The sequence below is a fragment of the Bacillus carboniphilus genome, assembly GCF_020524035.2.
GTDB lineage: Bacteria > Bacillota > Bacilli > Bacillales > JAIVKR01 > Bacillus_CC.
On record NZ_CP129013.1, the window covers coordinates 865,071 to 922,741 of the forward strand.

The 57,671-nt window shown below is 34.9% G+C and carries 54 protein-coding genes and 7 pseudogenes (1 of these 61 only partly in view); 13 read left to right on the plus strand and 48 right to left on the minus strand.

The genetic code is table 11. The features are described from left to right. The first annotated feature begins 686 nt into the window (after positions 1-686). The 3 genes from LC087_RS04395 to LC087_RS04405 all read left to right on the plus strand — a co-directional run bounded on the left by LC087_RS04395 (position 687) and on the right by LC087_RS04405 (position 2,992). The gene (locus tag LC087_RS04395; RefSeq protein ID WP_226543304.1) at positions 687-1,355 is read left to right on the plus strand and encodes a hypothetical protein; all 669 of its coding nucleotides are present in this window, start codon (positions 687-689) and stop codon (positions 1,353-1,355) included. Positions 1,356-1,840: 485 nt separating this feature from the next. Continuing rightward, complete coding sequence (locus LC087_RS04400) at positions 1,841-2,086, plus strand: transposase (protein WP_306020126.1); 246 nt, start codon at positions 1,841-1,843, stop codon at positions 2,084-2,086. Positions 2,087-2,101: 15 nt separating this feature from the next. Beyond that, positions 2,102-2,992 carry an IS3 family transposase gene (locus LC087_RS04405; RefSeq protein ID WP_306020765.1) on the plus strand — a complete coding sequence of 297 codons (891 nt, stop codon included), beginning with the start codon at positions 2,102-2,104 and terminating at the stop codon, positions 2,990-2,992. A 204-nt stretch (positions 2,993-3,196) separates the two neighbouring features. Here the strand turns inward: LC087_RS04405 and LC087_RS04410 are convergent, their stop codons facing one another. The 6 genes and pseudogenes from LC087_RS04410 to LC087_RS04435 all read right to left on the minus strand — a co-directional run bounded on the left by LC087_RS04410 (position 3,197) and on the right by LC087_RS04435 (position 7,315). Continuing rightward, positions 3,197-3,469, minus strand: coding sequence for a hypothetical protein (locus LC087_RS04410; protein WP_226538211.1), 273 nt, complete (start codon positions 3,467-3,469; stop codon positions 3,197-3,199). A 351-nt stretch (positions 3,470-3,820) separates the two neighbouring features. Beyond that, the gene (gene arsC / locus LC087_RS04415; protein WP_226538212.1) at positions 3,821-4,222 is read right to left on the minus strand and encodes an arsenate reductase (thioredoxin); all 402 of its coding nucleotides are present in this window, start codon (positions 4,220-4,222) and stop codon (positions 3,821-3,823) included. 16 nt (positions 4,223-4,238) lie between these two features. Further along, positions 4,239-5,538, minus strand: a pseudogene (locus LC087_RS04420) (arsenic transporter). 49 nt (positions 5,539-5,587) lie between these two features. Then, on the minus strand, positions 5,588-5,983 hold the full coding sequence (locus LC087_RS04425; RefSeq protein WP_226538214.1) for an ArsI/CadI family heavy metal resistance metalloenzyme: 396 nt from the start codon (positions 5,981-5,983) through the stop codon (positions 5,588-5,590). 58 nt (positions 5,984-6,041) lie between these two features. Beyond that, the gene (locus LC087_RS04430; protein WP_226538215.1) at positions 6,042-6,356 is read right to left on the minus strand and encodes an ArsR/SmtB family transcription factor; all 315 of its coding nucleotides are present in this window, start codon (positions 6,354-6,356) and stop codon (positions 6,042-6,044) included. A gap of 83 nt (positions 6,357-6,439) precedes the next feature. After that, positions 6,440-7,315: a hypothetical protein gene (locus tag LC087_RS04435; RefSeq protein WP_226538216.1), complete on the minus strand. Its 876-nt coding sequence runs from the start codon at positions 7,313-7,315 to the stop codon at positions 6,440-6,442. A 155-nt stretch (positions 7,316-7,470) separates the two neighbouring features. On the opposite strand from LC087_RS04435, the gene LC087_RS04440 reads away from it, so the two are divergent. Continuing rightward, positions 7,471-7,686: a tautomerase family protein gene (locus LC087_RS04440; RefSeq protein WP_226538217.1), complete on the plus strand. Its 216-nt coding sequence runs from the start codon at positions 7,471-7,473 to the stop codon at positions 7,684-7,686. Between the two features lie 37 nt (positions 7,687-7,723). Here LC087_RS04440 and parC read toward each other — a convergent pair whose 3' ends face one another. The 4 genes and pseudogenes from parC to LC087_RS04460 form a co-directional block, all read right to left on the minus strand. Beyond that, positions 7,724-10,150 (minus strand): DNA topoisomerase IV subunit A, encoded by a 2,427-nt coding sequence (gene parC / locus LC087_RS04445; RefSeq protein WP_226538218.1) that lies wholly within the window; start codon positions 10,148-10,150, stop codon positions 7,724-7,726. 1 nt (position 10,151) lies between these two features. Next, positions 10,152-12,118, minus strand: a pseudogene (gene parE, locus LC087_RS04450) (DNA topoisomerase IV subunit B). Positions 12,119-12,541: 423 nt separating this feature from the next. Continuing rightward, a complete protein-coding gene (locus LC087_RS04455; protein WP_306020132.1) occupies positions 12,542-12,919 on the minus strand; it encodes a choice-of-anchor J domain-containing protein in 378 nt (125 codons plus the stop codon). Then, positions 12,919-14,259 (minus strand): S8 family peptidase, encoded by a 1,341-nt coding sequence (locus tag LC087_RS04460; protein WP_306020134.1) that lies wholly within the window; start codon positions 14,257-14,259, stop codon positions 12,919-12,921. The genes LC087_RS04455 and LC087_RS04460 overlap by 1 nt, the downstream gene beginning before the upstream one ends. Before the next feature lie 391 nt (positions 14,260-14,650). Here LC087_RS04460 and LC087_RS04465 point away from each other — a divergent pair, with 391 nt between their 5' ends. Beyond that, positions 14,651-15,070 carry an acyl-CoA thioesterase gene (locus tag LC087_RS04465; protein WP_226538220.1) on the plus strand — a complete coding sequence of 140 codons (420 nt, stop codon included), beginning with the start codon at positions 14,651-14,653 and terminating at the stop codon, positions 15,068-15,070. Between the two features lie 96 nt (positions 15,071-15,166). Here LC087_RS04465 and LC087_RS04470 read toward each other — a convergent pair whose 3' ends face one another. From LC087_RS04470 to LC087_RS04485, 4 genes are all read right to left on the minus strand, one after another. Further along, positions 15,167-15,457: a HesB/YadR/YfhF family protein gene (locus LC087_RS04470; protein WP_226538221.1), complete on the minus strand. Its 291-nt coding sequence runs from the start codon at positions 15,455-15,457 to the stop codon at positions 15,167-15,169. A 17-nt stretch (positions 15,458-15,474) separates the two neighbouring features. Next, complete coding sequence (locus LC087_RS04475) at positions 15,475-16,599, minus strand: CapA family protein (protein WP_226538222.1); 1,125 nt, start codon at positions 16,597-16,599, stop codon at positions 15,475-15,477. A gap of 199 nt (positions 16,600-16,798) precedes the next feature. Continuing rightward, positions 16,799-17,383 carry a glycerol-3-phosphate 1-O-acyltransferase PlsY gene (gene plsY / locus LC087_RS04480; RefSeq protein WP_226538223.1) on the minus strand — a complete coding sequence of 195 codons (585 nt, stop codon included), beginning with the start codon at positions 17,381-17,383 and terminating at the stop codon, positions 16,799-16,801. A gap of 332 nt (positions 17,384-17,715) precedes the next feature. Next, positions 17,716-18,990: a hypothetical protein gene (locus tag LC087_RS04485; RefSeq protein ID WP_226538224.1), complete on the minus strand. Its 1,275-nt coding sequence runs from the start codon at positions 18,988-18,990 to the stop codon at positions 17,716-17,718. A gap of 107 nt (positions 18,991-19,097) precedes the next feature. Here LC087_RS04485 and LC087_RS04490 point away from each other — a divergent pair, with 107 nt between their 5' ends. Beyond that, the gene (locus LC087_RS04490) at positions 19,098-19,511 is read left to right on the plus strand and encodes a CoA-binding protein (RefSeq protein ID WP_226538661.1); all 414 of its coding nucleotides are present in this window, start codon (positions 19,098-19,100) and stop codon (positions 19,509-19,511) included. 65 nt (positions 19,512-19,576) lie between these two features. Here the strand turns inward: LC087_RS04490 and tlp are convergent, their stop codons facing one another. The 8 genes and pseudogenes from tlp to acnA all read right to left on the minus strand — a co-directional run bounded on the left by tlp (position 19,577) and on the right by acnA (position 29,880). Continuing rightward, positions 19,577-19,822: a small acid-soluble spore protein Tlp gene (gene tlp, locus LC087_RS04495; protein ID WP_226538225.1), complete on the minus strand. Its 246-nt coding sequence runs from the start codon at positions 19,820-19,822 to the stop codon at positions 19,577-19,579. Positions 19,823-19,840: 18 nt separating this feature from the next. Next, on the minus strand, positions 19,841-19,984 hold the full coding sequence (locus LC087_RS04500) for an acid-soluble spore protein N (protein ID WP_226538226.1): 144 nt from the start codon (positions 19,982-19,984) through the stop codon (positions 19,841-19,843). Between the two features lie 106 nt (positions 19,985-20,090). Next, the gene (locus LC087_RS04505; protein WP_226538227.1) at positions 20,091-20,234 is read right to left on the minus strand and encodes an FbpB family small basic protein; all 144 of its coding nucleotides are present in this window, start codon (positions 20,232-20,234) and stop codon (positions 20,091-20,093) included. A 74-nt stretch (positions 20,235-20,308) separates the two neighbouring features. Further along, positions 20,309-20,848: a TlpA family protein disulfide reductase gene (locus LC087_RS04510; protein WP_226538228.1), complete on the minus strand. Its 540-nt coding sequence runs from the start codon at positions 20,846-20,848 to the stop codon at positions 20,309-20,311. A 421-nt stretch (positions 20,849-21,269) separates the two neighbouring features. Further along, positions 21,270-21,942, minus strand: a pseudogene (pgmB, locus tag LC087_RS04515) (beta-phosphoglucomutase). 1 nt (position 21,943) lies between these two features. Continuing rightward, positions 21,944-24,241: a glycoside hydrolase family 65 protein gene (locus tag LC087_RS04520; protein WP_306020139.1), complete on the minus strand. Its 2,298-nt coding sequence runs from the start codon at positions 24,239-24,241 to the stop codon at positions 21,944-21,946. Between the two features lie 233 nt (positions 24,242-24,474). Next, positions 24,475-26,400, minus strand: coding sequence for an endonuclease MutS2 (locus LC087_RS04525; protein WP_226538231.1), 1,926 nt, complete (start codon positions 26,398-26,400; stop codon positions 24,475-24,477). Positions 26,401-27,156: 756 nt separating this feature from the next. After that, positions 27,157-29,880 carry an aconitate hydratase AcnA gene (gene acnA, locus LC087_RS04530; RefSeq protein WP_226538232.1) on the minus strand — a complete coding sequence of 908 codons (2,724 nt, stop codon included), beginning with the start codon at positions 29,878-29,880 and terminating at the stop codon, positions 27,157-27,159. A gap of 648 nt (positions 29,881-30,528) precedes the next feature. Between acnA and sspO the strand changes: the two genes are divergently transcribed. Further along, complete coding sequence (gene sspO, locus LC087_RS04535; RefSeq protein ID WP_226538233.1) at positions 30,529-30,678, plus strand: small acid-soluble spore protein SspO; 150 nt, start codon at positions 30,529-30,531, stop codon at positions 30,676-30,678. A 197-nt stretch (positions 30,679-30,875) separates the two neighbouring features. Here the strand turns inward: sspO and LC087_RS04540 are convergent, their stop codons facing one another. Then, positions 30,876-31,136 carry a hypothetical protein gene (locus LC087_RS04540; RefSeq protein ID WP_226538234.1) on the minus strand — a complete coding sequence of 87 codons (261 nt, stop codon included), beginning with the start codon at positions 31,134-31,136 and terminating at the stop codon, positions 30,876-30,878. A gap of 135 nt (positions 31,137-31,271) precedes the next feature. On the opposite strand from LC087_RS04540, the gene LC087_RS04545 reads away from it, so the two are divergent. Together LC087_RS04545 and LC087_RS04550 are read left to right on the plus strand one after the other, a co-directional pair. Beyond that, positions 31,272-31,418, plus strand: coding sequence for a small acid-soluble spore protein P (locus LC087_RS04545; RefSeq protein ID WP_226538235.1), 147 nt, complete (start codon positions 31,272-31,274; stop codon positions 31,416-31,418). A gap of 80 nt (positions 31,419-31,498) precedes the next feature. Then, on the plus strand, positions 31,499-31,834 hold the full coding sequence (locus LC087_RS04550) for a hypothetical protein (RefSeq protein ID WP_226538236.1): 336 nt from the start codon (positions 31,499-31,501) through the stop codon (positions 31,832-31,834). 28 nt (positions 31,835-31,862) lie between these two features. Here the strand turns inward: LC087_RS04550 and LC087_RS04555 are convergent, their stop codons facing one another. Next, on the minus strand, positions 31,863-31,997 hold the full coding sequence (locus LC087_RS04555; RefSeq protein WP_264189747.1) for a hypothetical protein: 135 nt from the start codon (positions 31,995-31,997) through the stop codon (positions 31,863-31,865). 346 nt (positions 31,998-32,343) lie between these two features. On the opposite strand from LC087_RS04555, the gene LC087_RS04560 reads away from it, so the two are divergent. Further along, the gene (locus tag LC087_RS04560) at positions 32,344-32,772 is read left to right on the plus strand and encodes a DUF2621 family protein (RefSeq protein ID WP_226538237.1); all 429 of its coding nucleotides are present in this window, start codon (positions 32,344-32,346) and stop codon (positions 32,770-32,772) included. 535 nt (positions 32,773-33,307) lie between these two features. On the opposite strand, the gene LC087_RS04565 is transcribed toward LC087_RS04560, so the two are convergent. The 3 genes from LC087_RS04565 to LC087_RS04575 all read right to left on the minus strand — a co-directional run bounded on the left by LC087_RS04565 (position 33,308) and on the right by LC087_RS04575 (position 35,106). Further along, positions 33,308-33,802 carry a CcdC family protein gene (locus LC087_RS04565; protein ID WP_226538238.1) on the minus strand — a complete coding sequence of 165 codons (495 nt, stop codon included), beginning with the start codon at positions 33,800-33,802 and terminating at the stop codon, positions 33,308-33,310. 116 nt (positions 33,803-33,918) lie between these two features. Next, on the minus strand, positions 33,919-34,278 hold the full coding sequence (locus tag LC087_RS04570) for a response regulator (RefSeq protein WP_226538239.1): 360 nt from the start codon (positions 34,276-34,278) through the stop codon (positions 33,919-33,921). Positions 34,279-34,395: 117 nt separating this feature from the next. After that, positions 34,396-35,106, minus strand: a complete 711-nt coding sequence (locus LC087_RS04575) for a cytochrome c biogenesis CcdA family protein (protein ID WP_226538240.1) — start codon at positions 35,104-35,106, stop codon at positions 34,396-34,398. Positions 35,107-35,471: 365 nt separating this feature from the next. Between LC087_RS04575 and LC087_RS04580 the strand changes: the two genes are divergently transcribed. Beyond that, the gene (locus tag LC087_RS04580; protein ID WP_226538241.1) at positions 35,472-35,654 is read left to right on the plus strand and encodes an aspartyl-phosphate phosphatase Spo0E family protein; all 183 of its coding nucleotides are present in this window, start codon (positions 35,472-35,474) and stop codon (positions 35,652-35,654) included. A 21-nt stretch (positions 35,655-35,675) separates the two neighbouring features. On the opposite strand, the gene LC087_RS04585 is transcribed toward LC087_RS04580, so the two are convergent. From LC087_RS04585 to yneA, 7 genes and pseudogenes are all read right to left on the minus strand, one after another. Next, positions 35,676-35,894 carry a YneF family protein gene (locus LC087_RS04585; RefSeq protein ID WP_226538242.1) on the minus strand — a complete coding sequence of 73 codons (219 nt, stop codon included), beginning with the start codon at positions 35,892-35,894 and terminating at the stop codon, positions 35,676-35,678. A 77-nt stretch (positions 35,895-35,971) separates the two neighbouring features. Next, positions 35,972-36,265 carry a sporulation inhibitor of replication protein SirA gene (gene sirA / locus LC087_RS19590; protein WP_371932680.1) on the minus strand — a complete coding sequence of 98 codons (294 nt, stop codon included), beginning with the start codon at positions 36,263-36,265 and terminating at the stop codon, positions 35,972-35,974. Continuing rightward, positions 36,249-36,518: a sporulation inhibitor of replication protein SirA gene (gene sirA, locus LC087_RS19595; RefSeq protein ID WP_371932681.1), complete on the minus strand. Its 270-nt coding sequence runs from the start codon at positions 36,516-36,518 to the stop codon at positions 36,249-36,251. The genes sirA (LC087_RS19590) and sirA (LC087_RS19595) overlap by 17 nt, the downstream gene beginning before the upstream one ends. A gap of 38 nt (positions 36,519-36,556) precedes the next feature. Further along, positions 36,557-38,558, minus strand: a pseudogene (gene tkt / locus LC087_RS04590) (transketolase). 131 nt (positions 38,559-38,689) lie between these two features. Beyond that, positions 38,690-38,914, minus strand: a complete 225-nt coding sequence (locus LC087_RS04595; RefSeq protein ID WP_226538245.1) for a DUF896 domain-containing protein — start codon at positions 38,912-38,914, stop codon at positions 38,690-38,692. After that, entirely contained in the window at positions 38,880-39,587 is a 708-nt protein-coding gene (locus LC087_RS04600; protein WP_226538246.1) for a YneB family resolvase-like protein, read from the minus strand. The genes LC087_RS04595 and LC087_RS04600 overlap by 35 nt, the downstream gene beginning before the upstream one ends. A gap of 80 nt (positions 39,588-39,667) precedes the next feature. Beyond that, on the minus strand, positions 39,668-40,048 hold the full coding sequence (gene yneA / locus LC087_RS04605; RefSeq protein ID WP_226538247.1) for a cell division suppressor protein YneA: 381 nt from the start codon (positions 40,046-40,048) through the stop codon (positions 39,668-39,670). A gap of 154 nt (positions 40,049-40,202) precedes the next feature. Here yneA and lexA point away from each other — a divergent pair, with 154 nt between their 5' ends. Continuing rightward, the gene (gene lexA, locus LC087_RS04610; protein WP_226538248.1) at positions 40,203-40,823 is read left to right on the plus strand and encodes a transcriptional repressor LexA; all 621 of its coding nucleotides are present in this window, start codon (positions 40,203-40,205) and stop codon (positions 40,821-40,823) included. A 134-nt stretch (positions 40,824-40,957) separates the two neighbouring features. Here the strand turns inward: lexA and LC087_RS04615 are convergent, their stop codons facing one another. The 11 genes and pseudogenes from LC087_RS04615 to LC087_RS04665 all read right to left on the minus strand — a co-directional run bounded on the left by LC087_RS04615 (position 40,958) and on the right by LC087_RS04665 (position 53,013). Then, positions 40,958-41,938 carry a nucleotidyltransferase family protein gene (locus LC087_RS04615; protein WP_226538249.1) on the minus strand — a complete coding sequence of 327 codons (981 nt, stop codon included), beginning with the start codon at positions 41,936-41,938 and terminating at the stop codon, positions 40,958-40,960. Positions 41,939-43,364: 1,426 nt separating this feature from the next. Continuing rightward, positions 43,365-44,698: pseudogene (gene glnA, locus LC087_RS04620) on the minus strand (type I glutamate--ammonia ligase). A gap of 29 nt (positions 44,699-44,727) precedes the next feature. Beyond that, positions 44,728-45,114, minus strand: coding sequence for a MerR family transcriptional regulator (locus tag LC087_RS04625; protein ID WP_226538251.1), 387 nt, complete (start codon positions 45,112-45,114; stop codon positions 44,728-44,730). Between the two features lie 244 nt (positions 45,115-45,358). Beyond that, a complete protein-coding gene (spoIIP, locus tag LC087_RS04630; protein ID WP_226538252.1) occupies positions 45,359-46,474 on the minus strand; it encodes a stage II sporulation protein P in 1,116 nt (371 codons plus the stop codon). Between the two features lie 166 nt (positions 46,475-46,640). Beyond that, on the minus strand, positions 46,641-47,897 hold the full coding sequence (locus LC087_RS04635) for a methionine gamma-lyase family protein (RefSeq protein WP_226538253.1): 1,257 nt from the start codon (positions 47,895-47,897) through the stop codon (positions 46,641-46,643). 13 nt (positions 47,898-47,910) lie between these two features. Beyond that, positions 47,911-49,167 (minus strand): GTPase HflX, encoded by a 1,257-nt coding sequence (hflX, locus tag LC087_RS04640; RefSeq protein WP_306020152.1) that lies wholly within the window; start codon positions 49,165-49,167, stop codon positions 47,911-47,913. Between the two features lie 365 nt (positions 49,168-49,532). Next, positions 49,533-50,468: a stage V sporulation protein K gene (gene spoVK, locus LC087_RS04645; RefSeq protein ID WP_226538255.1), complete on the minus strand. Its 936-nt coding sequence runs from the start codon at positions 50,466-50,468 to the stop codon at positions 49,533-49,535. Positions 50,469-50,797: 329 nt separating this feature from the next. After that, positions 50,798-51,022 carry an RNA chaperone Hfq gene (gene hfq / locus LC087_RS04650; protein ID WP_226538256.1) on the minus strand — a complete coding sequence of 75 codons (225 nt, stop codon included), beginning with the start codon at positions 51,020-51,022 and terminating at the stop codon, positions 50,798-50,800. A 30-nt stretch (positions 51,023-51,052) separates the two neighbouring features. Continuing rightward, positions 51,053-52,009: a tRNA (adenosine(37)-N6)-dimethylallyltransferase MiaA gene (gene miaA, locus LC087_RS04655; RefSeq protein ID WP_226538257.1), complete on the minus strand. Its 957-nt coding sequence runs from the start codon at positions 52,007-52,009 to the stop codon at positions 51,053-51,055. A gap of 95 nt (positions 52,010-52,104) precedes the next feature. Then, complete coding sequence (locus LC087_RS04660; protein ID WP_226538258.1) at positions 52,105-52,557, minus strand: dUTP diphosphatase; 453 nt, start codon at positions 52,555-52,557, stop codon at positions 52,105-52,107. A gap of 108 nt (positions 52,558-52,665) precedes the next feature. Next, positions 52,666-53,013 carry a YmaF family protein gene (locus tag LC087_RS04665; protein WP_226538259.1) on the minus strand — a complete coding sequence of 116 codons (348 nt, stop codon included), beginning with the start codon at positions 53,011-53,013 and terminating at the stop codon, positions 52,666-52,668. 609 nt (positions 53,014-53,622) lie between these two features. On the opposite strand from LC087_RS04665, the gene LC087_RS04670 reads away from it, so the two are divergent. Then, positions 53,623-55,194, plus strand: a complete 1,572-nt coding sequence (locus tag LC087_RS04670; protein WP_226538260.1) for a hypothetical protein — start codon at positions 53,623-53,625, stop codon at positions 55,192-55,194. A 96-nt stretch (positions 55,195-55,290) separates the two neighbouring features. Here the strand turns inward: LC087_RS04670 and LC087_RS04675 are convergent, their stop codons facing one another. The 3 genes and pseudogenes from LC087_RS04675 to mutS all read right to left on the minus strand — a co-directional run. After that, entirely contained in the window at positions 55,291-55,479 is a 189-nt protein-coding gene (locus LC087_RS04675) for a hypothetical protein (RefSeq protein ID WP_226538261.1), read from the minus strand. 98 nt (positions 55,480-55,577) lie between these two features. Continuing rightward, a pseudogene (gene mutL / locus LC087_RS04680) lies at positions 55,578-57,442 on the minus strand (DNA mismatch repair endonuclease MutL). Between the two features lie 21 nt (positions 57,443-57,463). Continuing rightward, positions 57,464-57,671: pseudogene (gene mutS, locus LC087_RS04685) on the minus strand (DNA mismatch repair protein MutS) (it continues 2,347 nt past the right edge of the window).

Below are 57,671 nucleotides of genomic sequence, written 5' to 3' on the forward strand. Positions count from 1 at the left end.
CACTTGTTTTGCGGTTTCTTAACTTTGAATCTAGCATCTGTACCACAATAAGAAAAACGACCGTTTTTGTTACAATTAAGTTAACATTTTTTACCTAGATTGCACATCGTCGGTTGATTGCTGGGTTTACCCCAATAAGAAGCTAACTTTTGATGAATTAGCGGAAAAGCTGAAGCAACCTAAAGATAATACCTCAACATTACATTTCTTACTTGCATATATTGAGTCTTATTTTGAAAATGATTATTCATGGGACAAGGCGAAAGACAGAGATTCTATTTCTAAAGAAAAGCTGTATCAATTAATTAATGAATCCATTGATTATGGAATTACGGTTAGGAAAGAAGAAAATGAACGAGGTTCAGAAATAAGGAAACGTATTTTAGAAGAACGGGACAGATAATGTCCTGTTTTTTTTTTGTTTAAACTATCATTTTAGATTTTCACAGGAAGGTATACTGTAAATTCGTTAATTTTGTAATTTTTATAAATATATTACAGAACTTGTAGCTTTCATGTGCAACATATGGTAGTTTATAGTAGTGGTTCAAAAAGGGGGGGGAATTGGAATAAACAGTATGGAGTTGAAAAAGACCCAAAATAGTATTTAGAAGTTTCGGAATAAATTTAATATTTTTTATTCTAAGTCAAGGAAATTTGCATTATAATAAAAAGGAGACTTGAAAATGATGAAAAATTTCAGTAAATTGTTAGCTTTTGTATGTGCTTTTACAATGATAATAACAATATTTTCTTTTAACACTGATATCTCTTATGCAAGTGAATTAAATAATAATGATGAATTAAATGAAGGTGTTTACGACGGATTAGCCGAAGGAGAAGAAGTTGTAGATGTTTATACGGAGTACGTGCCAGTAGAAGAAGCTAAAAATGTTGAAGTTACTCAACCGTTTCAATTTGAAACTGATGAAACAACTGGTGGGATAGTTACGCCTCAAGAAAGGGTTAAAAGATGGTATGCAGTAAGTAGTACCTATGTTGGGCATTCTTATAGTAGTTGGTATTATGCAGGTGCTTCAACTATTAGTAGCGGAGTATTAACGGCTTCTCATTCCTCGTCAGTCTCAAATAAATATTCTGGTTCATTAAAAGTATCAAAAAAGACAATAGAAGGTATGCTTGGTTTCGATACAACAAAGACTTGGACTGAAACAGTTGGTTATAGTTCCCCTAGTTACCCTAATGGAAGATATCGCTTAGAATATAGACATGTTTATAAAAAGTATAAAGTAAAGCAGATTCAGTCTTATGACCGTAGGGGTAAGGTCTATGCTACAAAATATGTATACCCTCAAAAATGGGTAGAACGCATGTATCGTGTTGTGAAATTTTAATAAGTTAATAATCTAAGATAGAAAAGGATAGATAGAATGAATAAACAAATTATAGGTTCTATGTTTCTATTAATAGCTTCTATACTCTACTCAACAAGATATATCTGTGCTTCAATTGGGGCTACAAATAGTGCCGAATGGTCAAGTGAAGAGTTTGGTGTTTATCTTTCAAATGTACCTAACAGTTTAACAATTTTCAGTATCATTTTCTTGTTTCTAGGGACTATCTACTTCGTTTGGGGAACTATAGAAACCATTAAGGGTCAGTGACAGGGTTCCTGTTCTAGACCGAAAAGTATAATAAAAAGATGATTTTTAGTGTTCAATAACTTAATAATTCACTGGTTACTTAACATTGATTAAGTTACGAGTTTCTGAACACTTCAAAGTGTAAAAAACGTGGATGCTAGTATAGTTTCATGGACACACCTTAGTTAAGCTTTCTAATTATTGACTATAATAAAAAACGAAAGGATGTGTCCTTGATGGGTAACCAAGGTGTTAATAAAAAATTCAATGAAGACTTCAAAAAAACGGTGGTTAATCTTTATCATTCTGGCAACTCAGTAAGCAATCTAAGTAGCGAATATGGCGTGTCTGAAGTAACGATTTATAAATGGATTAAACGATTCTCTCCAATCGATTTAGAAGATGGTTCGACCGTTACGACGGACGATTTAATCCAATTAAAAAACAAATGCGCCGCCTTCAGGAGGAGAATGAAATATTAAAAAGGCTATGGCCATATTCGCGAAAAAGTAAGTAAAACTGAGTTAGCCGCTACGATTGAAAAGTATAAAGATCAACACCCTATACAAGCACTGTGTGAAGTCTTAGATATTCCAAGAAGTACGTATTATCAATCACTACATGAAACAGAGTCTAATCGTGATCGTGAGAACAAGGAACTAACCAAAGAAATGATAGAAATTCATACAGATAGTAAAAAACGGTACGGAGCACCCAAAATTCATATGGAACTCGAAAAGAAAGGATTTTCCGTGAGTCTAAAAAGAGTTCAAAGGCTAATGAAAAAAGTTGGAATCCGCTCCATTATACAAAGGAAATATCGCCCTTATACTAGTCAGCACCAAGTAACAGAACAAGGAAACTTATTAAACCGAGACTTTACCACCACAACGATTAATGAAAAATGGGTGGGAGATATTACGTATATCCATACGATTAAAGATGGTTGGTGCTACTTAGCTTCAGTGATGGATTTACATTCTAAGAAAATCATAGGTTATGCCTTTTCAAAAACGATGACGACAGACCTAGTGATAAAAGCACTGAATCATGCGTATGAAACGCAATCTCCTAAAAAGGAGCTCATCTTTCATTCGGATTTAGGCTCTCAATATACAAGTGAAGAATTTGCAGAATCCATCCGTTCCAAGGGGATCAAACATTCATTTAGCCGTAAAGGTTGCCCATATGATAATGCTTGTATTGAATCATTTCACGCCATTTTGAAAAAAGAAGAAGTCCATCAAGTTAAATACCTGAACTATCAATCGGCTAACATGGCTTTATTTCAATATATTGAAGGCTGGTACAATCGAAAAAGAATCCATGGAAGTATCGGGTATCGAACTCCACAAGAAGTAGAAGACAGCATTCGGGCATGCGCATAGCGACTCTCTAACATGTGTGAATCAAGCTTTATAGGGAGTAGCGGGCATGATAGCCTCCTTTGGCGATGCCGATGTCGGAGCATCTGGTTTCTCGGCAACAGAATCATGCCCGCGGAGGGACCCTGTCAAGCGTCAAAATAAAACAAGTTTTCTTCGAGCATAGGTATTAAAGTGAACTAACTTTTTTGTGTCCGAAAATTTGACTCAGATCCAGGGTTTACCCCCTTTAGAACCATAAATAAGGTGGAAATTATCTAACTTTAAATTCTCTTCCATATTCAAATAAATATCTCTAAATTCATTATAAGAAACAGTTGGATTTTCTTTCTGTTCCTCCTTACTATCAATTTCACTTTGCTGATTCTGTAAATTGTCTTCATTTGCTCTATTAGTCTTTTCCACTTTTTCATTACTACAACCAACCAAAAAGGCAAAACTTAAAGTAAAGAGAAAGCTTAAAAATATCTTTTTACCCATATATTTTCATATATCTCCTTTTATTTGAATAAGATTAGTTTACTCTTTAAATTTTCATAAGTATATTTAATCATTCCGACATTTTCTGACAAAATAAAAGATTTAGGTGTAGTGCTGAAAAATACAAAACTTTAACAATAAGAGTTTTGAGACATAACAAAAAGAGTAGTCATTCACGATCAATTAAATCATGAACACTACTCTTTTTCTCGTCTAAATGCATGTGTCTCCATCCAAAACTAACATTATTTCGTACAATCACCCTATAGGTAACCACAAAAAAAGTTAGGCCAATAACAATTAAATTGGTCTAACTTCTCTCAGTTTATGTCTCCTATACAGAAAGAGAGCCTATTTTCCTGTTTCAGCAAATTGCTTAATACGCATGCCAATTTCGTCACGAACACGCTGGAATTCTGACCACTCTTTCCCTGCTGGATCATCAAATCCCCAATGTACACGTTTCACATGTGGAGGTGTCGTTGGGCATACGGAGTCTGCATGACTGCATAAAGTAACAACTAGATCAGCCCGATTTAAGATTTCATCGTCTATTATATCTGATGTTTGATCCGTGATATCTATGCTTACCTCTTTCATCGCTTTTATTGCATTAGGGTTCACACCATGAGATTCAATTCCTGCCGAATAAACCTCCCACTTGTCAGCTAAGTAATGTTTCCCCCACCCTTCTGCCATTTGACTTCGACATGAGTTTCCAGTACATAAAAAGTAGATTGTTTTTTTTGACATATTAAAAGCTCCTTCTTTAGTAAATAATCCATAACCAAAAATATAGTCCAACGAGTGTTATAAATAAAGTCGGAATCGTTAAAATAATTCCTGTTTTAAAATATGTTCCCCAGGATATTTTCACTCCTTTTTGAGACAAAACATGGAGCCATAATAAAGTCGCTAAAGAACCAATAGGTGTAATCTTTGGACCTAAATCTGAACCTATTACATTAGCATAAATAAGTGCTTCTCTTATGACCCCACTGGAATCGACTTCAGAGATTGCGAGTGCATTGATCATAACCGTTGGCATATTATTCATGACTGAAGAAAGAATTGCTGAAATAAAGCCCATTCCTATTGTTGCTGCAAAAAGCCCTTGATCTGCCGTTATTTCAATCACATCCGCTAACACACTCGTTAACCCGACATTACGCAACCCATACACCACTACATACATCCCAATGGAGAAAAAAACAATTGCCCACGGGGCTCCTTTCAAAACAGCTTTAGTATCGACAACTGAACTTCTTTTCGCCATCAATAAAAAGAAAATCGCGATCATACCAGCAATAATCGATACTGGAAGATTTAGAAATTCACTAACGAAATAACCAATTAATAAAATTCCTAGGACCACCCATGACAAGCGGAACATTCTTTTATCTTGTATCGCCTCTACTGGTTTCTTTAATTGATCTAATGAATAATTTCTAGGAATGCTTTTCCGGAAAAATAATAATAGGACAATAATACTTGCTCCGAGTGAGAAAAAGTTTGGAATGATCATTCGTGTCGCGTACTCAACAAAACCAATTCCAAAAAAAGTCAGCTGATACAATGTTCACTAAATTACTCACCACCAAAGGTAATGAAGTTGTATCAGCAATAAAACCGCTTGCCATGATAAAGGGAAACACCATTTTTTCATTAAAATTTAGATTTCGTACCATCGCAAGAACGATAGGAGTTAAAATGAGGGCTGCCCCATCATTTGCGAATAATGCTGCGACTATAGCACCAAGAAAACTAATATAAACAAACATTTTCACGCCATTTCCTTTAGCAGCTCTTGCCATATGAAGAGCAGACCACTCGAAAAAGCCTATTTCGTCTAATATTAAAGAAATAATAATGATGGAAATAAACGCTAAAGTAGCATTCCATACAATTGATGTAACATCTATTACATCATGAAAATCCACTACACCTACGATGAGAGCAACGATCGCTCCACCACAGGCAGACCAACCAATTGACAGCCCTTTCGGTTGCCAAATGACTAGTATAAGTGTCATCAAGAAAATTAAGGTTGCCATTACGACCGATATCATTTTGAATCCTCCATTTACACACAAGTGAAAAGCTTTTCTTTACTTCCCTTTAGCAACATGCGCTACTATCATTCGAATCACGGTCTGCTTTTGTAAAGAAAAACTCCCACTCGTTCCCATCAGGGTCTGTTACCCAAAACTTATCTTGGAGGGCATAACAACATGTAGTATCGGTCTCTTCCCGAGCAAAGAAACCTTCCTTCTCCAATCTTTCCTTATGATATAAAACTTCTTCTTTACTCCCGACTTGGAAACCAAAATGACCGACTTGATTTCCTTTCACCTCATCACGAACATTTAAGGTAAAATTAAGTCCCGGTTTTTCCAACAAAAATTTCGCATAATCTGGTTTCACTTTAACGGGCTCCATTTCAAAAATTTTTTCATAAAAACCAACCGAAGCCTCTAAATTTGTCACATTAATTCCTACATGGACATTCTTCATTTATGTTTCCTCCTATTAAATTATTAATCAAAAAAAATTGATATAAAGGATAAAAAAATTAGCAACAACTACTATTTCCTTTTTTTCTAAATACACAACAAAGTTCTTCTGATAATAGGTTATTCACTTCTTGATCATTTAAGTCATAAAAACTCCAAGTTCCTTTTGTTCTCTTTGTAATTAAGTTCGCATCTAATAAAATTCGCAGGTGATAAGAAAGTTTTGATTGAGTCATCTCAAAGTAATCCGTTAAATCACAAACACACGTTTCTCCCCTTTGAGTTAACTCATACATAATTTCTAATCTTTTTTGATCGGCGAGTGCTTTAAATTTTTGTTCATACTTTTGTATGTCTGGCATTTGCGAGTGCATTTCTTTTCCTCCGTTAATTAATCAATTTTTTTTGATGAATTTATCATACAACACGTTAAGATAAAATGCAACCTTTATTCAGCTTATTTTAAACATTTGCTAGGATCAATTTGTATAGGAACCCAACCCCCATACAAATCTACTTTAAACTGCGCTATTTCGATGTCTGTTCCATTGGTCAATTCAAAAAAGATAAATACATACTTCTGTTCATCTGTTCCTAGAAAGTAAATATATTTAACATAGGTATGTTTAATAGTAGGATACCTTGTTCTAACTAAATTACACCATTTGCCATACTTCACATCAACAATAGCTTCCCCTATATAATCCCATCCATGATAAGGTGAACATAAAAAATCCTCTCCATAAAGAACAATATCATCGATTTTAAATAGATCATTTTCTACTTTGATCGTGATAAACCCATAGTAATATCCGAAATAAGTAAGGTTCTTTTTCGACCCTTCAATCGTCTCTAATTCTACAAAGAAGCGATGTTCATTTTCTGAGTTGACTGAATAATCTACCTTGATTAACTTAATCAAATGAATATGACCTATGTTGAGAAACGAAAGTAAAAAATCATCATAGGTTACTCGTTTTTGATAATCTTTAGTGAGAAATTGATAGGCTATCGGATATGGCAAAGTTGAATTTCCGATTGTTCCACATCCGCCAAATACTCCTTTAGAAAAAAAGGCTGCTTCCCTTAAAATACTATAGTAGTTTAACAAGGAGTTTTCAGCTGATCTCATTAATCTATTCGTTTTTCCCTCATCGTAAAAATGAAAAAAATCGCTTGTAAATTGATGATTATTTAATGCGGGAAAACAAGATGGTCGAAATAATTTCTGATTAATATTTAAAACATCTATGCGATATTCTTTTGAATATTGTTCCGTAAATTCCTTTTCTCTAAATATTCCTCCCATTAGTAACGTACTTTCAAGTATCAATTTTATTCCTCCTCATTCTATCTTATTAAAAAGACAATACATTAATAATCAATATTTGTTTTTTTGAATAGATGGATTATTCTTGTTAATTGGGAAGGATTTTAGTTACGTTTAATTGAATTACTTTATCACAGTTTTTAATTGGAGGGATTTTTATGCCTTATATTAACTTGCAAATGACGAAAGGTGTTTCTCGTCAGCAGAAAGAACAAATAGTTAATGAGTTCACCGAAACACTCGTCCACACCCTTGATAAAAAACCAGAACACATACATATCGTCATTCAAGAAATTGAAGAAGAAAACTGGGGATTTTCAGGAATGCTGACTGATGACTATAGAAAAAAAGGTAACAAAAAAACTAGATGTTGAGATACACCTCTCCATCTAGTTTTTCATTCCTTTTTTCTTATTCCTTCTCAACCCAAGCGGATATCGTTTCTCCAGCCTCTTTCTCATCCAGATAAAATGAACCATTACTGTAGCGATCGCTTTTCCTTAACTGGTCAATTGGAATTTGTTCAATCATTCCTTTATTTGTTTCAATAAAGGCAAACTTTTCGTCCTTAATGACAAAACAGCTAATGACTCTATGAGGATTCGTCTTTAATTCCCTAATCATCAATAATCCTCGTTTCGCCCTTGACAATCTTTCAAATTCCGTTAATTTCATCCTTTTCATAGAACCACGCTGTGTAATTAAGAGCAAATCCTGGGCATCACTAGAAAAGACTTGACCACTAACAACGACATCATCATCTTTCAAATTAATCGCTTTTACTCCAGCTGCTCTGACCCCAACTGGATTCACCTCTTCTTCAGAAAACCACAAACCGTATCCTTTATGAGTGGCTATGAATATTTCTTCATTACCTGTTGATAAATGAACATCGATCACTTCATCGTCGCCTTTTAAATTAATCGCAACTAATGGCTTCGAATATCGCTGAGCTTTATATTGATTAAATTGTGACTTCTTGATCATTCCATTTTTCGTGAAAAATAGAATGAATGGAGATGCTTCATCAAAGTTTTTAACTGGTATTGCTTTTAAAATGGACTCATCTTTATCTATTGAAATTAAATTAGCGACATGTTGCCCTAGATCTTTCCATCTAATGTCTGGAAGTTCGTGAATAGGGAAATATAAATAGTTTCCCTTATTTGTGAATAGAAGTAAAACGTCTGTCGTATTTATTTCAAACTGACCAATTAGTCTGTCTGTATCCTTCATCCCAAAATCTTGACCGTTTGAAGCGGAGTAGGAACGAAGACTTGTTCTCTTGACATACCCATCCTGTGTGACAGTGACAATGACATCTTCGGAAGGAACCATCACTTCTAAATTGACTTTTATGTCTTCGATTTCAGCTTCAATTTTAGATCGCCTAGCATCTTCGTATGTTTTTTTTATTGTGCGGAGATTTTTTTTGATTACCGACAATAATTTTTTCTCACTTCCAATAATCTCGTTTAACTCGGAGATTTTTTTATTTAACTCTTCCGCTTCGTTTTGAAGCTGAACAATATCTGTGTTCGTTAAACGGTAAAGTTGCAAGGAAACAATAGCTTCAGCTTGAGCTTCCGTAAATTGATAACGTTCGATTAAGTTGTCTTTTGCATCTCGTTTATCCTTTGAGGCGCGAATGGTTTCAATAATCTCATCCAATATAGAAATCGCTTTAATTAAGCCTTGGACGACATGCTCACGTTCTTTCGCTTTTTTTAATTGATATTGAGAGCGATTAAGAATCACTTCTTTTTGATGATCAATGTAAGAATCTATAATGGTTGGAAGAGACATGAGCATAGGTCTTCGATTAACGATGGCAACCATATTAAAATTGTACGCAATTTGTAAGTCCGTATTTTTATATAAGAAATACAGCACTCCTTGTGCATCGGCATCCTTCTTTAATTCAATGACAATTCTAAGTCCTGTTCGGTCCGTTTCATCTCGAATCTCTGTAATTCCTTCTACTTTCTTATCGAGTCGATACTCATCCATCTTTCTGACTAAATTTGCTTTATTTACTTCAAAAGGAATTTCTGTAATGACAATCTGTTGCTTTCCACCACGAATCGTTTCAATATCAGCTTTACCCCTAACGACGATCTTTCCTTTTCCAGTCTCATACGCTTTTTTTATTCCATCTATTCCTTGAATAATTCCTCCTGTAGGGAAGTCAGGACCTTTAATAATAGTCATTAATTCATCTACCGTACAAGAAGGCTTGTCCATTCGCTTCATCACTGCATCGATGACTTCTCCTATATGATGAGGGGGGATTTCAGTCGCATAGCCTGAAGAGATGCCTGTAGAACCGTTAACAAGTAAGTTAGGAAACATGGCAGGTAAGACGACGGGTTCCTTACTCGTATCATCGAAATTTGGAACAAATTCTACGGTTTCTTGCTCGATATCTTTTAATAACTCGGAAGCAATCGGTGAAAGCCTCGCTTCTGTATAACGCATGGCTGCTGGTGGATCTCCATCAACACTTCCATTATTCCCATGCATTTCAACGAGTCCATTCCGTACTTTCCAGTCTTGACTCATACGTACCATCGCATCGTAAACAGAAGTATCCCCGTGTGGATGATAATTCCCGATCACATTTCCTACTGTTTTCGCAGCTTTACGAAACCCTTTATCACTTGTATTCCCGTCAACATGCATGGCATATAAGATACGCCTTTGAACAGGCTTTAATCCATCCCTTACATCAGGTAATGCTCTTTCTTGAATAATATACTTACTATAACGACCAAAACGATCACCGATGACTTCTTCAAGAGGGAGATCATGGTATCTTTCACTTTGATTTGCAGCCATTTTACATCTCCTCCTCACTTGACGTTAAATTTTCATTTTCTAGTATGTTTTCATCATTATCTAATCCGAATGCAACATTTTTTTTCAATCCATTTTCGCCTTGGCTCTACCTTATCTCCCATTAAGGTTGTCACTCGACGCTCCGCGCGTGCTGCATCATCAATTCGAACTCTAATTAACGTCCTCGATTCAGGATTCATAGTTGTTTCCCAAAGTTGATCTGCATTCATTTCACCTAATCCTTTATATCGTTGAATGGTAAAACCTTTCCCCTTATTTTTGAGTAATTCATCTAACTCTTCATCAGACCAGGCATACTCAATGATTTCTTTTTTCCCTTTTCCTTTGCTTATTTTATATAGAGGAGGAAGAGCAATATACACTTTTCCAGCTTCAATAAGCGGTTTCATATAACGGTAGAAAAATGTTAATAAAAGGACTTGGATATGAGCACCATCGGTGTCTGCGTCTGTCATAATAACAACCTTGTCGTAATTTATGTCATCAATGGTGAAATCCGCTCCGACTCCAGCTCCAATCGCGTGGATGATTGTATTAATTTCTTCATTTTTAAAGATATCAGCAAGCTTTGCTTTCTCTGTATTAATGACCTTACCTCTAAGGGGCAAAATCGCCTGAAATTTACGGTCTCTCCCCTGCTTTGCAGAACCGCCTGCAGAATCTCCCTCTACTAAATAAAGTTCATTTTTCGCAGGGTTTCTAGATTGTGCAGGTGTCAGTTTTCCACTAAGACTCGCCTCAGATCGCTTTCTTTTTTTTTCCACTTCTTGCTTCCTCTCTTGCCTTTCTCGCAGCATCACGAGCTTGCTGAGCCTTAATTGCTTTTTTAACAAGTAGCGTACTCGTATCAGGGTTTTCCTCTAAAAAGTACGCTAACTTTTCAGATATAACGCCATCTACGGCTGACCTAGCTTCACTTGTCCCTAATTTTCCTTTCGTCTGCCCTTCAAATTGCAAAAGTTGCTCTGGAATTCTCACAGAAACAATCGCAGCTAGTCCTTCACGAATGTCAGTTCCATCTAAATTTTTATCTTTCTCTTTTAAAAGTCCAACTTTCCTTGCATATTCATTAATCGCTCGCGTGAGAGCTGTTTTAGCCCCAGCCTCGTGTGTTCCACCATCTTTTGTGCGAACGTTATTAACAAAGGAAAGGATATTGTCGCTATATCCATCATTAAATTGGAAAGCAAATTCTACTTCCAAATCGTTTTGTGAACCTTCAAAAAAGACAACGGGGTGCAAAACATCCTTCTCTTCATTTATGTATTCAACAAAAGCTTTTATTCCCGTCTCGAAAAAGTAGGTTTCCTCCAATTGTTGACGTAAATCTTTTAGCGTTATTCTCAGACCCTTTAATAAAAAAGCTGACTCTCGTAAACGCTCACTCAAAGTGTCAAAGTTATAGATTGTTGAACTAAAAATCGTTGAATCCGGCTTAAAATGAATAGTCGTTCCGTGACCTCTAGTGGAACCTTGTTTTTCTAGTGAGGTAACGGGTTTTCCTCCGTCTTCAAATCGTTGAAAGTACAAATGCCCATCCCGTTTAATTTTTACTTCCAACCATTCAGATAATGCGTTCACAACTGAAGCACCTACACCATGTAACCCCCCACTCGTTTTATAACCACCTTGTCCAAATTTACCCCCAGCATGAAGGACGGTAAATATGACTTCAGGCGTTGGTTTACCTAGTTTATGCATTCCCGTCGGCATTCCACGGCCTTTATCCTCAACAGAAATACTATTATCTTTATGTATAGAAACGATAATTTCATCCCCATGACCTGCTAAAGCCTCGTCAACTGAATTGTCGACAATCTCATAAACAAGATGATGAAGTCCTCTCGAATCGGTACTCCCTATATACATTCCTGGACGCTTACGAACAGCTTCAAGTCCTTCAAGAACTTGTATGGCATCCTCATTATATTCAAAAGATTTCTGAATTTTACTCAAACGTGTTTACTCCTTTCATATGAAGCATGGACATGAAACTTAATAGTCATACCCATATAAGAACGTATGTTTTTATATCTTACGCTTTCCCTTATGTATCGTCAAGTGTACTTATAATTTAAAACTAGGTTAGTCTCAGCACCTAAACACCAAGATTCATTTTACAGATTTCTTTTATTTATTCAAAGACTAAATTTGTAAAATGGGTTTCAAGATTACTTCTTTCTCGAAGAAATGTCACTATTCCTTCAAGTTTGATATAATTAATTCCTGCCAAATTGAGAAAAAGTCCTACATGTTGTTGTTCACACTTCATAATATGGAGAACTCCTTGTAAGCAAAAAGAAAGACTAACTTTAATCAACACTAGATTAAAGTTAGTCTTTTTTTAAATATTCAGTCTTTTTTTTAGCGTTAGTTACTACTAATAACTACATCATCGAAAGCAGCCTCGACTAAGCTTCCGCTTCCCTCATCTGCCGCTTCAATTTGTAAATTAATTGTTTGACCGGCGAACGAGCTTAAATCCACTGATTTATCGGACCATGAAGCGTCCTGATCGCTTGATGCCCCTAACTCTTCAAAAACAGTGGTGCTATTACCATTACTATCAATGACCGAGACTTTAAAATAATCGTCACTAGAGGAATTGGAATAGTGACTGAAGTAATATGAGAATGATAAAGTGAGAGAGCTATCATCTGGTAATTCAATTGCTGGAGATGTTGCTTTTGTATAACCACCATCAATATCATAGCTACCTACAGAAAAGCCACTGTCGGCACCTGTCACTAAACTAGTTGTACCGTTCGATAATTGCTTATATCCTCGGTATCTAGTTGTTTCTGGAACACTCTTTCCCAATTTCCTGTTGTTGCGGTATCAGTTCCAAAGGTCCATCCGTTATTCTTTTCAAAGTCATCAGAAAATACCTCTTCTGGATCCACAATTGGTCCACCTGTATATTTCACAGCTGCTTCTGCATCAAGTCTTCCATGATCCCAATAGGACCCCGTCCCAGCAATTTCTTCGGCTGTCTCTTCAAGTGCCTCGCGAACCTCAGAATTTGATAAACCTTGAGAAGCAAGCAATGCTGCGACACCAGCTGCATGTGGGGATGCCATTGATGTTCCGCTATAGGAAACATACCCTCCACCTAACTGAGTTGAATATATACCATAACCAGGTGCAGCTACGTCCACCCATGAACCATAAGTTGAGAAACTTGCTTTTTGATCGTTTGAGTCAGTTGCTGCCACAGCAATCGAATTATCGTAATAGGCTGGATACTGTGGACTTGATGTTCCAGCATTTCCAGCTGCACAGATGACCGTTACCCCTTTGTTCCAAGCATAATCAACAGCATTTTCTACCACATTTGAAGAAGAGGAACTACCTAAGCTCAAATTAATGACATCTGCCCCGTTGTCTGCTGCCCAAACAATCCCATCTGCTACTCCTGCATTTGAACCAGAACCGCTAGCATTCAACACTCGAACAGGTAAAATTTTCACTTTTGGTGCAACACCAGCAACACCGATTCCATTATGAGTTGATGCTGCTACCGTACCTGCTACGTGCGTACCATGCCCATTCTCATCAGAAGCGTCACTATCATCATCAATGAAGTCATAACCTGATAACACTTTACCTGATAAATCTTCATGATCGTCTTGAACCCCTGTGTCAATAACAGCTACCGAGATGGAGCTACTCCCTTGTGTCACATCCCAAGCCGCTTCTGCATTCATAATCTGTGGTCCGTATTGATAACTACTGTAGTAAGGATCATTTGGAGTGAAAAATGCTTTATACTCTATAATTGGTTCTGCATACTCAACAACATCGTAACTTTCATACAATTTAATCGCTTCTTCTACTGTTAACCCATCTAAACTTAATACATCAAAATTTAACGATTTATTCGTTGATACTACAGATGTTTTTACTTTCGCATGAATAGATGCTTTTGTTTTTTCAGAAGCATCTTCCTTAAATTTAACAACAACCTCATTACTCCCATTCACAGAATCTGTTGTCGCATACGTAGGTGAGATTGACCCAAAAAATCCAAATCCAAACAATAATGCTCCTACTGCTGAAAATAAAAAAAGTTTTCTCAATGCTTTCAATAAAATCTCTCCTTTAAAATTGGTTTTCTTTTAGAATAAGATTGCTCCTATCCTTCAAGATTTACAAATTATTATACTACCTAAAAATGAAAAAGAGTTGCTTTTCAACTTGGGAAAGATTAATTAGTAAAAAATGTTTAATTGTTCAAATGAACCCTAATCCTTTCACTTTTTTTATGTTATAAAGAGTACAAAAAAACTATGTTTGCACCTAGTTCGATTGAAATAAATCATGAATTTAAGAATAAGGTTGTAGTTCAATTGAATGATAAATTATGAACAACATGTTATGGTTCATATTTACAAACGTGAAGATCATTAAAATAATGTATAATATATGGAAAATAACATTGTGTTTTTTTTACACATTACATAAGGGAGAGAGTAGTGAATGTTCATTTCCAAACACGAAGTCGAAGTCCGATATGCAGAAACGGATCAAATGGGAGTTGTATATCATGCTAATTACTTAATATGGATGGATTTAGGAAGAACAAAACTAATAAAAGAATTAGGGTTCTCTTATAAAAAATTGGAAGAAGATGGTGTGTTATGTCCGGTTTTAGAAGCCAGTGTCAAATATAAAAAACCGTTTCGATTTGGTGAGACCGCTACAATTCATACATGGATTAACGAATATAATGGGATAAGAATTGTTTACGGATATAAAATTTTCACACCAAATAATGAAGTAGGGATCGAAGGAACTACCAGCCATGTATGTGTGAAAAACGATTCGTTTAAACCAATTAATTTTAAAAAACACTATCCTCACTGGCATGAGGAATATATGAAAGCAATGAATAAATAAAAAAGGCGCAAGCGCTTTTCTAACGACGCATCCTAAAATTAATGATTAAAAAAATGAGTTATTGATGTGCTCCTCAACACCAATAACTCATTACATTTATTTGTTAAATATAAATACAGGTTCATGTATATCAGAATCAAACTGAATTTGAAAGTCATGGTCATCTAAATACCATAAATCTTTCTGTTCAAGAAAAAATAAAATATCGTTTTTCGTTTCTTTCACACCTATATCACTAGGTTTTTCAATTCCTACTCCTAATGAAAAACCTTTCTGTACATCGCTACACCCTCCTAATCGTGGGAAAAAACGAAGAGAATCTCCCTCTTTTAGATCAAACTCTTCTTTATACCAGTTAGCTGCTTCCTCTTCGATATGCATATTCATATAAACTAACTCCTTTTTTATTGATTAATCCATTGATACATATGTGCTAATATTTCTTCATTTTGCTGTTTGTTTATATTCTCCAATAACTGAACTCGATAATTGGAACGATTTGAACTCGTTACAATGGTTGGAATAAATGAAGGTTCCTTAATGGTGGTTATTGTTTCGGCCTGTTCTATTTTTTTATTTATTTTTACATTAAATATCCCACCGATGTCTTTATAATCTCCTACTTGACCCGATAAAAAATTACCTAATGAATAAACAACTAGACTTTGACCTCCATTCCCATTATCTAACCACTCTATTGGTTGGAGCACATGAGAATGATGACCGACAATAACATCTGCTCCATTTTTGGCAAGGCTGTTCGCAAGCTCTTTTTGTTGATTCGTTGGATATCTTTGATATTCATTCCCCCAATGGAGATTAACGATGATGACATCGGATTGACTCTTCATCTCTTTCATATCGTTAATTATTTTTAATTCATCGATCATATTTACGACATAAGGGTGTTCATCAGGTATAGGAATTCCGTTAGTTCCATATGTATAGGAGAGAAACCCAATTTTAATTCCTTTGACGGATAAAACACGTAAGGTGTTTGCATCATTTTCACTTTGATATGCTCCAACGTAGGTAATCCCTAATTTTTTATAATAATGTGTTGCGTTTTCAACTGCAGTCATTCCACGATCAAGCGTATGGTTATTAGCCATATTAACAATATCTATACCCGCTCCCTTTAAGTCTTCCCCAATTTCATATGGACTGTTAAAGGATGGGTAGGTAGACAATCCGATATCCACTCCTCCCATCATAGACTCTTGATTTGCCATTGTGATGTCATTTACATTAAGTTCACTTTTTACTCCTTCAAGCATTGGATTGAAGTCATATGAGCCATCTGTTTGCTTCGCATCATTATACACACGACTATGTAATAATACGTCTCCGATAGCTGAGAAGCTTACTTCTGTTTCGAAATTCTTATATTTATTTGCGACTACATGGGTAGAGACTTTTTTTGAAGGAAGTGATTCTGTTTGATCTTGGCCTTTTATAAAAAAGAAAAGACTCGCTCCTAATATAACGATCGAAAATAACAGAAAAGATATTTGATAAGTTCGTTTCATTTTTGCTCCTCATTAAGTTGTTTTCTTTTTATGGTACCGAAAAATTTGACGAAAGGAAAGAGTGAAGCTAAATATAACTACAATTCCCATAAAAAAAGCATCTCTAACAAAGAAAATTAGAGATGCTTTTTTTGAGTTTGTTTTCATTACCAAAGAACCTTTCCTTTGCGTCGCTTAACGGGCGCTTACGCTTTTCTTTTTACATCCATTTTATTTTTGGTTCTGTTTTATTTTTGATTCGAACAATATTTTGTCGGTGACGATATATTATAAATGCAGCTAATAGTCCAATCAAAATATCAAACGTTAAATCTTCCACAAATATCAAAGTATAAATAAAAGCTAACACACTGCATACGATAGATGAAAACGAAACCATTTTTGATATATATAAAATAATAAAAAAACAAATGATTGCGAACAAAAACAAAAATGGTTCAATTGCAAGAACAACACCAGATGAGGTTGCGACAGCCTTTCCACCTTTAAACTTGGCGAATATTGGGAAGCTATGACCAATGGCAGCAGCCACTCCTAAATAAATAGAAGGATGTCCATCTATTGTTAGTAGTAATGGCAAACAGGCAGCTAAAGTTCCTTTCAAAATATCAGCTATTGTGACAATTAAGCCAGCAGTAACACCTAAAGTACGAAAGGTGTTCGTTCCTCCTAAATTTCCGCTTCCATGCTCACGTATATCAATACCGTAGCCAACTTTTCCTACAATTAAACCAAAGGGAATGGAACCTATAACATAGGCTAGAATAATCATTATGTAGAACATCTTATCCCCTCCTCATCTTAATTTTAACCAAAGAAATTACCTAATTCATTTTAAAGAAAGATGCTTTTGATTAAGAAATACCAGCACCTTTCAAAAATCGTATTAAAAGAAACATAATTGCCTGTGATTAAAAGGGAACAACCCTTGATATTCAAAAGTGAAAATCACACTTCAATATCATACTAAATATAAACGATCTACTCAACTCATTTATTATTTACGACCTTATATCGTTATTATATCATTGTTTATTAAGAAAAATGTTGATTTTAACATGTTTATAGAGTATAAGAACCAGATGCTAAATTCCGAATAAACATTTATTACATTCCTTAATCAATTGTAGGTAATTCAAATGTGCCCAGTACAATTAAGGGGTTTGCCGTCGCCATTGTTTCGCAAACAGAAGCAGATAACTCGTCTTGGATGATATTGAGGGAACTCACCGTAACTGTGTCACATTCTAAGCTCGGAGGTGTAGGAACAGTTAAGCTGCATCCAATTACTGAATTAATGAAGGTATTACCTGAAATTGATAAATTACCTTCCCCTAAATTATTACTATTAAAGTTTGGTGGGCATCCACCGATATCTCCGTCATAACTACAAATCGGTCCTCCACAATCGCTGTTAGCCGTTATGCTGGCGATAAAGTTAACATCTCCAATCACTCGCACTTGATATCCATCAACATTTGTTAATGTACCACATTCAGTTTGACAACTTGAAGTAAAAGTTACAGTCTCTACACAAGTTGTTAAATTACTAACGTTATATACAAAATAAAAATTCCCATTATCAATATCTAAATCAATACCTGGAGGCACTGAGCGAACAGCAGCAAATGGGACAATAATACCATTTTGACTTGATACACTCATCTTAGATTTATCTCCTGAAACTTTTTGAATGTTTGTAGAGAGATGACTTTGTTTAATTAAAGTTTGATTAGTGCCTACTTTTTCACTGATATTAAGTGACTCGATTGTCGGAAGTTTAAATACACCAAAAACGCTAAATGCTAGGATGTCTGTAAGAAGGATTTCACATAAAGGAACTTCATTTATTACATCAAAAAATTTCAGTTCTTCTACCACTACATTGTCACATGTGAACTTGATAGCAGATGGTTCTGTTAAACTACAGCCTATTACTTGATCGACTTGAACGAAATCAGATATTGTTATTTGACCTATTCCCTGCTCATTATTAAAAAATTGAGGAGGACAAGCACCTGCCTCGTCTGGATCAAAATTGCATACTAAACCTCCACATTGACCTTCTACTTCTACACTTGCCGTATAAGAAATACATCCAGTTACTCGAACTTGAAAAGCATTTATTTCTGAGACTGTTCCGCAATCCGTTTCCTGGCTATCAAGATTAATCGTACATTCTTCAACGGTAGCCGTTAATCCATCTACATTATAGATAAAAGAAATATCCCCCGCTAAAACAAGATCAAACTCTACAGGTAAGGTTTTAAAGCTATAAAATTCAACAATATTTTTAGCTGACTCACACAATCCTTGAAGAACTTGCTTTTCTTCGTTTGTCATTGTTATCACCTTTCTTTGTATTTTATACATAATAGAATATGCAATCATTCTTTGATTCTCTTGTGTGTTTGTCTACCTTCATTCCTTTTTTAAAAAGAAGCAAAAATGGTATATATAGAATTTTATTGGTATGATATGAAAAGAAAGGATGGTTGCTGATGATAGAGAATCCTTCTAGAGAAGAAATTCAATCTATATTAAAACAAAGTAAACGCATTGCTGTAGTTGGTCTATCTAATAATCCTGAAAGAACCTCTTATTTAGTTAGTCAAGCTATGCAAAAGGCTGGCTATCAAATCATCCCCGTAAATCCTACTATTGATGAGGTGTTGGGAGAAAAAGCTGTGGTCTCATTAAAGGATATTAAAGGTGAAGTTGACATCGTGAACATTTTTAGAAGACCGGAATATTTAGTTGACATCGCACAAGAATTTTTACAGATTAATTGTCCTGTTTTTTGGGCTCAACAAGGGATTAAAAATGAAGAAGCTTTTCAAATGCTAATAGAGGCTGGCAAAACAGTGGTTATGGACCGGTGTATTAAAGTAGAGCACGCTTTAAGTAAGTGAGATCTATAAAAACAAACCAACAATGCTTTTTTGTCGCATTGTTGGTTTGTTTTTTCCATATGAATTTAAGAGTATTTGTTATACCCATTCTCTCGGTCTTCAGCTTCGTCAGCAATTTCATTACGAAATGCGTTAATACTCTCTTCTCTACGATGATTCTTTTTCTTAATTTTTTCACGCTCATCAGGACTTGAAAATTCCATTGTTTTTTCAGCTTTTTCGATATTTTCCAATGTATTTTGGACCATATCTTGAAGTTTTTCAACATTATCAGAACGGTCATCCGGATTTGCTTTATATCCTTTATTCATCCTTACTCATCCTTTCATTTACTCACCTTTTGTTTGAATTACTTGAGCATGTTGGTCCCCTTGTGTTTGCATTTTTTTACCTTTATTTCCTCCAAAACCACGAGGTTTGGTTCCAAGATGATTAGGATTAAAATGAGTTTGCTTGTCATTGGAATTTGTCATAAAAAAATCGCCTCCCGTCCATTAGTATGGACATGAGAAACGAAAAAATGTTAACATATTTTTCATTTATAGGAGTAAGCTTAAAAAACCAAATCCTCACCTTATCTCAACTAGACTTTTCTTTAAATTGTTCACGTATTTTTTCTTCCAAACGATCCTCAATTGCATCCAGTGCTTTATTATCGTTTAATAGTTGTTGCTTATTTTCAGATACCAGTTCTTCAAAAGAAACTTTTCTCTGTTTTCTCATCATATTCACTCACTTTCTTTCTTATTAGTCTTACCAAAATATTTTTAAAAAATAGCTACTAGCTTAAATTTTCTTCAAATTCCGTCTTTTTTCCTCATTTTATTTAGAGACTCCTCCATTGTTTCTTCTGTTAATTCTCCGACCTGTTTTCCAACAATCATTCCTTTTTCATCAATGAAGTAAGTGGTGGGATAAGTAAGGATCCCATATGCACTATGAACTTGATTTTCACGGTCTAATAAAACATCAAACGTAACCCCTGTATTCTCGATAAATTCATAAACATCTTCCTCTTTTACTTCCGTAGAGGTGAAATTTATGGCAACGATTTCAACTTCACTTTTATACTTCTCTTGAAACTGTTGCATAGTTGGCATTTCCTTCTTACAGACCGTACACCACGTAGCCCAAAAATTCAAAAAGACCTTTTTGCCTCTATAATCTTTCATTTGAATAACCTCATTGTTAAGGGACATCAATTCAAATGGAATAGCTTCTTTATTTACTTCACTTTCTTCTTCAGTTGATTCGATTGAATCTTGTTTATAGACTTGATTCCAAACGGTAAACCCAATTAGTAATATAATAATAATAGGTAACCACCATTTTTTCATATACTTGTCTCTCCTTATGTACAAGCATTGCTTTGAATTTCGCTGTTTGCCTATCCATTATATAATATGTAGCCCAAATTACACACGATAGTAGCCCTTTGTTAAAAAAAATTCACATTATCTAAATATTAAAAAGAAATAAAAATCGTTATAGTTGACTTAACTTTATAATGAAGAGCTTCTATAAGAACTATAGTAAATGATTAATGTGTCTGGAATAGGTCATTCTTAAAATTCAGTAAAGACTACACTTTTATAGTCTTTTCGATATTCATATGGCGCAATTAACTTGGAAGCTGTTCTTTCCTTTTCAAAAATGAAATGATACGAAAAACAATTCTTAAGTAATTAAAATAAATCCCCCTTATCCATTTATTTAAAAAGAGCTCCACCAACAAGGTGAAGCCACTCGAAGTAATTGTTATTTCAATTCTTTCCTTTTATGCTCTATTATTGATAAAGATAATTGATCTGTACGACTCAAAACAAGATCTGCGTTACTAAAATGCTCTTTGTTACCAATCGCAACAGAAAACATGCCTGCGGCATTAATCGCATCGACACCTGCAAATGCATCCTCTATTCCTATACAAGAAGATGATTCAACTTTTAACAATTTAGCTGCTGTTAGGAAAATTTCTGGATCTGGTTTTCCCCTTTTTATTTTGGCTGCATCGACAATGACATCAAATTGTTCTTTTAGTTGTAAGGAGGTCAAGACTAAATCTGCATTTTTACTAGCAGAAGCTAACCCAAGTTTCAAACCTCTTTCTTTTATTTCCTCTAAAAAAAAGATTAATACCGGGTAAAATATCTTTAGGTGAAATTTCTTTAATTAAAGTTAAGTAATGACTGTTCTTTTTAGCTGCCAGCCTTTCTTTATCTTCACTTGAATAAAGTTCTAGCTTTCCACCGAGCTTTAAGATCATTTCAAGAGATTCAATTCTTGATATCCCTTTGAGACTTTTATTATCTTCTCTTGTAAATTGAATTCCTAAATCATTCGCTAATGCTTGCCAAGCTAAAAAGTGATAATCTGCTGTATCTGTTATGACACCATCCAAATCAAAAATAACGGCCTTTATTTCTTTCATGTCAATAAACCCCTTTTAAATTAGGTACTTGAACTGCGATGCTTCCGTCTTCATCAATCTCTTTCATTTCTCCATAAACTTTAATACGTAATTGAGGTCCATTCTGTGAAATAATAACTTGATCTCTTCCAACAGAAATAGTTAGAAAATGATCACGATAAACAATATTAAAGGTATACCCATCCCATGCCTCTGGAGTAAATGGATGAAATGAGAGTTGTTCATTAAAGGTTCTCATGCCTGCAAAACCTTGAACAATACTTAACCAGGAACCCGTCATACTTGTTATATGAAGCCCATCTTCCGTATCGTTATTGTAATTGTCTAAATCTAAACGAGCTGTTCGATTATACATTTCATACGCTTTTTCCTCCATTCCGAGTTCAGCTGCTAAAACGGAATGAACGGATGGAGAAAGAGATGACTCATGAACAGTCATCGGTTCATAAAAGTCAAAATTCTTTCTTTTCTCATCCATTGTAAATTGATCATTTAAAAAATATATTCCCTGAAGAACATCTGCTTGCTTAATAAAACAACTTCTTAAAATTTTGTCCCATGACCAATTTTGATTAAGAGGACGATCTGTTTCTGATAGTTCTTCAACTGTCATCAAATCTTTATCTAAGAAAGTATCATGTTGAACAAAAACGTCTAATTCTTCATCATAAGGTAAGTACATTTTTTCAGAAATATCTTTCCACATACTCATTTCTTTTTTAGTAATCTTCAATGATTGCTTCTTTTCATTACTAACGTAGCTCAATGACTCTATGGTGTAGTTAATTGTCCATTTTGCCATTAGATTAGTATACCAATTGTTATTAATATTATTTTCATATTCATTTGGTCCTGTCACACCATGTATCATATAGATATTTTTGTTTTTATTGAAGTGAACACGATCTGCCCAAAATCGAGTAATTTCAATTAATACATCTATTCCAGTTTGCTGTAAATAGTCTTTATCACCAGTATAATTGACATAGTTAAATATTGCGTAAGCGATTGCACTATTACGATGAATTTCTTCAAAAGTGATCTCCCATTCATTATGGCATTCGATTCCATTAAACGTGACCATAGGATAAAGAGCCCCTTTTAACCCCTGCTTTTTAGCATTTTGACGCGCTCCATCTAACTGATTAAAGCGGTATAACAGTAAGCTTTTAGCTATGTGCTGGTCTGTTGTTGATAAATATAGAGGAAGGGCATACGCTTCTGTATCCCAATAAGTAGCTCCCCCATATTTTTCACCTGTAAATCCTTTTGGTCCTATATTTAGGCGAGTATCTTCTCCATAATAAGTAGAGAAAAGCTGAAATAAGTTAAATCGTATTCCTTGTTGAGCCTCGTCATCTCCTTTAATTTCAACATCAGCAATCTCCCAGCGCTTTAACCACTTCTGTTGATGTTCTGCTAATAAAGAAGTAAAGCCTTTCTTTGCAACTTCCTCAAGTATTTCATATCCCCTTAGTACAAGATCATCCTTTTTATAATCACGATCCGTAGTAACAGCAATATATTTCGTTAGCGACACCGTTTCTCCCTTTTTCACCTTGAGTTGGATGGAATTTTCGACATACTCTTCTTTTTCCATCGTTGTTACTTCATTTACATCACCATCAGCTACTATTTTCATCGTCGTTGCTACTTGAAAAGTAGGTGTTTTAAATGGATTATCTTTTGTTTTCATGACTAGGTATCCTTGAAAATTGTCTGCACATCTACCTATTTCATCCCAAAAGTCTTCTTCATAATTAGAGTCTTCGTTCCTGACATCTCCATTTAAATAAGGAATGAATGTAATTGTACTATCATGATTGATAGCTGTTGCTTTATACTCAATCACGCCTAATTGCTTTTTAGCTATCGAAAGAAAGCGAGTGACTTCAAAATCGGTTTCTTTATCCTCATGAACAATAGTAAATCTTCGTGTTAAGACTCCATGTTTCATATCTAATTCACGGTAATAATCGATCACCTTATTTCTAAATAAATCTACTTCTTCACCATCTACAAACACTTTTACACCTATATAGTTAGTAGAATTGATAACCTTTCCAAAATATTCTGGATAGCCATTTTTCCACCACCCAACACGTGTTTTATCTGGAAACCATACTCCAGCAATATAAGAGCCTTGATGAAAGTCACCAGAATATGTTTCTTCGAAATTTCCTCTCATTCCCATATATCCATTTCCAAGGCTCATCATACTTTCGGCTAAACGGAAATCTTCTGTGTGTACTGTATCTTCTGATATTTTCCATTTATCGGTTTTAAATAATCTTTTCATGCTATATCACCCTTTATCTCTTTATAGTTAGTGCAAACGTTTGCTCAAATTGCATAAACGTTCCCTAAAAAGATGTAATTAATCCTCTCTTTCTATTGTAAAGGTTTTCACAAAAAAAGAAATACCTAATCTAAAAAGAAATGTATTAACTTTTTTCTGTTTTAACCTAGTTAAAAATTCTATTTAAAGCGCCCTTTATGAACCCTGTAGAGCGATTCATAAAGGGCGTTCCGTTATTCTTCGTGTTCTAATGAAACGCCATCCATATGCTTTCGATTGAATGAATGATTCAATTTCCTATATTCTTTTGACTTAAAGATGATATCAAAGTCATAGTCATCTGGATAAAGTTCTTTAGAAGCTATATACAAGGTTAACCTCTTATGATTAATTTTTATTTTCTCATCCTTCACTTGTACAATATAATTTCCTTGTTGGTCTGGACCTGTATATACGATTCCAAAGTCACCTTTAGGCCCGATCTTGACGTTATCACCCATTATAAAAGACTTTATTTTATTGTCGTTCAATGACTTCTCTTTTATTTGTTTTTTAACATGACGATTTGAACTTACTTGTTTTTCAACTGCTCTTTTTGTCTCGGGATTGTTATTGGTGTAAATTTTGTTCTCCCTATACGTAATTAAATGAGCTTTTTCAACAATTTTAGGATGCATTCCTAATTTTAATGCGATCGAAAAAGCTTGACTATCTCCACCTTGACCAATGAGAAGCCGATATGTCGGAAGAAGTGTTTCTAAATCAAACTCCATACTCCCATTGATAAACCCTTTCCTATCTGAAGCAAAATCTTTCATTTCGCTAAAGTGGGTGGTTGCAAAAATCATTGCTCCCTTTTTATGCAATTGTTCTAATATAGCAATAGCGAGCCCCATACCTTCCCCAGGATCGGTACCAGAACCAAGTTCATCGATTAAGATTAAACTTCTATCGTTTGCATGAACTAAGATGTCTATTACATTTTTAATACGTGAACTAAACGTACTTAAGTTTTGTTCTATACTTTGCCCATCTCCAATATCAATAAACATTCGTTGGAAAATTGGAACGTGGCTATCTCCTTCAACCGGAATTAATAAACCACATTGAGTCATTAAGGTTAGTAATCCAACTGTCTTAATGGTTACCGTTTTCCCACCTGTATTTGGACCCGTGATGACTAGTGATTGAAGATCATTTCCCAGTTCTACGGTTAAAGGTATTGCCTCTTTTCCGAGTAATGGGTGTCTGGCTTTTTGTAAGGAAAGAAAATGGGACTCATTTACTTTTGCTTTCTTTCCATCAATCATTACACTATATTTTCCTTTAGCAAACAAGACGTCATATTGAATCATAATGTCTACAGCTAAATGGATTTCTCGTTGATGAGATTCAACTAATCCTGTTAAATAACTTAATATTGAATCAACTTCAATTTCCTCATCTAACGTTAAACGATTAATTCTTTCTTGAATAATTGATAACTCAACAGGTTCTAAATAAAGAGTGGAACCAGAAGCGGAGGTATCTACAACCGCTCCCTCTACTTTTCTTCTATATTCCTTTTTTATTGGAATTACATACCGTTCACCCCTTTGACTGACCAATGATTCTTGTAGATAAGACTTGTATTTCTTTGATTGTAAGATGTGTTGAACTTTTTCTTTCAGCCTTTCCTCTTCTATCTTGATTTGTTTACGGATCTTTAACAACTGTTTAGACGCATAGTCATCAACTTTCCCGAATTTAATGCACTTTCTAATTTCATTTGCCAAGTCGGGTAGCTCTTCAATGGCATAAACGTAAGTTGAAATACGAGGGGCTAAAAATTCTTTATCTCTCATATAACGTTTTAATTTTGTGCAACTGTCCAATAAGGAATGAATTTTCATTAACTGTTCAGGCCGTAAAAGAATCCCTTTATTTAATTGGTCCAAAACGAATGTAACACCGTTAAGACCATGAACTGGAACGGATGAACTTTTTTCTATTATGTTCACGGCCTCTTCCACTTCATTTAACCATGCTTCTATTTGTTTTATAGATGTAGAGGGAACCAGATTTTGTATTTGTCGTTTTCCTTCTTCTGTTAATGCGTGTTGAGCAACTTGATTTTTTATTTCATTAAAACCTAATAATTGATATGTTTGTTCGTTCATTTTTTCTTCCTCCGCATAATTATTGTAAAAACAAAAAAACCGCAACGAACAATGTTCATTGCAGTCTTTAACGAGTGAGCCTGTTTATTTGCAAGTTTAGTTAAGTAACCATAAATGATCTCACCTAAACGAGGATAAAAATGAACAAAATTCTATAGTGTGTGTTCAAAAAGCAAGATTTTCTAGGCTTTCTAGCATTTTAAACAGACGCAAGTTTGTTGTTCTTTTTATCCAATAAAAAAGCTGCATCCAAGAGGATACAGCCGTACAAATAAACGGAACCTGTCCTGCTATGAAGTAGTCCTTAACCATTCAATCAAAAAGCATACGAAACAATAGCCTAAATATATCCATTTAGACTTTCCTTTTGATTGACCGTATGAAATTACGGATTAGTTAAGAACGACCCCTAACATAAACAGAACTCCTTTAAAATGTCATTTTATTAATACACTATGGATGTTACCCTAAATTATTATGTTTGTCAACAATTAAAATAAAATAGGCTTAAACAAAACTATTTAAGATAAAAGAACCGTCTAGCGCCGCAGATGTAAAGGAACGTTAACTAAGTACAGTCACGACAAGCGAACTAACGTTGACACTAGCACCTAATGTGTGTCGAAAGCATCACCAGTCGCTCGGCGCTGGAGCTAGACAAAAATAAAAGCACCATCCAAATAAGGACAGGTTTTTATACTTTCTTACTCTGTTAAAAAGGCGCCCATGTTAGGACACCTTTTAATTAAATCTTCATTATGCTTTTAATTTATCACGTAATACCATTTTCAAGATACCACCATGACGGTAGTAATCAATCTCTACATCGCTATCGAAACGAACAAGTACTTCAAATTGTTTCTCGTTTCCTTCTTCGTCAGTTGCAATCACTTTCACATGGTCACGTGGTTTAACGCTTTCATCAATTAATACTTCCATCGTTTCTCTTCCAGTTAAACCTAGAGTTTCTGCACTTTCACCTTCTTTAAATTGCAAAGGAAGGACACCCATTAAAACTAAGTTACTGCGATGAATACGTTCAAAGCTTTGTGCAATAACCGTTTTAATTCCAAGTAAGTTTGTTCCTTTAGCTGCCCAGTCACGTGAGCTTCCCATACCGTAATCATGACCAGCTAATACAACTAACCCAGTATCATTTTCCTTATATTTCATACAGGCATCATACATCGGCATCACATCACCTGTTGGCCAGTAAGTTGTAAACCCACCTTCTGTCCCAGGTGCAATTTGATTTCGAATACGAATGTTGGCAAACGTTCCTCTCATCATTACCTCATGGTTTCCTCGACGAGATCCATAGGAGTTAAAGTCACGTGGAGTAACGTTATTATCTTGAAGGTATTTTCCAGCAGGTGTATCTTTACCAATTGCACCCGCAGGTGAAATATGATCAGTTGTAACTGAATCACCAAACTTACCAACAATACGCATGTTATTTAACGTTTCAACCTTTCCAGGTTCTGGTGATAATCCTTCAAAGAATGGCGGGTTTTGAATATATGTTGAAGATTGATCCCACGTATAGAGATCTTCATCAGTTGTTTCAATTTTATTCCAACGTTCATTGTCATCAAACACACGCTCATATTCTTCTCTAAACAATTCAGGTGTTACAGTATGTTGAACAACTTCATTGATTTCATCCGTGGATGGCCAGATATCATGTAAGAAAATCTCATTGCCATCTTTGTCCTTACCAAATGAATCTTTTTGTAAGTCAATATCCACCGTACCAGCTAAAGCATAAGCGACAACTAACGGAGGAGAAGCTAAATAATTTCCTTTCACTAACGGATGAATACGTCCTTCAAAGTTACGATTTCCTGAAAGGACTGAAGTCACAAGCAAATCATTTTTAGCAATTGCATCTTCAATTTCGTCAGCAAGCGGTCCAGAGTTTCCAATACATGTTGTACATCCATAACCGACTAGGTTGAAACCTAATTTTTGTAGGTAAGGCATTAATCCTGAGTTTTCTAAGTATCCAGTCACAACTTTCGATCCTGGAGCAAGAGATGTTTTTACGTAAGCAGGAACATCTAATCCCTTTTCAATCGCTTTTTTAGCAACTAGTCCAGCTGCTACTAGTACGTATGGGTTCGAGGTGTTTGTACAGCTTGTAATCGCTGCAATCGCAACAGCACCCGTTTTCATCGTTACTTCTTGACCATCTTTCAAATGAAACGTAATCGTTTTGTCTACTTCTGACTCTTCAAGTCCAAATCCTTGATTCCCTTGTGGTGCAGTTAAGGCTTTTGTAAATGCGTCCTTCATCATAGAAAGTGGGATTAAATCTTGAGGACGCTTAGGGCCTGAAAGATTTGCTTCAATGGTAGAAAGGTCAATTTCTACTGTGTCTGTAAAGATTGGATCTTCCAAATCTGGTGTATAGAATAAGCCATTTTCAGAGCAATATTGCTCTACAACTTTTATACTTTCTTCATCTCTACCCGTTAATCGCATGTAGTTTAACGACTCTCCATCAACAGGGAAAAATCCGCACGTTGCTCCGTATTCCGGAGCCATGTTAGCAATAGTTGCACGGTCAGCTAAAGGTAATTTCGCTACACCCGGACCATAAAATTCAACAAACTTACCAACTACTCCTTTTTGTCTTAAAACTTGAGTAACTTTTAACGCTAGATCAGTTGCTGTTGTTCCGTTAGGTAGGGTACCTGTTAATTTTACTCCAATAACTTCAGGCACAGGGAAATAAGAAGGTTGTCCTAGCATTCCTGCTTCAGCTTCAATTCCTCCAACACCCCAACCTAAAACGCCAATTCCGTTAATCATAGTCGTATGGGAATCTGTTCCTACTAATGTATCTGGATACGCTTCAAACTCTCCATCTTCATTTGTCACAGCGTGTACTACATTTGCTAAGTATTCTAAGTTTACTTGGTGAACAATGCCTGTTGCTGGAGGAACAGCACGATAATTATCAAACGCTTTTTTAGCCCAGCTTAAAAATTTATATCGTTCTGCATTTCTTTCAAATTCCAAATCCATATTAAATGCTAGAGAATCTTCTGTGCCTGCACGATCTACTTGAACCGAGTGATCAATAACTAGATCAACAGGAATTTCTGGATTAATTTTAGAAGGATCTCCACCTATATCAGCCATTGCTTTTCTTAATGAGGCTAAGTCTACTACTGCTGGAACTCCTGTGAAATCTTGCAAAATAACACGTGAAGGTTTAAACGGGACATCTATATTTTTTAATTCTTCAGTCCCCCATTTTGCTAGATTTTCAACATGTTCTTTTTTTATTACTCGTCCATCAACTTGACGAAGAACGGACTCTAATAAAACTTTTATTGAATATGGTAGGCGTGAAACATTCCCTATTCCCGCTTCTTCTAACGCCTTTAATGAATAATAATGATATTTTTTTCCATTTACTTGAAAGCTTTTTCTTGCTTGGAAAACATCGTTGTTTACTAATTGTTGCGTCATGTCGTCGTCTCCCCCTTATTAAGTCTTACAAGGTGTGTAATTATAGAGGTTGTTCAAAAAGTCATGAAAAATTGCTGTCGAATAACTTTGTTGTCTCGCTATTCCAAGCTCCGACGCCAGGATTGGCTAGCACGAACGTTGTCCCTAGGATGGGGACGTCTTTAGCTCGTGATCCTTCAGTTTGTACACTGTGGTGCTTCGATGCCCAGGACGGGCTAGCGCAGGCGTTGTTACAGGACGTGACTGAACTTAGCCTGCGTTCCTTTAAGCAGTCGCCTCGTTCTTGTCTAGTTCTATCGCCTAGCCACTCGAGGTCATAAGCTAGGATTTCATGAAAGGTAAAGAGCACCTTTCAAGGTAATCCCATCTTATGCTTGTCGTGGCTGATCAAGGCGATGACACTTTTCGACTTCTCGGCTCTTTTCCCCCTTCTTTTTGAACACGCACTTATAATCATTCTCCCACCTCTTAAATTTCGCACATGTTAATCTTATAACAACAAAATACATAAGTAAATAACAATCCTGTTATCGTTTACTATAAGTATTACTTATAGGTGGATTGCTTATGAGGTTCCCCTGATATACTATGATAAAAAAGCGATGAACCTGGGCATAGTAATATTAATTACTACTAGGAGGTGGGAAAATGGCCAAAGAAAAAGCCAATCATATCATCGAAGGAATGAACGATGCAAAAGCCCAAGGAGTTGGAACTGGGTACAACGAAGATGAATCCTTATCAGAATTAACTGCTGCAGAACGGCAAAATAATAAAAAGAGAAAGAAAAATCAATAACATTTATTGACTGAATGGATACAAATAAGCCTCCATTAGGAGGCTCTACGGTTTATTCGATTATTACTACACTATTGTCGTAAATGAATTCAGTTAAGAAAAACGAGAACTTACGAGTCTTAGGGCGTTTGAACTAGAAAACAATAAAAACACAATCTAAATATAAGGACGGATTTTCATGTTTATCTATAAGCCCTTCAACTTTCTTGATTAATCTTATCAACCATCGTTTCTAAATCACGCTGATATTGCTCTAGGCGATCACGTTGCGTTTCTGTTGCTACTTCTAAAGCATTTTGTATTTGCTGATACGCTTCAATCACTTCTTCTTTTAAATGCTTTATTTGCGAACCATAATCTGGTCCATCAACAATCATTCCTTCATAAACATCGCGCGCTTCTTTTGCTCCTTGCTGAGCAGCTTGAAAGGCTTGTTGACTATTTTTATGATAAGGCAAAGGAAACCCTCCTATCTTATTGAAAGTTATCCCTATTTTTACACTTCATTCGCATGAATATACATCGTTTTTTAGGTTAGTCTACTCAAGTAGTGTTTTTTCAAAAAAAATGTACAACATTAAAAGGGTGATTTTATGACAAATAAAAATAATGGAAAAGGCATAAGAGACAATTCTTCAAAAGGGCATAACGGGAGCCAACCAGAACCTTTAGACGGATCCAAAAAGGTGAAAAACAGAAACCATACAAAACAAAACCAAAAATCCAGCCATGACTTTTAGTTTATACAATAACATTCATTTTTTGGTAAACAAATCAGTTCTTCATGAATAGTCTAATAAAAACGTCTTTGGAGGTTTTTATGGACGATAATCAAGGATTGAATTTAAAAGAAGTTGAACAGTGGATGGATCAATTTTTAGAAGATCCATTCACCACCTTTTTAGATGAGGCTATGTTTCCCGTGTATTTATATGAAATGTGCGAAACTTATTTAATAGAAGCTCAAGTACCTACTAGTAAATTGAAAAATATTGATATTTATATTCAAGAACAACAATCGATTATTATACAACTAAAAAACGAACCCACCATAAGTAGAGAAATTATATTACCTATACAACTACAAGAAAATCAAATAAACTATCAATTCAAAGATCAAGTATTACAAGTGCTTATATCAAAAAAGATGGAATGAAAAATCTTTGAAAGTGAGAGGCATTCTCTCACTTTACATGTGTTTTCATAGAATTAGAATGAACATTAATAATAATAGGAATAGAATGATAATGCCCACAAATATGGCATCTACCTTCACCCTTTACAAAGTTATAGCAATGATGACAATAATATTTCTCCATATTTTTTCCTCCTTTCACTTATCATATGCTGACAAAAAGGAAAACGTGACTACTTTTTTTATAATGAAGGGACAAGCGCCCGATTAATGACGACAAGAAACTTATGAACATCACCAAAAAACAAACACGTCGAGCAGGATAAGGATAATGACAATCTAAATCGTCATCTATAGAAAGCCAAGTCCTGTGACAAAATTGCTTTTAGAACATACTGTGCATCGTACGTCCTATTGCTACATTGATCCACGTCCAAAATACATAATGTAATAAATTAGACAAAACTCTTTTCTTTCCTCTATTTTATTGTTTATAATATCTTCAAGAGGTTTAGTAGGAGGAACTAAATATGGACGTAACAGACTGGGTTATTACACTATCATTTTTGTGGAGTGTATTTTTTGTTGTTATGTTAGGAATCGGTGGATTTTTCATGTTTCGTAAGTTTTTAAAAAGACTACCTAAGGAAGATGGAAAATCAGATCTCGACTGGCAGGACTATTACATTGAAAGAACGTTACACTTATGGTCTCAAGAACAAAAGGATTTGTTAGAAGATTTAGTATCACCAGTCCCTGAATTATTTCGAGATGTGGCGAGAGAGAAAATCGCAGGTAAAATTGGCCAATTAGCTATTGAAGAAAATGCTAAAACCATTACAATAGATTTACTAATTAGAGGCTATATTTTAGCTACACCTAAAAGAGATCATAAGTTTTTGAAAAAAAGACTAGAAGAAAAGGAAATTGACTATAGTCAATATAAAGTTCTTTTCTAAAAATAAATTGCCTATAAGTGCGTGTTCAAAAAGTAGGGAAAAAAGGACGCTGAAGAACGAGGCGGTGTAGCTTTGAGCACTCACAGTGTACGTTCTTGGTACATGAGGAGCGCAAAAGCAAACCAACAAAGTTATTCAACCGACATTTTTTTAGGACTTTTTGAACAACCTCTATAAAAACAAAAAGAAATCGTGGCTATTACCCACAACTTCCTGAAAGTAGCAGGCATCCGCCAGCTACTTTCAGAAAGAACTCAAGAGAAACAAAAAGGAAATGGAGAAAAACGAGTCGTTTTTCTCCATTTCCTTTATCTCAGAGTAAGAAAGTATAAAAATCTGTCCTTATTCGGATGGTGCTTTTATTTTTGTCTAGCTCCAGCGCCCAGCGACGGGTAACGCTTTCGAAGCACACGACGTGCTAGGATCATCGTTGCCCACAGGACGTGGTTGAAGTTAGTTGACGTTCCTTTTAATATGCGTCGCTAGACGGGCGCTTGCGCTTTTCGTATAGGAACTATTCAGACAGCCCCTTCGATTAAGTTAAATTCGTTTTAGGTTCAACTATTGATAAGTTAGCTTCAATCCGCTTGTAATTTATAAACATTGCGACTCTCCACGGGACGATCATTCCAAAAGCGAGCATCCAAAACATTCCACTTACTTCCCCAAGATCAATGGCCGTGCTTAATATAAGTTTAGCCATAATACGAATCCCTAATAGACCAAACAAAATAAAAATAAAAGCCTTTGACCGCTTTAAGTATATGTCCCCATCCCTTACCTCAAAATTAGACGTTTTAATCAACAAAATAGAAAATATAAATCCGACTAACAAAGCCTCTACTATTTGCAAGGGGCTAATTCTAAAAAAAGGTATCACGTACATCAACGCCCCAGTACTCATAAATATAGGTGGTAGTATAATCTTTTTACTTGAAACCGGTTTTAATGATGCCTTCATTCTTATAAATAAAACGAAAAAGCCCATAAAAATAGCGAAAGCAGAAGATAAAATAAGCATGATATTCATTTAATCAATCCTTTATTTTCCTAGTACACAATCCTATCATACACTATTTTATCAAATTAAAAAACCATCTCAATAGATAGTATTTAGATCATGTAAAATAATGCTTTCATTTCTAATTATGAACCTACTCGATTTATCGCCTCTATCACTCTGGTTTCATCAAAAGGCTTGATAATAAAATCTTTCGCTCCTGCTTCGATGGCTTCAATTACCATTTTTTGCTGTCCCATTGCAGAACACATTATAATCTTAACTTCTTTATTTTCACTTTTTATTGCTTTAACAGCCTCTATTCCATTCATTTCAGGCATTGTTATATCCATCGTCACAATATCAGGGTGTAATTCCTTCACAAGGTGGACAGCTTCGATTCCATTTTCCGCTTCTCCAATGATTTCGTGATCCGTTTTATTCAAGATATTAGTTAATGTCATCCTCATAAATTTAGCATCATCCACAATTACGATCTTTGCCATTGTTCGTCTCCCCTTTTTTATGTATAGGATTATTATACCTAAAATAACTAGTAAAATCGACCTATAAATTTTGATAAAAAAACCCACTGAATAGTGGGAAAGAGAATGATTACTAAATTAAAATCCTTTAAATCCTCCTGTAAGGCTCGTGAAGAAAGCGGTAATTTTCGTCATCCAGTCAAAGTATAAAAACACCCCCATGAGCGACATAAGTATTCCACCAACTCTCATGATGGTAATATTATGTTTTTTAATCCACGTTAATTTTCCAATAAAGAATGATAGAATTAAAAATGGAATAGAAAAACCTAAAACATAAGCCACCATATAAACCATAGCTGAGTTTGGATCAATTGAGGCTAAAGACATAACTGCAACTAATATAGGACCAGTACATGGTGTCCATCCAGCAGCGAAAACGATACCAATTAAAACGGAACCAAAATAGCCAGCAGGACGATTTTTAAGTTGAAATCGTCTTTCCTTCATCAAAAATTCTGGTTTGATTAAACCCGCAATGACAAGCCCAAAGAAGAAAAGAAAAATGGCTCCTATTTGCCTAATTAAATCGTTATAATCACCGAATAGTTTACCAATAAAAGAAGTACTGAACCCTAATGCGATAAAAATAATAGAAAAGCCAAGTAAAAAGAAAACAGTGTGTAAAAAACTTCTACTCAGTAACCGATTATTTTGTTCTTTTAAGTCTGTAACAGATACTCCTGTAATGTATGATAAAAACGCTGGATAAAGTGGTAAACAGCAAGGAGATATAAATGATAAAAACCCTGCACCAAATGCCAAAAATATATTTATTTCTTCTGTCATACGTGAAGCTCCCCTTCTTGTTTATTGTGCTACGAATAGACCTTGTAATAGTCCTTCCAAATGTTCTCTTGTTTTTTAAAGCACATGTAAACATCAATCTCCATATATCTTATCAAAAGACGGTGAATAGAAGATAATAATAAATATGACAATTTAATGTCATGTTATCGTTAAAGACACTTCAAATTATTGTTGTTACTTGATAGAAACCTTGATACAAGAAGGCTTAAACAAGGTTCTCTCCCACTAATTATGGGATTTACAATTAAAATATGTGATCAATCACATATTTTTGAATTTATTACCATGATCGAGTATAATAAATGTATAGACCTCTGACTTTATTATAGAAAGGAACAATTCTATTGTCTAAGCAGGAGCTTCTCCATTTAATTGAACATAAACGAGCTGAAATGATTCATGTTGTATTAAAAAACGGGATCAACTCTCATACTTCTTTAAAATATAGTCAAGAGCTTGATAAGCTTGTAACAGAATATCAAAAACTAGCCTACAAAAATGAAGAACAGGCCTCTTACACAACGTAAGAGGCCTGTATATATGAAAGCTTATTTCATCTGATTGTTCATTGCTTTCATCATTTGATTGATTTTCTTTTGAGATGGTTTTTGTCCCATTTGCATCATCATCGTTTTTAACATTTGTTCATTAATAGGTGGATTCTTTTTTAAATAGTTCATCATATAGCGACGTGCTAAGAAAAATCCTAATGCTGCACCAGCTATTAAAGCTACTACAATAAGTAGGATGGCCAGCCATGTTTCCATCAAGTTCTTCCTCCTTCAAGTTGTCTACACTACAGTGTACTAAACCATATGCTATTATACAATAATTACTCTTCATGTTAAACAAATTTTTTTTCTTTTATTGGGTTAAGCCATCCGTATAATTCATTTTTGAAGTCCATAGCAAAAAAACATGAATCGTATCTTCTTAACAACTCAAAAAAATAAGCTTCTGATTCAATATTTCCATCTGTTTCAAGGAGAAAATGTTTCTTGAAAATATGAACAGAATTCTCTTCTCCATTTAACTTATAAGTTAATCCGTTTTTTGTTTGAATATCTTTTTTTTCTTCTAATTGTTTTTTAACTAATTCTATTACAAAATCAGAAACTGGTCTAGTTATATAGTCTATTTGTTTTTTTTATAATTGGATAGGAAGAATGCTCACTGTTTGTCCAATGATATTGCTGAAAAAAAAGAAATAATTTTGATTCACTTCCGAAATAGTGGTTTGCAAACTCACGTTTAATTAAATATATGTAATATTGTTTCAAAGCGTTTTCACCTCTCTCACTCACACTTATATGCATAGTATATAAAAAAAGATGAGCAGGATTTGTTGAATAATCAGAGAGGTAACCTACTTTTTTTGTCGAAAAAAGCATCGCAATGAAATGCAATGCTTTTTCCAACCAAAACAATGTTATTTTAACATTTCTTTTACACGTGAAACGACATTTTCAATTGAAAACCCGTATTCTTTCATAATCTTTTCACCAGGTGCAGAAGCTCCAAATGTATTAATAGCTAACAATTCACCTTCGTCACCAGTATAGCGTTCCCAACCTAATGGAGAGGCCATTTCAATGGCTAAACGCTTACGAACCTCTTTTGGAATAACTGATTGTTTATATTCTTTTGATTGCGCTTCAAAACGGTCAAATGAAGGCATACTAATAACTGATACATCAATTCCTTCTTTTAAAAGCTCCTCTTGAGCATCAACGGCAAGATTCACTTCAGAACCGGTTGCTAATAATAAAGCATCTGGCGTTTCCTTCGTAGAGCCTGAAACAATGTAAGCACCTTTAGAAACTCCTTCATAAGCTTTTTCTTTTGTGGAAGGCATAGTTTTTAAGTTTTGTCTGCTAAGCACTAATACAGTTGGTGTAGAAGTCGATTCAAGTGCTAGTTTCCATGCTGCCGCTGTTTCATTTCCATCAGCTGGACGAACAACAGATAAGTTAGGCATTGCACGTAGAGAAGGCAATTGTTCAATTGGTTCATGAGTTGGACCATCTTCACCTACTGCAATACTATCATGTGTAAACACATAGGTTACAGGTAAGTTCATCAAAGCTTGCTAACCGAATTGCTGGTCGAAGGTAATCAGAGAAAACGAAGAAAGTTCCACCAAATACGTTTACTCCACCATGTAATGCCATACCATTTAAGGCTGCACCCATAGCAAATTCTCTCACTCCAAACCAAATATTACGCCCGCTATAATCCTCAGCAGTAAAATCACCTAAATCTTTCATCATCGTTTTATTCGAGCTAGCTAAGTCAGCAGAACCACCAAACAATGATGCTAAATTTTTAGCAATACCATTTAGGACTTCGCTTGAAGAAGCACGAGTTGCAACGCTTGACCCTTCTTCGTAAACAGGAATATCAGTATCCCAGCCTTCTGGTAGTTGATTGTTCATGGCAAGAGTAAGCTGTTCTGCTAATTCTGGAAATGCTTTTTTATATTCATTGTAAAGTTCATTCCACTCTGCTTCTTTAGTCACCCCAGCTTCTTCCACTACTTTCTTAAGGTGTGCATAAACTTCATCTGGAACATGGAATGGTTCATGAGTCCATGAATACGTTTCTTTTGTTAATTTGCTTTCTTCACTACCTAATGGAGCACCATGAACAGAAGAAGTGCCTGCACGATTAGGAGAGCCGTAACCAATGGTTGTCTTAACTTCAATTAATGTTGGGCGGTCCATATCTTGCTTTGCTTCGGCTATTGCTTTAGAAATAGCACTAACATCATTTCCATCCTCGACTCTAATGACTTGCCAACCTTTTGCAGTGAATTTTTGCTCTACATTTTCAGAGAACGAACGGTCTAAATCTCCGTCTAATGAAATATCATTTGAATCATATAGAACAACTAATCTACCCAATTTTAAGTGACCAGCTAATGAAGCAGCTTCAGAAGAAACCCCTTCCATTAAATCACCATCACCACAAATAGCATAAGTAAAGTGATCTACAATTGAAAATTGATCACGATTGTATGTACCAGCCAAATGTCTTTCTGCCATTGCCATACCAACAGCCATTGCAATACCTTGACCTAAAGGTCCAGTTGTGGCATCAACACCTGCCGTATGTCCATATTCAGGATGTCCAGGAGTTTTACTACCCCATTGTCGGAATGATTTTAAATCATCCATTGAGACGTCATAACCACATAAATGAAGCATACTATATAAAAGCATAGAACCGTGACCTGCCGAGAGGACAAAACGATCCCTATTAAACCAATTGGGGTTTTTAGGATTGTGATTCATATAATTAGTCCATAGTGCGTATGCCATTGGAGCAGCTCCCATTGGCATACCTGGGTGTCCAGAGTTAGCTTTGTCTACTCCGTCAATTGATAATGTTCGAATTGTATTAATAGATAGAGCATCTATTGAATGTGTCATTTAAGACCATCCTTTCTTTTCAATCTAAACTACTCCCTTATAATATCCTTACAAAGAAAAACATACAACCATTTTTGACGAAAAAACCGAAAAAGGTACGTACAACTTAATAATTTTCTATTTCGTAAATATTAATGAAAATTTTGGTCATTCCTTAATTTTCTTGGAGTTACATCATTTCCTTTTGGATCGACAATTTTTACGTTTTTTAGTGTCTTTTTCATATTTCCTCGAAAAGCCGATAAATATTCCTTTCTTAACCCTTCTTGTTCTTTTTGTTCTTGATTTGTTAATCCTTCATTTTTTGATTTTTTGGAAAGTTCATTTATTCGATTCATTTTTTCTTTTGATAACATCTGTTGATTTCCTCCCTGTCAATAAATTCTTTTCATTTTCCTCAATATAGTGTTGATACCTTCGATGAACAGTTGCTTTAGAGACCTCGTATCCAAACCCCCTTAAAGTAGCTGCAATTTCAGAAAAAGTAAGCTTATTTTTTCTAAGTCTTACAATCTCTTCAACAGGGACTTCAATCATTTCCCTACCAGTACTTTGATGGAGGTTCTTTAAATTGTTTTGAGGTTTATAACCTCGCTCAATTGCTTTTTTCATTCCTCTTTTAATTTTCAAATTATGAATTTTACGTTGATACTCTTCAACTATACTTACGATTTCAAGAACCATCGAATCTGCCTCTGATAAAAGAAGCTCACCTCGATGGTTCACTGTAAAAATTTTCACTCCCGCCTTCTTTAAGAAGTGAATAAGGGCTATTCTTGCATTTCCTCTTCCTAATCTTGTTTCATCTTGAATTAATAAATAATCAACTGATTTTTGGTTTATATGTTCTATTATTTGAAAAATTCCTTCTCTTTCTAAATCATATCCACTTGCTTTTTCTACAATAGTTTCCACAACTTCAAAGTGATACTGATTTGCCAATAAAAGCAATTCTTCTTTTTGTCTTGATAGAGATGTTTCTTGCTGCTGTTTGTTTGTACTTATTCTACAATAAACTAAAGCTCTCAACCTTCACACTCCACTAATCGTATATAATCATAGAAAAACAAAATATTTTTTCCGAAGAAGAACTTCCATGTATGACCTTTTTACTCTTCATGAACCAAAAAAGTACAATGTTGTCCGTTCTTCTGGGATGTTTCTCCCTTCATTTTTGAACATCCACTTAAAGTGACATAGTCATTTTCAACATGTTCTTCTTCTACTTGAATAGGAATGATTAGCCTTTCACCAGTTTGAATTTTTTCATCTATAAGTTCATTTTTCTCCTCGACCCAATTAACAAACTCGCTGTCAGAGAGTGAATGATAATCTTGAAATTGTTTAGACAAGTTCCATAAACTATCTCCTGATTGTACTTCAATCATAACATAGTTGTCCAATTCTTCTTCAGACTCAACCAATGCCCCAAAACCAACTGCAACAACAACAATAAATAGAAAATAAAATGATATTGAGTACTTATCCATTTTTTCACCTCATCAGAATGTTTGTTCTCTTTTTATTACTCTTATTATAAACACGAACAAACGTTTTTATCAACTTGTTTTTCGAACTTACGTTTGTATATAAAGGAAAAACATGCTATACTTATCCTAATTAACCGGGAACGAGGTGCAGACGATGAAAAAACTTTCTAAACGGCAACAAGATATTTTAGACTTTATAAAAGATGAAGTTAGAAAAAAAGGATACCCACCTTCTGTACGCGAAATTGGCGAAGCTGTTGGACTAGCATCAAGTTCAACAGTACATGGCCACTTGTCACGTCTGGAATCTAAAGGTTTGATTCGACGTGATCCAACAAAACCGAGAGCGATTGAGATTTTAAGTGGAGAGGAAGTAGAGATTCCTCAATCTGGGGTGGTGAACGTTCCTGTAATTGGTAAAGTAACTGCTGGTTTGCCAATTACTGCAATTGAAAATATAGAAGAATACTACCCACTTCCTGATCGTTACAACATTAATGATGAAAATGTATTCATGCTTGAAATCGTTGGTGACAGTATGATTGAAGCAGGAATTCTAAACGGAGATAAAGTCATTGTGAAGCAGCAACAAACAGCTGTAAATGGTGATATCGTTGTAGCAATGACAGAAGATGATGAAGCAACTGTAAAAAGATTTTTTAAAGAAAAAGATTTTATTAGATTACAGCCAGAAAATTCGACAATGGCGCCAATTATTGTTAGAAATGTTTCGATATTAGGTAAAGTGATTGGCTTATATCGCACCATGCATTAATGCCCATGTGAAGGTATAATTTATTCCCCTAATGAGAGGTGTCAACTATGTTGGTTGACACCAGACTTAACTACTGAAGTGATTTTATTTATTATGAATCTTCCTCTTTATTATGATATAAATCCTCTTATTCATCATTTTCTAATACTTTGCGGTGGGGTTGGTATATTGTTTCTAGAACCTTTATACATATTCTTATAGATTTCATCTAATGAAGTAGTAGAAAAACTATTTGAAATTAGTTTAAAATCATCGTTGTATTCAGTTTGTTCCTGATTAATATAGTCTACCAATTCACTCATTTCATTCTTTTTATTTGTTTCAATTTCTAACTTATTAATTTTTTCTTTCAACAACAGAACATTTGCTTCTTTTTCCTTTTGTTTAGCTTCTTGTCTTTCAGCGAATCCATCAAATTCAGTCCTTAAATAGTTAAGAGAGGAACTCATTTCATCTGCTATTTCTGCCAGACGATTAATGTATTTTATATAACTGTTTGCAAGTCGGTTATTTACTTGAACAGGATAGTTAAAATCAAGATCCACTTGACTCCAAGCTTCTTCAAAGAGAGTCCTAACTTGCACATTTGCTGTGTATATGTGATTGAATGGCTTTATTTCAATCTGATACTGAACAAATTGATAACCATTAGGGTGATGTTTTATTTCACATTCTTCAGATTCATATAAACTTTTTAATCCATTTTCTTTATTTATATAGGCTATGGCAGTGACATCTTTATTAATTTCTCCTTTTATAAACTGATTGATTTTTTTCCAATCCTGTTTATAAAGGTGTAGCATTTTAATTTCGATAAGGTCGGTCATTTTACTTAAGTAATTCTCTTTATTAATCACTTCCTGCTTCTTTTTTACTTTTTGTACAACCTTATCTAAAAGAGTACTAGAATTTACAGTCCGAAAATGTACAATATTTGCGCAAGGTGCAGCTTTTAATTTTTCTGTAAGAAGATGACCAGCGGCGTATAAATCACCCCTTTTATCCATGTAATCATCACATATTTTCGATAACTCATTCCAATTAACTTTTATATCAGCCAACACTTCGTCACTCATGTTTATTTGAGAAGCCTTTAAATATTGTTGTAAATCCATCTATATCACCCTATTAAAGAATTTTTAACATCTTTTCGATATTATTTCTAATTGAAAAAGTCGATTTGGACATCTTTTATTAATGTATGTCTGACAACCTTTATTTTTACTTCTTTTATTTAAAAGTCTTAATTTTTCTAAGGACAATGATATTCTTCATTGACATCACTTCTGAATTCATACATTTCTTAAACTGAAAAAGTCGGTTTAAGACAAAGAATGGATGTACAAAACTTCTTTTTTATCATGGATATGAGTTTAAATTGTTTCTAATACTACTTATTCTAAAAATATAAGATAATATTTTTGAACATAGTACAATGTGTTGTGCTATAAGTATTTTGTTTTATTAGTGCGTGTTTAAAAAGTAGGGAAAAATGAACGCTGAAAAAAAAGCTGAAGCCCTTTGTTCACACCTGACAAGCATAAGGAGAACATTTTGTGAAGGTGTTTTTTACCTTCACAAAATGTTTAACTATTTCTGAAGATCTACTAAGAACAGTCACGTCCTGTAACTAACGTAGATCCACCTAAATCCTTTAGGCGTCTCCGGTGTAAGGGCTGAAGCTAGACAAGAACGAGGCGGTCTCCTTAAGGATCACAGGCTAAGTACAACTACGTCGCGAGAGCTAACGCCTGCGCTAGCACATCGTGTGCGTCTGAGGAGCGGAAAAGCAAACCAACAAAGTTATTCAACCGACATTTTTTTAGGACTTTTTAAACAACCTCTATTACTTTATTCTGTTCCTTCACTGTTCCTTCGTTTATAGCGGTTGCTGTTAAGTTACCTCATTTTTTAAAATTTTCACCCTTTACCTCTTCATTCCATTTGTTATGTAATACCGAACCCCATGTTTATGATCAAGCAACCAAATGAGAAGACATTAAAAAATTATAAAAGAGCTTTTAGTTGTATAGGGTACCTGTCATTTCATTTTACATGGTAATATTTATATTATTTTCCACTCAATTAGAGGTCTTAATTGATGATAGTATAAGAAAATGTATTTGCCGATTAGGTTTTAATAATGAAAATAATAAGTACATTCAACTAAATGACGAAGAAAGAACTACTCACAAGATCGATAATGTCCATAATATAAATGTATACAAAAATGATATTATAAAAATTACTAATCAACACAAATAAAAAAACGCCCCTCAAGGCGTCCATTTTATTTTGCAAATCAGTTATAATGATCTTAGGACAAGCATAGAATAAAAAAGACCACAGGTGCTGTAACACCCACGGTCAATATACAATAGACGCTCTAAGGGCGATACTTCTATAAGTAGAGTGTCAGAATAACCACCCAATTTTTTTGTGGGTGTTTTTGTCGGTTGTTTTTTTATACCTTTTTATTATGGATTACACTCCCCACAAATTTAAACCCCTCGATACCTTATGCCTCAAGGGGTTAATAGATTAATAGCTTGACATGTATTGATCACGTTCCCATGGGTGAACTTGCGTGCGGAACATATCCCACTCAATTTCTTTTGCCTCTACAAAGTGTTCGAATAGGTGGTCACCTAACGCTTTTACCATTACTTCATTAGATTTGAATTCTTCAATTGCGTCTGCTAGTGTTGCTGGTAAATCAACGATTCCGTTCTCAATTCTTTCTTGCTTAGACATGACATAAATGTTTCGATCAATTGGTGCTGGAGCTGATAATTTATTTTTAATTCCGTCCAGTCCTGCTGCTAAAAGAACACTCATTGCTAAATATGGGTTCGCAGAAGGATCCACACTTCGAACCTCAACTCTTGTACTCATTCCTCTAGAAGCTGGAATACGAATTAGTGGACTTCTATTACGAGCAGACCACGCAACATAACATGGAGCTTCATATCCAGGAACAAGCCGCTTATAAGAGTTTACTGTAGGATTTGTGACAGCTGTAAAGCTAGTCGCATGCTTGACAATTCCCGCAATAAAATGGCGAGCTGTTTCGCTTAGCTTCAAGTCTCCATTTGGATTAAAGAAAGTATTTTCTCCATCTTTAAAAAGGGATAAGTTGCTGTGCATTCCTGACCCATTCACACCATATAATGGTTTAGGCATAAACGTTGCATGCAAGCCATGCTTACGAGCAATTGTTTTTACTACTAACTTAAAGGTTTGGATATCATCACAAGCTTTTATTGCACTTGCATATTTAAAGTCAATTTCATGCTGACCAGGTGCTACTTCATGGTGAGAAGCTTCAATTTCAAAGCCCATCTCTTCAAGTTCAAGAACAATATCGCGACGACAGTTTTCTCCTAAGTCTGTAGGAGTAAGTCAAAATATCCTCCTTCGTCATTTAGCTCTAAAGATGGCTTTCCTTTCTCATCTAGTTTGAATAGGAAAAATTCAGGTTCTGGTCCTAAATTGAAATCAGTGAATCCTAATTCTTCCATTTCGTTTAAAATACGTTTCAAGTTATTACGAGGATCTCCTAAGAAAGGGGTTCCATCTGGATTATAGATATCGCATATAAAACGAGCAACTTTTCCTTTTTCAGATGTCCAAGGGAAGATGACGAAAGTATCTAAGTCAGGATATAAGTACATATCTGATTCTTCAATTCTAACAAAACCTTCAATGGAAGAACCGTCAAACATCATCTTATTATCTAACGCTTTTTCAAGTTGACTAACAGGTATTTCAACATTTTTAATCGTTCCTAAAATATCCGTAAACTGCAATCGAATATACTTAACGTTCTCCTCTTTCACTAACCCCACAATATCTTCTTTTGTATACTTAGCCATTCCTTTAACTCCTCCTAAAAAATTTAAAATTAATGGAAGAACCTTGACATATCTCCTTGTCGTAAGCTAGATCGACGAAGGCGATCGCCATTGATTAGTTCTTCTCTTAATAATTTTCTCAGTTCTGCATTTGATAGTTCTGGACTTTTTTCTCTTGCTTGTTCAGCACGATTCTCTTTTAATGTGTATATTTCCTTGATGCCAGCTAAATTAATCCCTTGTTCAATTAAGGTTTTAATTTCTAAAAGTTTGTCAACATCATTGAAAGAAAATAATCTGCGCTTTCCTTCTGTACGATGTGGAGTAACTAATCCATTTTCTTCGTAATAGCGGATTTGCCTAGCAGTTAATTCCGTTAACTTCATGACAGTTCCCATCTGAAATAACGGCATCGATCTTCTTTCAAAATCGTTCATCGAAGTTACTCCTCCTTCTAGTGTCAATCTTTGAAGTTACTATCATTATAATTCATGTTAGATTATCAGTCAATAAAATGTTAGGAAAACTAACATGAACTATAAAATCAAAAAATACATCTCTCTCCAACACAAAGAGTGCTTTTTTTCTTGTAAGAATCCATTTTAGAATAGTCTTAGCTATCTTTGTGTCCATAAAACAATATGAAAAAACGTTCATAAATGTTTTCCTTGTTAACTTTTCTTAACTTTCTTCTGCATCTCTTGTTTCCCAATAATATTCACTAAAAACATCCGTAAAAGCCTCGATACAATTCCTAAGTTCATCCATATTATTGTCCACTCCACCTACTTCTATTAATAGAGCTCTTTCCGATAAATCTTGATTGTAAATTCCATTTCCTGTTGACTTATTTTTTGAAATAACTCCTCTACTTAAACCAGGATATTTTTCTTCTATTAATTTATTTAACTTTTTAGCCAGCTCCAAGTTTTTTTCAAAGTTACTATGTCCGGCACCTACAACGAACATTAATCTTGCATAACTCTTTCCATTTATCGTTTTTGTTGTATCCTTTTTTCTCAAAGCGTCCCTGTGAATATCAATTAAATAATCTAGGTTTTCATTTGATTGCATAGCCGATACGACTACTTCTTTAGAATATTGGTATGCATTTCTATAATTCCATCCTCTTTCTTTTAATCCTGCTGTCACGTCTGTATCATTGTGTTCAGCCTTAATCCCTTTATTCGCAAGTTGATTTTTAAACTCTGCACCTACAGCAATGATATTTGCTTTCGGATTAGTACTATTAGGACTTTTTGAGTCTTTAAGAAGGGGATAGTAGGATTCATAACTATGAGAATGATAGATATAAATGTTCGCTGGTCCAGCAACTTCTTGCACTGGCTTCTCCTCTTCTTCCTCAATTTCATCTGCAATCTCTCTTTCCTCTAATAAATCTTCTATGGGTGGAGGGGATTCATGAAATTCACTAGGAATCGTTGTAAAGTTTGTTCCTTCCCCAGCCACATGAATGGTCGTATCAAACATTTTAAAACCAGGCAGCTCTCTTCCTAAAAATGTACGTATATCACCTGGCTTTACATTTGTCGCTATTTGAAAAGCAGACCTAGAAATGGATATCTCATCTAAATCATTTTTACTTATTAACGAACGGTTTTCGTTATGTATGGCAGACTTATAAAGTTCGATAGGGATAATTTCTGACATAAAAAAGTTCGATGAAAATTTCACTGATGTTAACGTTACAAGGGAAATTAATACAAAGATAAACAAATTCATAAAAAATATTCTACTTAAATTAATGATGATAATAGGTTCTTTCGTTGATCGCACTATTATCCCTCCTTCTACAACTATCATATTCTAGTTTTTAAGAAGTAGAATGAAAAAACACAAGCTATAAAGAAATAGCTTGTGTTAGAAATATAGTGTATAAATTAGACCGCGTTCTTAATATTCTGTAGTCAAACTCTGTCCTTCACGTAAGTTCTCACTATTCTTATAATAACCCCCAAATTTCATCAATTGCTTTGCAGGTCGCTATTTTTACATGAGAGTAAGTTAAGCCCCCTTGAACATAAACAGTATATGGTGGCCTCAGTGGCCCATCTGCCGATAGCTCAATACTTGCCCCTTGTATAAAGGTTCCAGCAGCCATAATAACATCGTCTTCATAGCCTGGCATATAGCTTGCGTAAGGGGTGACGTGAGAATTGACTGGTGAAGCTTTTTGAATAGCTTGACAAAAGGCAATCATTTTTTTGGGATCATCAAATTGAACTTGTTGAATTAAATCCGTCCGTTTGTCTTGCCAATGAGGATTCGTCTTTATTCCTAATTCCTCTAGCATACTCGCCATAAAAAGGGAGCCTTTTATCGATTGTCCGACTGTATGTGGAGCCATAAAAAAGCCTTGATACATATCTTGAAGAGAATATAAAGAAGCACCAGCTTCTCGGCCAATCCCAGGTGATGTCATTCGATAAGAACAAGCTTCTACAAAAGCTTTTTTTCCAACAAGATATCCACCTGTTTTTGCTAATCCTCCACCAGGATTTTTAATTAATGACCCAGCCATTAGATCTGCACCGACATGACAAGGTTCTTTATCTTCAACAAATTCTCCATAACAGTTATCAACAAAGACAATGACATCTTCCTTTATTGATTTAACAAACTCTATCATTTCTTTTATTTGAGCAATTGAAAAGGACGGACGGGACGCATACCCTCTTGACCGTTGAATTCCGATGACTTTTGTTTTATTTGTGATGTTTACTTTAACAGCAGGAAAATCAATCGAGCCATCCACATTTAAATCAACTGCTTTGTACCCAATTTGAAAGTCCTTTAATGATCCAACGCCATCTCCCCTAACGCCAACAATCTCTTCTAACGTATCATATGGTTTCCCTGTTATGTATAAGATTTCATCTCCAGGTCTTAATACCCCGAATAAAGCAATTGAAATGGCATGTGTACCAGAAATGATTTGTGGTCTGACAAGTCCTAGTTCTCCACCAAAAACATCTGCATAAATCTCTTCTAATAAATCTCTACCTAAGTCATCATAACCATAGCCCGTTGTAGGGATAAAGTGAGAATCGCTCACTTTATGATTTTGGAAACTTTGTAGCACTCGATATTGATTCGTTTCTATCATTTGATCAATCTTTTTTTGGTAAGGAATAATATGATCCTCTATTTTTTCTACTAGTTGTTTTATTTCCTCTCCGTGTTGCAATGTTTCAAACATAACGATTTCCTTTCTATCTTTTATAAAACTCAATGGTACCGTTAATTGGATGGTCTTTTCGTACATTTCCTTTTATTTTGTATTCATTTCTATTTTCATCAAACGTTAAGTCCTCTATGATCGCTTCTTTTTTGAATTGAGAAATGACTCTTCCTTCAGAAGAAGGGATAAAGACTTCAAAGGTGATCATTTCCTTCAAAATCTCTTCTTTCAGAAAGTGGAGTAAACGGTCTATATCTTGTCTATCAAATGAAGAAATGTGGATGTATGGATCATTATGATTCGGAACAAATAAATCATTCACTTGATCTTTCTTATTATAGATCGTTACAATCGGAATGTCATCCATTTCAAGTTCTTTTAAAACGGAGGAAACGGTCTTTTCATGTCCTTGATAGTTTGGGTTTGATCTATCAACCACATGTACAATCATATCAGCTTCTTTTGCTTCTTCTAATGTTGACCTAAAAGCAGCAACAAGAGTAGTCGGTAAATCTTGTATGAACCCAACTGTATCTGTTACTAAGAGCTGATAGTTAGAAGGTAACTTCATTGTCTTTGTCATGGGATCTAATGTTGCGAACAGCAAATTCTCTTCAAAACTCGCTGCTTTCGTTAATTGATTAAATAGCGTACTTTTTCCAGCATTTGTGTATCCAACTAAGGCAAGTTGGTATGCTTTATTTTTCTTTCTGCGTTCCCGATAGCGTATTCGATGATTGACAATAACCGAAAGCTGTTTTTTAATATCATGAATTCGTTTCCGGATATAACGACGATCTGTTTCTAATTGAGTCTCCCCAGGCCCTCTCGTTCCGATACCTCCTCCTTGTCGAGACAAGTTAATACCTATGCCTGATAAGCGGGGTAAAATGTATTGCAATTGAGCAAGTTCTACTTGAAGTTTTCCTTCTTTAGATTGAGCTCGGCTAGCGAAAATATCTAAAATAAGTTGAGTGCGGTCAATAATTTTACAGTTGATTTCTTCCGTTAAATTTCGTACTTGACTAGGAGACAGCTCATCGTTAAAAACAACAACATCAGCTTGAACCTCTTCTGTTAAATTTTTTAGCTCTATCACTTTTCCCTTCCCAATATAAGTGGCAGGATCACGTTTCTCTCTTTTTTGAATTAAAGATGCAACGACCTCACCTTGTGCTGTTTTTGTTAAGGATGCTAATTCCTCCATAGAATATGTAAATTGGTTTTCATCGTCTTGATCAAAATGGCAACCAACAATGACCACTTGTTCTCTTTGTTCTTGATTCAAATTTTCACCCTACCTTTATCTCTTAGTAAATTTCCTTAGTGACAGTATCATATCAAAAATATGCAGTTGAGACCATTTTATATCTCAGATTTCGCACCCTATCCAAACATTTTAGTTTATTTTTAAAGCTTGATATAACAAGATCTTATAAACAAATATTTTCCTTTGCATAGATGATTTTATATAAAATAACTAGAAAATAATCCAAAATGTTCATTTTTCCATTTAACATTAAACATCTAAATAAGATAAACACCCATAGTATCAATAGATTAAAATTAATATTTCAGATAATAAAGGGATGCGAGATGTCATTTTATTTAAATTAAGAGGTAAAGGAGCAGACAAAATGTCCACTCCCTTCTTTAAAAAGCAATATCTTCACTATGAATAGTCATTAAATCACGGTATTCATGCTTTTGTTTAGAAAGTAACCTAAGCGCTTGTTTCCTAATGGACTTCTCAATAATATTGCGAACGTAACGTCCATTACTGAACTTGGCGGGTGGTAGCTTTTCTTTAACGACTAATAAATGTGCTTTTAATTTCCATTCTGCTTCTTTATGAAAGATATATTCTCGCTCATCCAACATGGTCCTCGCTATTTCAAGCAATTGATTTACTGTATAATCTGGAAAATCAACCACTAATGGAAATCGAGAATGGAGACCAGGATTTAGAGATAAAAAGTATTCCATTTCCCTTGAGTAGCCTGCTAAAATAAGCACAAATTCATCTTTGTGATCTTCCATATGCTTTACTAACGTATCAATGGCCTCTTTCCCAAAATCCTTTTCTCCACCCCTAGCCAATGAATAGGCTTCATCTATAAACAAGATCCCGCCTAGTGATTTTCTAATTAAATCTCTCGTTTTTTGGGCTGTGTGCCCAATATACTCTCCAACTAAATCTGCACGTTCCGCCTCAATGAGATGCCCCTTTGAAAGTACTTCCATTTTATAAAAAAGCTTTCCAATTAATCTCGCGACCGTTGTTTTCCCTGTGCCTGGGTTTCCTTTAAAAAGCATATGCAACGCTTGTTTTTCAGCTTTTAGTCCTTGTTCTTGTCTTTTTTGATTCACATAAATCCATGCATAAATTTCTTTCATTGTTTCTTTCATTTGTTCCATGCCCACAAGACTAGACATCTCTTTTTCAATCTCTTTTAATATGCTATGGCTGTCCTGGACAGTAGAAGGGACAGCATCATATGACGTTAATTCTTCATAAGTATTTTGTTTATGCCCATTAATCACAATATTAATTTGCCCTTTACTTTTATACGTTATAGGTTCATCCAAGCTTTATCACCTCTCATCCTGTTCCTACTATACGCAACAATTGATGTTTTTGTGACAAATGCCTATTTTGCATAGAGAAACACACCATTGAAAAGCAATATCCTATTGCTAATAACTATAATGTAAGGACTCAATCCGGCCTTAAAATTTTAAATATTTCGACGAATATCTGTTTGTTTAGATAGAATCCTGACGGTTTTTGCGCTTTCCCAAGAAATATTTGAGCATCTCTATTATCATATTGATATAAAACTATATATAGACCAAAAAAAGATGGCGATCGCCATCTTTAAGGTTATGGTTTATAAACATGATGTTGCTCTTGAACGTTATTCAAGTTCTAACGAAACATTTTTTTGTGGTGCAAAGGTTGAAATAGCATGTTTAAAAATAAGTTGTTGTTTTCCATCGGTTTCTAATAAAACAGTAAAATTATCGAATCCTTTTACTTGCCCTCTTAATTGAAATCCGTTTAGAAGGAAAACCGTTACAAAATTTCCTTCCTTGCGTAATTGATTTAAAAATTGATCTTGAATGTTGATTGATTGCTTCATTTCTATTCGTCCTCCTCTATTGTCTATAAGCTAGTTATTCGTTGATAAATTTAATTCTCCTGCTAAATATCTGAAAATTTCTTTTTGCTTTTCTACTTGATTGATAGGAGGTGTCATATCAAACCAAGTAACAGGCATTTTATTTCTAAACCATGTTAACTGACGTTTTGCATACCTTCTTGAATTTCGTTTTAACTCTTCAATGACTTCATCTAAAGAGGACTCACCCGAAAAAAAAGGGAAAAATTCTTTGTATCCTATTGCTTTCATAGATTGGCACTCTTGATATCCATCTTTATACAAGCTCTCCACCTCTTCTAACAAGCCGTCTCTCATCATCAAATCCACTCGACAGTCAATCCTTTTATAAAGACTCTCTCTTTCCATCGTTAATCCAATAATAGTGACATCGTACAATAGTTCTTGATCTTGTGATTTTATGTAATCAGTCATGGTTAAACCAGTGCAATGATAGATCTCCAACCCTCTTATGATACGGCGAAGATTATTTACATGAATATTACTCGCTGCAATGGGGTCAATTTGTTTTAGCTCTTCATAAAGAGTGTTATTCCCTTCTTCGGTTGCCCTGTTTTCTAGATCTTCTCTGTATTTCTTATCTGACGGAGCAGAAGAAAATTGATAATCGTAAACGACAGATTGTATGTATAGACCTGTACCTCCAACTATCATTGGCAAGTGACCCTTAGCTGAAATATCCTCTATTAATGATCTTGTTTCCTTTTGAAATTCTGCTACTGAAAAGCTTTCATCAGGCTCTTTTATATCAATGAGGTGATGTGGGACTCCTTCCATTTCAGTCGGTTTAATTTTGGCTGTACCTATATTCATTTTTTTATATATTTGCATAGAGTCTCCGCTAATAATCTCACCATGAAAATGTTTTGCTAATTGTATGCTTAAACTTGTTTTACCTACAGCTGTCGGTCCAATGATGACAACTAGCTTTTGTTTGGAATGATCCAATTCACACCCCTCTTTCCTTTATTTAAGTTTTATGAGTGTATTGACAACCTATTATATAGTATCATGTTTCTAAATGAAAAGACATTCAACGTTATTTAGTTCAGTCCTGTTGAGCCATGTCCACCACGATCTTTATTTTCTAAATGATCCACTTCAATAAATTCAATTTCCGGCATTTTTCGGTTGATTCTAAATTGACATATACGATCTCCCTTTTCAACCTTAGTTTCCCTTATAGCCAGTGCAGGAAAAAACCATTGATCATTATCGCCACAGTAAGACTCATCTATAACACCAAAATGATTCGTTTGTATGATTCCAAAATGTTTAAACGTACTTGATCTTGGAACAACATTCGCTTCATAACCTAAGGGACATTCCATTGCGACACCAAGAGGAATCAATTTAAAATCAAATTGTTGAAACTCAATTGTTTCTGCCGCTCTTAAATCAATCCAATCCCCCGTTTTTATTTTCTTTACTTTTGGGAGCTCGTTATCAAAATATTTGATTTTTATTGGTAAAGTTGTTTGAGTATTGTTGTTCAAAAAAAGCAACCCTTTCCATGCTATTCTTTATACTTTTAATTAAATCCATCATACCATATTTGTTTTTAATACCATGGTAAAAGATACTTAAGTTAAATGATAAACTATTTATCCAGGTAGATTTTCTGTAGTGACACCTGATATTACATGAACGTGATCATTTCTTTCGTAAATATCTCCAGTGAGGGAGTGTTGATATGGGAGAAAAACATTTAAAAAAGTACCACCTTGAACGAGATGATAATGTCCTCCTCCAGCTAGTTCAATTGGCGGACCAGTCACGAAATTGAAACGATGATAATGTTCATTATCAATGGATGTAACTCCTTTTATACGATGAGTATGACCATCACCAATCCCCCCTATAACAGGAAAAGTAAAAACTTGCACCAAATGAATATGGCTCAAAGAAGTTTGAGTTTGATTTTCAAAGTAATGGTGATGAATCGATGTCATAACGATCACTCTCCGATATTGATAATTAGCTTTTTAAGAAGTAGCTAACTACTTTAACCTTAATTAAAGTATATTTGCGTTGATCTTTCTTTATTAGTACATCTTTATATTTTTCATTTAGAACATAGTTTAACTTAATCACTATTCCAAGTATTTTCGTTTATTATAATAAGATTATGTAAATAATATTGGTGGCATTCATTTATTCAAGCGTGGTTCTGTATTGAATATTTAGAACACTATTTAATATGAACTGAAAAATGAACCTTTGTAAAATAATCTTTCATATGTATTCTTCCTTCACGTACTCCATAATCTCAATAAAGGATTCAGTGTTTTGTCTTTTAAAAAGTGCTTATGAAAATAAGCCCACATGAGACGATATAGTTCAGTTTTGACGTACTATCTAAAAAGGAACTCCTCCTTAATTTTCAACTCTAGATGGTTTGGAAATGAGTGCATATCTTTTTATTCCCCCCCAATCTACTACTTATATTTTTCGAACTCAAAATTGTGTACTTAATTATGCTAAAAATCCGCATTCATCCGAACACATTATGAGCCACTTACATAACATATAAGAAAATGTGAAAAGGATGTAAGTATAAAATGTCAATCTTTTTTACTTCGGGTCCTATTGATAATACAAGCTTAAGCTTAACTAACATTGAAGTTCGTGTTCGCAATACAGACCCAGCCAATAGCGCGACTGTAACCGTTAGATTTTTTGATGAGAGTGGTTCACCTGAGTCTCTTAATCAATCAAACTCCTTTACAGTTAGTGCAGGTAGTGTTGAAAGTGTCTTGTATAGTGCCGCTTCGTTAACCTCCTTCTTAGTCGAGGTAGAAGTCAATTTAAGCAATCGAAGTGATACCATCACTGCAACAGCCGTTCAACCAACCGTCACAGCATTCAATGGCAGTGAGTTTATTCAATTTATACGTCTCCTCGTGTCGAGCCCGGAAATTTTACAAGATATCAACTATCCTGTTACACCACAGCTCAATTTATTTTTACCAGAAACAATTGATTGTGGAGCACCAATCTCGGGGAACTTAACATTAAATAACGTCTCGCAAGCTGGGGTGGACGTTAGTTTTTCGGCTAATACATCTGGGGTAACCTTCGTTCCTAATCCTGCTACAACGGATATGAATGGTAATTATGAAACAAATGTCATTGTGTCATCGTCAAAGCCTGCAACGAATGCGGCTATTTCTGCAAGTGCCACCGTCAATGGACAAAATGTGCAATCCGTTGGTGTTGCGGAATTACAATGTAAATCTGAATTGTATGTCCCAAATCAAGTACCTTTCATGAGTAGTGTCTCGGTCATTGATACTGATCTAAATTCCGTTGTCGATACAATAACAGGTTTTAGTATCCTTACTGGAATTGACGCAAATTCAGTAACAAGTTTGGTATATACCTATAATAATGATTTAAGTGTTCTTTCCGTAATTGATGCCTCGACAAATTTAATCATAAACACCATCACGGCTGGAAATAGTGTTCAACGTTTTGGGGTTGCTGTAAACACAATGGATAATCTTATATATTTGGCAAATCGGGGTAGTACGAATGTAACAATCATTGATGGCTCTACAAATATTATTATGGATACAATAGAAGTTGGTGATGGGCCAACAGGACTTGCAGTAGATGAAACGGAAACGAGAAACTTAATTTATGTTTCTAATAACTCTTCTCAGAACGTATCCATCATTGATGGTAACAATAACTTTGTTGTCACAGCTACTGTGACAGTGGGTAATGTTCCACGTGGATTAGCGATAAATGAAATGACAAACCTTATCTATGTTCCTAATCTTGCTTCAGACTCTGTCTCTATTATTGATGGTTCATTATTTGTTGTAACAAATACTTTAACGGGATTTTTCACTCCTATAGGGATCGCTGTTAATGAAATAACCAATTCAGTCTATGTAACCAATAGTGATGACGCTTGTGTATCAGTCATCGACGGAAACTTAAATGTAGTTACAACAACCATTTCTGTTGGAGATAGTCCAACCGGAATAACAGTTATAGAGGATTTAAATCAAATATATGTAGTTAACGGAGGATCCGGTAATGTATCCGTTATCGATGGAAATACCAATGTTGTTACAGAAACGGTAACTGTAGGAACAAATCCTCAAAATATTACTTCCCTTTAAATCATGTCCTGTTTTTGTTTATTTAAAACAAGATTTATTTAGAACATATATAGAATAAAAGGACTTTTTTATATTTATTTTATTTTATACCACACATTAATTTTCTATTTGAACTTTCTTCTTAATACTGTGTCGCTTAACGGGCGCATACGGTTTTCTTTTTTGTCTAGCTCCTGCGCCCAGCGACTGGTGTTGCTTTTGAAGAACACGACGTGCTAGCATTATCGTTGCCCACATGACGTGGGCGTTTTTTAGATGTGTTCCATTACCTCTATGATAAGTCAACGGAGACACCTCCAGGACGGAGGTGGACCTATGTTTACCACAGGACGTGGCAGTAGTTAATAGATCCTCCGCTTAACTGGCACTTACGCTTTTCTTTTTCACATAACCCTTTTAAACATTTTTTCCATTTCATATGTTGAATAATGAATAATGATCGGTCTTCCGTGCGGGCAGGTGAAAGGGTCAATCGACGTGCGTAAACTTTCAAGTAAAGCCTCAATTTCATCATTTCGTAAATGGCGATTGGCTTTAATGGAACCTTTACAACTCATCATAATGGCCGCTTCTTCTCTTAGTTTTTTGATGCTTATCTTTCGATCTTCAATTACTTGTTGAATAATCTCTTCAATCGTTTCTTTTTCTTCCCCTGTGGGAAACCAAGTAGGATGTGCCGTCACAATAAAGCTGTTCTGACCAAATGGTTCTATATAGATACCCACTTGTTGAAGCAAATCCATATTTTCTTCAATGATCAATGTTTCATCATTTGAAAAATCAAGTGTTAATGGGACTAGTAATTGTTGAAGATCATCCGTCACTTCTCCAACCTTCTCACGGTAGTACTCATATTTAATTCTTTCTTGGGCTGCGTGCTGATCAATAATATAGAGGCCCTGTTCATTTTGAGCCTAGAATATAAGTTCCATGCATTTGGCCGATCGGATAAAGCGTCGGAATTCGGTTCGCTTTTTTATGCTCGTCTACTCTTTCTTCAGCAGTATGTTCTTCGATTATTTGTTCATCATATGGTTCAACATCTGATGCTTCTTCAACCTCTATCTCTTTTATCCTATTATTTTCAAAAAACTGTTTACTTTCTATTTCTTCTTCTTCTTGATCTTTCACAAAATATGGATTTTGTTTAGTTTTATACTCTTCTCTTTCTTTATGCACTCTTTGCTCTCGGAACGTTATTGATTGTTGCTCAGGTTTTGTTTCTTTCCCTTTGCTTTGAAAAGAAACGGAAGGAATCAATTGTTGTTTTTGTAAAGCTTCTTTAATTCCTTGCGTGATTAATTGAGTTAATTCCTCTTCTTTACTAAACCTTACCTCTAGCTTTGCTGGATGGACATTGACATCCACTAAAAGAGGATCCATCTTGACTTCAAGTAAAACGATCGGAAAACGACCAATTGGTAAAAGAGTATGATAACCTTGCTGAACAGCCTTCACTAACGAATAATTTTTAATAAAACGACCATTAACTATGGTTGAAATATAATTTCTCGAAGCTCTCGTCACTTCTGGCAAAGCAATATATCCTGAAACAGTAAAATCAAGAGATTCTGCCTTAATAGGAATCATTTTTTTTCGCTATCGATAGTCCGTAAATAGCAGCTAATACAGAACGAGCATCGCCTTTCCCATTTGTATGAAGCAGTTTTTTTCCGTTATGAGTTAAACGAAAAGAGACAGAAGGGTGTGATAAAGCTAATCTATTCACAACATCGGTAATTTTTCCAAGTTCAGTATGAATGGTTTTCATATATTTTAATCTAGCAGGTGTATTAAAAAACAGATTAGATACTGTAATATCTGTCCCTTTTCGGCTTTGACATGCTTCATTCACCTTTACTTGCCCGCCCTCCAGAACGAGTCTCTTTCCAGGTCCCTCTCCTATACTTGTTTTCATTTCGAGGTGAGACACAGAAGCAATGGATGGTAATGCCTCGCCCCTAAACCCTAAAGAATGTACCCTAAAGAGGTCTGTCTCATTTTTGATCTTACTTGTCGCATGACGGTGAAAGGCGTTCAAGCAGTCTTCTTGTAATATTCCATCTCCATTATCAATGATACGAATTTTGTTTAAGCCTGCTTCCTCTACATGAACTTCCACTTGCGTACTATTGGCATCAATACAATTTTCCACTAATTCCTTTACGACTGATGCAGGTCGTTCCACCACTTCTCCAGCGGCAATTTTATTTGAAAGCTGAGTATCAAGGCGGACAATTTTCCCCATTTTTCATACACCTCTCTTCTATTATTCATTTGCCTTTTTTTGAAGTTCATAAAGCGTATTTAACGCTTCTAAAGGTGTCATTTCTAACACTTTTAACGTCTTTAGTTCTTTTACAATCGGTGATTCTTTTGTTGTCACTTTTTTTGGTGATTGTGTTTCAAAAAATGAAAGTTGCTCATTTTCAGAAGCCGTCACTTTCGTTTGTTCCTTCTTCTCAAAGCCCTCTAAA

What these genes read in the sequence shown, in the direction of transcription:
- LC087_RS04585 (WP_226538242.1), bottom strand. Translation starts at nt 35,894, where the DNA reads ATGGAAACATGGCTGGCCATCCTACTTATTGTAGTAGCTTTAATAGCT.
- LC087_RS04400 (WP_306020126.1), top strand. Translation starts at nt 1,841, where the DNA reads ATGGGTAACCAAGGTGTTAATAAAAAATTCAATGAAGACTTCAAAAAA.
- LC087_RS04525 (WP_226538231.1), bottom strand. Translation starts at nt 26,400, where the DNA reads ATGAACGAACAAACATATCAATTATTAGGTTTTAATGAAATAAAAAAT.
- yneA (WP_226538247.1), bottom strand. Translation starts at nt 40,048, where the DNA reads ATGGATAAGTACTCAATATCATTTTATTTTCTATTTATTGTTGTTGTT.
- LC087_RS04465 (WP_226538220.1), top strand. Translation starts at nt 14,651, where the DNA reads ATGTTCATTTCCAAACACGAAGTCGAAGTCCGATATGCAGAAACGGAT.
- LC087_RS04410 (WP_226538211.1), bottom strand. Translation starts at nt 3,469, where the DNA reads ATGGGTAAAAAGATATTTTTAAGCTTTCTCTTTACTTTAAGTTTTGCC.
- sirA (WP_371932681.1), bottom strand. Translation starts at nt 36,518, where the DNA reads ATGCTTTTTTCGACAAAAAAAGTAGGTTACCTCTCTGATTATTCAACA.
- LC087_RS04475 (WP_226538222.1), bottom strand. Translation starts at nt 16,599, where the DNA reads ATGAAACGAACTTATCAAATATCTTTTCTGTTATTTTCGATCGTTATA.
- LC087_RS04430 (WP_226538215.1), bottom strand. Translation starts at nt 6,356, where the DNA reads ATGCACTCGCAAATGCCAGACATACAAAAGTATGAACAAAAATTTAAA.
- LC087_RS04500 (WP_226538226.1), bottom strand. Translation starts at nt 19,984, where the DNA reads ATGACAAATTCCAATGACAAGCAAACTCATTTTAATCCTAATCATCTT.
- LC087_RS04550 (WP_226538236.1), top strand. Translation starts at nt 31,499, where the DNA reads ATGGACGATAATCAAGGATTGAATTTAAAAGAAGTTGAACAGTGGATG.
- LC087_RS04575 (WP_226538240.1), bottom strand. Translation starts at nt 35,106, where the DNA reads ATGACAGAAGAAATAAATATATTTTTGGCATTTGGTGCAGGGTTTTTA.
- LC087_RS04625 (WP_226538251.1), bottom strand. Translation starts at nt 45,114, where the DNA reads ATGAACGATTTTGAAAGAAGATCGATGCCGTTATTTCAGATGGGAACT.
- LC087_RS04520 (WP_306020139.1), bottom strand. Translation starts at nt 24,241, where the DNA reads ATGAAAAGATTATTTAAAACCGATAAATGGAAAATATCAGAAGATACA.
- LC087_RS04560 (WP_226538237.1), top strand. Translation starts at nt 32,344, where the DNA reads ATGGACGTAACAGACTGGGTTATTACACTATCATTTTTGTGGAGTGTA.
- LC087_RS04670 (WP_226538260.1), top strand. Translation starts at nt 53,623, where the DNA reads ATGTCAATCTTTTTTACTTCGGGTCCTATTGATAATACAAGCTTAAGC.
- LC087_RS04635 (WP_226538253.1), bottom strand. Translation starts at nt 47,897, where the DNA reads ATGTTTGAAACATTGCAACACGGAGAGGAAATAAAACAACTAGTAGAA.
- LC087_RS04395 (WP_226543304.1), top strand. Translation starts at nt 687, where the DNA reads ATGATGAAAAATTTCAGTAAATTGTTAGCTTTTGTATGTGCTTTTACA.
- parC (WP_226538218.1), bottom strand. Translation starts at nt 10,150, where the DNA reads ATGGCTGCAAATCAAAGTGAAAGATACCATGATCTCCCTCTTGAAGAA.
- LC087_RS04440 (WP_226538217.1), top strand. Translation starts at nt 7,471, where the DNA reads ATGCCTTATATTAACTTGCAAATGACGAAAGGTGTTTCTCGTCAGCAG.
- LC087_RS04425 (WP_226538214.1), bottom strand. Translation starts at nt 5,983, where the DNA reads ATGAAGAATGTCCATGTAGGAATTAATGTGACAAATTTAGAGGCTTCG.
- LC087_RS04570 (WP_226538239.1), bottom strand. Translation starts at nt 34,278, where the DNA reads ATGGCAAAGATCGTAATTGTGGATGATGCTAAATTTATGAGGATGACA.
- LC087_RS04545 (WP_226538235.1), top strand. Translation starts at nt 31,272, where the DNA reads ATGACAAATAAAAATAATGGAAAAGGCATAAGAGACAATTCTTCAAAA.
- sspO (WP_226538233.1), top strand. Translation starts at nt 30,529, where the DNA reads ATGGCCAAAGAAAAAGCCAATCATATCATCGAAGGAATGAACGATGCA.
- plsY (WP_226538223.1), bottom strand. Translation starts at nt 17,383, where the DNA reads ATGTTCTACATAATGATTATTCTAGCCTATGTTATAGGTTCCATTCCC.
- LC087_RS04555 (WP_264189747.1), bottom strand. Translation starts at nt 31,997, where the DNA reads ATGGAGAAATATTATTGTCATCATTGCTATAACTTTGTAAAGGGTGAA.
- lexA (WP_226538248.1), top strand. Translation starts at nt 40,203, where the DNA reads ATGAAAAAACTTTCTAAACGGCAACAAGATATTTTAGACTTTATAAAA.
- arsC (WP_226538212.1), bottom strand. Translation starts at nt 4,222, where the DNA reads ATGTCAAAAAAAACAATCTACTTTTTATGTACTGGAAACTCATGTCGA.
- LC087_RS04665 (WP_226538259.1), bottom strand. Translation starts at nt 53,013, where the DNA reads ATGACATCGATTCATCACCATTACTTTGAAAATCAAACTCAAACTTCT.
- tlp (WP_226538225.1), bottom strand. Translation starts at nt 19,822, where the DNA reads ATGAATAAAGGATATAAAGCAAATCCGGATGACCGTTCTGATAATGTT.
- LC087_RS04470 (WP_226538221.1), bottom strand. Translation starts at nt 15,457, where the DNA reads ATGAATATGCATATCGAAGAGGAAGCAGCTAACTGGTATAAAGAAGAG.
- LC087_RS04485 (WP_226538224.1), bottom strand. Translation starts at nt 18,990, where the DNA reads ATGATTGCATATTCTATTATGTATAAAATACAAAGAAAGGTGATAACA.
- LC087_RS04615 (WP_226538249.1), bottom strand. Translation starts at nt 41,938, where the DNA reads ATGGATTTACAACAATATTTAAAGGCTTCTCAAATAAACATGAGTGAC.
- hfq (WP_226538256.1), bottom strand. Translation starts at nt 51,022, where the DNA reads ATGAAGCAATCAATCAACATTCAAGATCAATTTTTAAATCAATTACGC.
- LC087_RS04510 (WP_226538228.1), bottom strand. Translation starts at nt 20,848, where the DNA reads ATGAAAAAATGGTGGTTACCTATTATTATTATATTACTAATTGGGTTT.
- LC087_RS04505 (WP_226538227.1), bottom strand. Translation starts at nt 20,234, where the DNA reads ATGAGAAAACAGAGAAAAGTTTCTTTTGAAGAACTGGTATCTGAAAAT.
- acnA (WP_226538232.1), bottom strand. Translation starts at nt 29,880, where the DNA reads ATGACGCAACAATTAGTAAACAACGATGTTTTCCAAGCAAGAAAAAGC.
- LC087_RS04595 (WP_226538245.1), bottom strand. Translation starts at nt 38,914, where the DNA reads ATGTTATCAAAAGAAAAAATGAATCGAATAAATGAACTTTCCAAAAAA.
- LC087_RS04565 (WP_226538238.1), bottom strand. Translation starts at nt 33,802, where the DNA reads ATGAATATCATGCTTATTTTATCTTCTGCTTTCGCTATTTTTATGGGC.